The sequence below is a fragment of the Fructobacillus papyriferae genome (genome assembly GCF_018437225.1).
Classification (GTDB): Bacteria; Bacillota; Bacilli; order Lactobacillales; family Lactobacillaceae; genus Fructobacillus; species Fructobacillus papyriferae.
Window position 1 is genome coordinate 228,333 of the sequence record NZ_JAAMFI010000001.1, and the last position, 56,639, is coordinate 284,971.

General features: G+C 45.1%; 58 protein-coding genes, 1 pseudogene and 3 riboswitches (2 of these 62 cut by a window edge). Of the genes and pseudogenes, 51 read left to right on the forward strand and 8 right to left on the reverse strand.

Annotated elements, in window-relative coordinates; genetic code table 11:
- Nucleotides 1–614, forward strand: the end of a protein-coding gene (aspS, locus tag G6R27_RS01100; RefSeq protein WP_213819246.1) for an aspartate--tRNA ligase. 1,171 nt of this gene lie to the left of the window's left edge; 614 of the gene's 1,785 nt are visible here — the last part of the coding sequence; its start codon lies off the left edge, out of view; it ends in the stop codon at nt 612–614.
- A 263-nt stretch (nt 615–877) separates the two neighbouring features.
- Complete coding sequence (locus tag G6R27_RS01105) at nt 878–1,744, forward strand: YitT family protein (protein WP_213819247.1); 867 nt, start codon at nt 878–880, stop codon at nt 1,742–1,744.
- Between the two features lie 51 nt (nt 1,745–1,795).
- Here G6R27_RS01105 and G6R27_RS01110 read toward each other — a convergent pair whose 3' ends face one another.
- The gene (locus G6R27_RS01110; RefSeq protein WP_213819248.1) at nt 1,796–2,224 is read right to left on the reverse strand and encodes a GNAT family N-acetyltransferase; all 429 of its coding nucleotides are present in this window, start codon (nt 2,222–2,224) and stop codon (nt 1,796–1,798) included.
- A gap of 96 nt (nt 2,225–2,320) precedes the next feature.
- Between G6R27_RS01110 and G6R27_RS01115 the strand changes: the two genes are divergently transcribed.
- The 19 genes from G6R27_RS01115 to G6R27_RS01205 all read left to right on the forward strand — a co-directional run bounded on the left by G6R27_RS01115 (nt 2,321) and on the right by G6R27_RS01205 (nt 17,495).
- Nucleotides 2,321–2,968, forward strand: coding sequence for a DUF6198 family protein (locus G6R27_RS01115; protein ID WP_213819249.1), 648 nt, complete (start codon nt 2,321–2,323; stop codon nt 2,966–2,968).
- A 123-nt stretch (nt 2,969–3,091) separates the two neighbouring features.
- Nucleotides 3,092–4,321, forward strand: coding sequence for an MFS transporter (locus G6R27_RS01120; RefSeq protein ID WP_213819250.1), 1,230 nt, complete (start codon nt 3,092–3,094; stop codon nt 4,319–4,321).
- A 15-nt stretch (nt 4,322–4,336) separates the two neighbouring features.
- Nucleotides 4,337–4,684, forward strand: a complete 348-nt coding sequence (locus tag G6R27_RS01125) for an MmcQ/YjbR family DNA-binding protein (protein ID WP_213819251.1) — start codon at nt 4,337–4,339, stop codon at nt 4,682–4,684.
- Between the two features lie 97 nt (nt 4,685–4,781).
- Nucleotides 4,782–4,970: a 30S ribosomal protein S21 gene (rpsU, locus tag G6R27_RS01130; protein ID WP_010690912.1), complete on the forward strand. Its 189-nt coding sequence runs from the start codon at nt 4,782–4,784 to the stop codon at nt 4,968–4,970.
- Between the two features lie 94 nt (nt 4,971–5,064).
- The gene (locus tag G6R27_RS01135) at nt 5,065–5,511 is read left to right on the forward strand and encodes a GatB/YqeY domain-containing protein (protein WP_213819252.1); all 447 of its coding nucleotides are present in this window, start codon (nt 5,065–5,067) and stop codon (nt 5,509–5,511) included.
- Nucleotides 5,512–5,590: 79 nt separating this feature from the next.
- Nucleotides 5,591–6,478 (forward strand): CvfB family protein, encoded by an 888-nt coding sequence (locus tag G6R27_RS01140; protein ID WP_213819253.1) that lies wholly within the window; start codon nt 5,591–5,593, stop codon nt 6,476–6,478.
- Nucleotides 6,478–7,365 carry a site-specific tyrosine recombinase XerD gene (xerD, locus tag G6R27_RS01145; protein WP_213819254.1) on the forward strand — a complete coding sequence of 296 codons (888 nt, stop codon included), beginning with the start codon at nt 6,478–6,480 and terminating at the stop codon, nt 7,363–7,365. The genes G6R27_RS01140 and xerD overlap by 1 nt, the downstream gene beginning before the upstream one ends.
- Nucleotides 7,366–7,373: 8 nt before the next feature.
- On the forward strand, nt 7,374–7,730 hold the full coding sequence (locus G6R27_RS01150) for a riboflavin biosynthesis protein RibT (RefSeq protein ID WP_213819255.1): 357 nt from the start codon (nt 7,374–7,376) through the stop codon (nt 7,728–7,730).
- Nucleotides 7,705–8,496: a segregation and condensation protein A gene (locus G6R27_RS01155; protein ID WP_230791119.1), complete on the forward strand. Its 792-nt coding sequence runs from the start codon at nt 7,705–7,707 to the stop codon at nt 8,494–8,496. Before G6R27_RS01150 ends, G6R27_RS01155 begins: the two co-directional genes overlap by 26 nt.
- Complete coding sequence (gene scpB / locus G6R27_RS01160; protein ID WP_213819256.1) at nt 8,474–9,163, forward strand: SMC-Scp complex subunit ScpB; 690 nt, start codon at nt 8,474–8,476, stop codon at nt 9,161–9,163. The genes G6R27_RS01155 and scpB overlap by 23 nt, the downstream gene beginning before the upstream one ends.
- A gap of 10 nt (nt 9,164–9,173) precedes the next feature.
- Nucleotides 9,174–9,926, forward strand: a complete 753-nt coding sequence (locus G6R27_RS01165; protein WP_213819257.1) for a pseudouridine synthase — start codon at nt 9,174–9,176, stop codon at nt 9,924–9,926.
- Nucleotides 9,927–10,060: 134 nt separating this feature from the next.
- A riboswitch (FMN riboswitch) is annotated at nt 10,061–10,197 on the forward strand.
- An 81-nt stretch (nt 10,198–10,278) separates the two neighbouring features.
- Nucleotides 10,279–10,866, forward strand: a complete 588-nt coding sequence (locus tag G6R27_RS01170) for an ECF transporter S component (RefSeq protein WP_213819258.1) — start codon at nt 10,279–10,281, stop codon at nt 10,864–10,866.
- A gap of 70 nt (nt 10,867–10,936) precedes the next feature.
- Nucleotides 10,937–11,434 (forward strand): hypothetical protein, encoded by a 498-nt coding sequence (locus tag G6R27_RS01175; RefSeq protein WP_213819259.1) that lies wholly within the window; start codon nt 10,937–10,939, stop codon nt 11,432–11,434.
- 22 nt (nt 11,435–11,456) lie between these two features.
- Complete coding sequence (cmk, locus tag G6R27_RS01180) at nt 11,457–12,137, forward strand: (d)CMP kinase (protein WP_213819260.1); 681 nt, start codon at nt 11,457–11,459, stop codon at nt 12,135–12,137.
- 202 nt (nt 12,138–12,339) lie between these two features.
- Nucleotides 12,340–13,530: a 30S ribosomal protein S1 gene (gene rpsA / locus G6R27_RS01185; RefSeq protein WP_213819261.1), complete on the forward strand. Its 1,191-nt coding sequence runs from the start codon at nt 12,340–12,342 to the stop codon at nt 13,528–13,530.
- A gap of 58 nt (nt 13,531–13,588) precedes the next feature.
- Nucleotides 13,589–14,899: a ribosome biogenesis GTPase Der gene (gene der / locus G6R27_RS01190; protein WP_213819262.1), complete on the forward strand. Its 1,311-nt coding sequence runs from the start codon at nt 13,589–13,591 to the stop codon at nt 14,897–14,899.
- 181 nt (nt 14,900–15,080) lie between these two features.
- The gene (locus G6R27_RS01195) at nt 15,081–15,356 is read left to right on the forward strand and encodes an HU family DNA-binding protein (protein WP_010690891.1); all 276 of its coding nucleotides are present in this window, start codon (nt 15,081–15,083) and stop codon (nt 15,354–15,356) included.
- A gap of 141 nt (nt 15,357–15,497) precedes the next feature.
- Nucleotides 15,498–16,838, forward strand: coding sequence for an FAD-dependent oxidoreductase (locus G6R27_RS01200; RefSeq protein ID WP_213819263.1), 1,341 nt, complete (start codon nt 15,498–15,500; stop codon nt 16,836–16,838).
- A 135-nt stretch (nt 16,839–16,973) separates the two neighbouring features.
- Complete coding sequence (locus tag G6R27_RS01205; protein ID WP_213819264.1) at nt 16,974–17,495, forward strand: HdeD family acid-resistance protein; 522 nt, start codon at nt 16,974–16,976, stop codon at nt 17,493–17,495.
- Nucleotides 17,496–17,550: 55 nt separating this feature from the next.
- Here G6R27_RS01205 and G6R27_RS01210 read toward each other — a convergent pair whose 3' ends face one another.
- Nucleotides 17,551–18,429 (reverse strand): LysR family transcriptional regulator, encoded by an 879-nt coding sequence (locus G6R27_RS01210; RefSeq protein WP_213819265.1) that lies wholly within the window; start codon nt 18,427–18,429, stop codon nt 17,551–17,553.
- A 105-nt stretch (nt 18,430–18,534) separates the two neighbouring features.
- Between G6R27_RS01210 and G6R27_RS01215 the strand changes: the two genes are divergently transcribed.
- The 5 genes from G6R27_RS01215 to G6R27_RS01235 all read left to right on the forward strand — a co-directional run bounded on the left by G6R27_RS01215 (nt 18,535) and on the right by G6R27_RS01235 (nt 24,490).
- A complete protein-coding gene (locus G6R27_RS01215) occupies nt 18,535–19,875 on the forward strand; it encodes an amino acid permease (RefSeq protein WP_213819266.1) in 1,341 nt (446 codons plus the stop codon).
- A gap of 105 nt (nt 19,876–19,980) precedes the next feature.
- Nucleotides 19,981–20,754, forward strand: coding sequence for a pyrroline-5-carboxylate reductase family protein (locus G6R27_RS01220; RefSeq protein ID WP_213819267.1), 774 nt, complete (start codon nt 19,981–19,983; stop codon nt 20,752–20,754).
- Between the two features lie 215 nt (nt 20,755–20,969).
- The gene (locus tag G6R27_RS01225; protein WP_213819268.1) at nt 20,970–21,302 is read left to right on the forward strand and encodes a PH domain-containing protein; all 333 of its coding nucleotides are present in this window, start codon (nt 20,970–20,972) and stop codon (nt 21,300–21,302) included.
- Nucleotides 21,292–22,830 (forward strand): PH domain-containing protein, encoded by a 1,539-nt coding sequence (locus G6R27_RS01230; RefSeq protein WP_213819269.1) that lies wholly within the window; start codon nt 21,292–21,294, stop codon nt 22,828–22,830. The genes G6R27_RS01225 and G6R27_RS01230 overlap by 11 nt, the downstream gene beginning before the upstream one ends.
- Before the next feature lie 328 nt (nt 22,831–23,158).
- Entirely contained in the window at nt 23,159–24,490 is a 1,332-nt protein-coding gene (locus G6R27_RS01235; RefSeq protein ID WP_213819270.1) for an MFS transporter, read from the forward strand.
- 75 nt (nt 24,491–24,565) lie between these two features.
- On the opposite strand, the gene G6R27_RS01240 is transcribed toward G6R27_RS01235, so the two are convergent.
- Nucleotides 24,566–25,003 carry a MarR family winged helix-turn-helix transcriptional regulator gene (locus tag G6R27_RS01240; protein WP_213819271.1) on the reverse strand — a complete coding sequence of 146 codons (438 nt, stop codon included), beginning with the start codon at nt 25,001–25,003 and terminating at the stop codon, nt 24,566–24,568.
- 186 nt (nt 25,004–25,189) lie between these two features.
- Nucleotides 25,190–25,278: riboswitch (TPP riboswitch) on the forward strand.
- Nucleotides 25,279–25,371: 93 nt separating this feature from the next.
- Here G6R27_RS01240 and G6R27_RS01245 point away from each other — a divergent pair.
- The 7 genes from G6R27_RS01245 to G6R27_RS01275 all read left to right on the forward strand — a co-directional run bounded on the left by G6R27_RS01245 (nt 25,372) and on the right by G6R27_RS01275 (nt 31,466).
- Complete coding sequence (locus G6R27_RS01245; RefSeq protein ID WP_213819272.1) at nt 25,372–25,938, forward strand: ECF transporter S component; 567 nt, start codon at nt 25,372–25,374, stop codon at nt 25,936–25,938.
- A 9-nt stretch (nt 25,939–25,947) separates the two neighbouring features.
- Nucleotides 25,948–27,342: an ABC transporter ATP-binding protein gene (locus G6R27_RS01250; RefSeq protein ID WP_213819273.1), complete on the forward strand. Its 1,395-nt coding sequence runs from the start codon at nt 25,948–25,950 to the stop codon at nt 27,340–27,342.
- Nucleotides 27,339–28,007, forward strand: coding sequence for an energy-coupling factor transporter transmembrane component T family protein (locus tag G6R27_RS01255; RefSeq protein ID WP_213819274.1), 669 nt, complete (start codon nt 27,339–27,341; stop codon nt 28,005–28,007). The genes G6R27_RS01250 and G6R27_RS01255 overlap by 4 nt, the downstream gene beginning before the upstream one ends.
- Nucleotides 28,008–28,093: 86 nt before the next feature.
- On the forward strand, nt 28,094–28,741 hold the full coding sequence (locus G6R27_RS01260; RefSeq protein WP_213819275.1) for a TenA family protein: 648 nt from the start codon (nt 28,094–28,096) through the stop codon (nt 28,739–28,741).
- Nucleotides 28,738–30,201, forward strand: a complete 1,464-nt coding sequence (gene thiD, locus G6R27_RS06400; RefSeq protein ID WP_213819276.1) for a bifunctional hydroxymethylpyrimidine kinase/phosphomethylpyrimidine kinase — start codon at nt 28,738–28,740, stop codon at nt 30,199–30,201. Before G6R27_RS01260 ends, thiD begins: the two co-directional genes overlap by 4 nt.
- 3 nt (nt 30,202–30,204) lie before the next feature.
- Complete coding sequence (thiM, locus tag G6R27_RS01270) at nt 30,205–30,996, forward strand: hydroxyethylthiazole kinase (protein WP_213819277.1); 792 nt, start codon at nt 30,205–30,207, stop codon at nt 30,994–30,996.
- A 77-nt stretch (nt 30,997–31,073) separates the two neighbouring features.
- On the forward strand, nt 31,074–31,466 hold the full coding sequence (locus tag G6R27_RS01275) for a tautomerase family protein (protein WP_213819278.1): 393 nt from the start codon (nt 31,074–31,076) through the stop codon (nt 31,464–31,466).
- A 160-nt stretch (nt 31,467–31,626) separates the two neighbouring features.
- On the opposite strand, the gene G6R27_RS01280 is transcribed toward G6R27_RS01275, so the two are convergent.
- Both G6R27_RS01280 and G6R27_RS01285 read right to left on the reverse strand, forming a co-directional pair.
- Nucleotides 31,627–33,312 carry a glycoside hydrolase family 13 protein gene (locus tag G6R27_RS01280; protein WP_213819279.1) on the reverse strand — a complete coding sequence of 562 codons (1,686 nt, stop codon included), beginning with the start codon at nt 33,310–33,312 and terminating at the stop codon, nt 31,627–31,629.
- Between the two features lie 94 nt (nt 33,313–33,406).
- Complete coding sequence (locus G6R27_RS01285) at nt 33,407–34,777, reverse strand: MFS transporter (protein ID WP_213819280.1); 1,371 nt, start codon at nt 34,775–34,777, stop codon at nt 33,407–33,409.
- 254 nt (nt 34,778–35,031) lie between these two features.
- On the opposite strand from G6R27_RS01285, the gene G6R27_RS01290 reads away from it, so the two are divergent.
- From G6R27_RS01290 to budA, 10 genes are all read left to right on the forward strand, one after another.
- On the forward strand, nt 35,032–35,889 hold the full coding sequence (locus tag G6R27_RS01290) for an alpha/beta hydrolase (RefSeq protein ID WP_213819281.1): 858 nt from the start codon (nt 35,032–35,034) through the stop codon (nt 35,887–35,889).
- A 295-nt stretch (nt 35,890–36,184) separates the two neighbouring features.
- A riboswitch (TPP riboswitch) is annotated at nt 36,185–36,283 on the forward strand.
- Between the two features lie 80 nt (nt 36,284–36,363).
- Entirely contained in the window at nt 36,364–36,936 is a 573-nt protein-coding gene (thiT, locus tag G6R27_RS01295) for an energy-coupled thiamine transporter ThiT (protein WP_213819282.1), read from the forward strand.
- 247 nt (nt 36,937–37,183) lie between these two features.
- Nucleotides 37,184–38,515, forward strand: coding sequence for a branched-chain amino acid transport system II carrier protein (gene brnQ, locus G6R27_RS01300; protein ID WP_213819283.1), 1,332 nt, complete (start codon nt 37,184–37,186; stop codon nt 38,513–38,515).
- A gap of 257 nt (nt 38,516–38,772) precedes the next feature.
- A complete protein-coding gene (gene brnQ / locus G6R27_RS01305) occupies nt 38,773–40,122 on the forward strand; it encodes a branched-chain amino acid transport system II carrier protein (protein ID WP_213819284.1) in 1,350 nt (449 codons plus the stop codon).
- A gap of 145 nt (nt 40,123–40,267) precedes the next feature.
- Entirely contained in the window at nt 40,268–41,113 is an 846-nt protein-coding gene (locus G6R27_RS01310; protein WP_213819285.1) for a DUF1129 domain-containing protein, read from the forward strand.
- A gap of 154 nt (nt 41,114–41,267) precedes the next feature.
- Entirely contained in the window at nt 41,268–43,379 is a 2,112-nt protein-coding gene (locus G6R27_RS01315) for an MMPL family transporter (RefSeq protein WP_213819286.1), read from the forward strand.
- Between the two features lie 61 nt (nt 43,380–43,440).
- Entirely contained in the window at nt 43,441–44,619 is a 1,179-nt protein-coding gene (locus G6R27_RS01320; RefSeq protein ID WP_213819287.1) for a sensor histidine kinase, read from the forward strand.
- Nucleotides 44,620–45,258 (forward strand): response regulator, encoded by a 639-nt coding sequence (locus G6R27_RS01325; RefSeq protein WP_213819288.1) that lies wholly within the window; start codon nt 44,620–44,622, stop codon nt 45,256–45,258. It begins immediately after the preceding gene.
- A 246-nt stretch (nt 45,259–45,504) separates the two neighbouring features.
- Entirely contained in the window at nt 45,505–46,536 is a 1,032-nt protein-coding gene (locus tag G6R27_RS01330) for a zinc-binding dehydrogenase (RefSeq protein WP_213819289.1), read from the forward strand.
- Between the two features lie 345 nt (nt 46,537–46,881).
- Nucleotides 46,882–47,589, forward strand: a complete 708-nt coding sequence (budA, locus tag G6R27_RS01335) for an acetolactate decarboxylase (RefSeq protein ID WP_213819290.1) — start codon at nt 46,882–46,884, stop codon at nt 47,587–47,589.
- A 26-nt stretch (nt 47,590–47,615) separates the two neighbouring features.
- Here budA and G6R27_RS01340 read toward each other — a convergent pair whose 3' ends face one another.
- Complete coding sequence (locus G6R27_RS01340; protein WP_420798186.1) at nt 47,616–48,176, reverse strand: GNAT family N-acetyltransferase; 561 nt, start codon at nt 48,174–48,176, stop codon at nt 47,616–47,618.
- A gap of 211 nt (nt 48,177–48,387) precedes the next feature.
- Nucleotides 48,388–49,668: an adenylosuccinate synthase gene (locus G6R27_RS01345; RefSeq protein WP_213819292.1), complete on the reverse strand. Its 1,281-nt coding sequence runs from the start codon at nt 49,666–49,668 to the stop codon at nt 48,388–48,390.
- Nucleotides 49,669–49,872: 204 nt separating this feature from the next.
- Here G6R27_RS01345 and purB point away from each other — a divergent pair, with 204 nt between their 5' ends.
- The 3 genes and pseudogenes from purB to G6R27_RS01360 all read left to right on the forward strand — a co-directional run bounded on the left by purB (nt 49,873) and on the right by G6R27_RS01360 (nt 52,559).
- Nucleotides 49,873–51,168, forward strand: a complete 1,296-nt coding sequence (gene purB / locus G6R27_RS01350; protein WP_213819293.1) for an adenylosuccinate lyase — start codon at nt 49,873–49,875, stop codon at nt 51,166–51,168.
- Between the two features lie 38 nt (nt 51,169–51,206).
- Nucleotides 51,207–51,791, forward strand: a pseudogene (locus G6R27_RS01355) (branched-chain amino acid transport system II carrier protein); the annotation flags it as partial.
- Nucleotides 51,792–51,908: 117 nt separating this feature from the next.
- Entirely contained in the window at nt 51,909–52,559 is a 651-nt protein-coding gene (locus G6R27_RS01360) for an NAD(P)H-binding protein (protein WP_213819294.1), read from the forward strand.
- A gap of 20 nt (nt 52,560–52,579) precedes the next feature.
- Here the strand turns inward: G6R27_RS01360 and G6R27_RS01365 are convergent, their stop codons facing one another.
- Nucleotides 52,580–53,020 (reverse strand): MerR family transcriptional regulator, encoded by a 441-nt coding sequence (locus G6R27_RS01365; RefSeq protein WP_213819295.1) that lies wholly within the window; start codon nt 53,018–53,020, stop codon nt 52,580–52,582.
- Nucleotides 53,021–53,096: 76 nt separating this feature from the next.
- Here G6R27_RS01365 and G6R27_RS01370 point away from each other — a divergent pair, with 76 nt between their 5' ends.
- The 5 genes from G6R27_RS01370 to G6R27_RS01390 form a co-directional block, all read left to right on the forward strand.
- Entirely contained in the window at nt 53,097–53,414 is a 318-nt protein-coding gene (locus G6R27_RS01370) for a carboxymuconolactone decarboxylase family protein (RefSeq protein ID WP_213819296.1), read from the forward strand.
- A 2-nt stretch (nt 53,415–53,416) separates the two neighbouring features.
- Complete coding sequence (locus G6R27_RS01375) at nt 53,417–53,821, forward strand: cupin domain-containing protein (RefSeq protein ID WP_213819297.1); 405 nt, start codon at nt 53,417–53,419, stop codon at nt 53,819–53,821.
- Between the two features lie 11 nt (nt 53,822–53,832).
- Nucleotides 53,833–54,684 carry an aldo/keto reductase gene (locus G6R27_RS01380; protein WP_213819298.1) on the forward strand — a complete coding sequence of 284 codons (852 nt, stop codon included), beginning with the start codon at nt 53,833–53,835 and terminating at the stop codon, nt 54,682–54,684.
- Nucleotides 54,685–54,750: 66 nt separating this feature from the next.
- On the forward strand, nt 54,751–55,782 hold the full coding sequence (locus tag G6R27_RS01385; protein ID WP_213819299.1) for a zinc-dependent alcohol dehydrogenase family protein: 1,032 nt from the start codon (nt 54,751–54,753) through the stop codon (nt 55,780–55,782).
- A gap of 50 nt (nt 55,783–55,832) precedes the next feature.
- Nucleotides 55,833–56,639, forward strand: partial view of an alpha/beta hydrolase gene (locus tag G6R27_RS01390; protein WP_230791121.1) — the 5' portion only. The gene runs 30 nt beyond the window's last position; only the first 807 of its 837 coding nucleotides appear in the window; the start codon lies at nt 55,833–55,835; the stop codon falls past the right edge of the window.

Below are 56,639 nucleotides of genomic sequence, written 5' to 3' on the forward strand. Positions count from 1 at the left end.
TCTTGCTCTTCGGAGCTGGTCGTCAAGACATCGTGGCTGCTTCACTTGATGCTTTGCGTCGTTTGACGGCCAAGGAAATGAACTTGATTGACCAAACAACGCCATGGCGTTTTGCCTGGATCGTTGACTGGCCACTGTTCGAATATTCAGAAGACTTCGATCGCTGGATCGCTGCTCACCACCCATTCACGATGCCAAACGAAGAAGATTTGCACTACTTGGATGAAGGCGAAGACCCACACAAGGCCCATGCTCAATCTTACGACTTGGTCTTGAACGGTTACGAATTGGGGTCTGGTTCCATTCGTATTCACCGGATGGACATCCAAGAAAAGATGCTGCGTGCGTTGGACTTTACGCACGAGCAAGCAGAAGAGGCCTTTGGTTTCTTGCTTGAAGCAATGGAATACGGCTTCCCACCAATGGGTGGCATCGCTCTTGGATTGGATCGTCTGGCCATGCTTTTGGCGGGACAAGACAACATTCGAGAGGTGATTGCCTTCCCTAAGAACTCAAAGGCAACGGAACCAATGACGGAAGCACCAACGCCCGTTGATGCAAAGCAATTGGCGGAATTAGGGTTAGAGGCTGATGAGTCAGAATCAAAAGAATAAGTTAACTTATTAAAAAAGATAAGACGCGCTTGATGATGGTCGCCAGGACCTTCGGAGCGCGTTTTTTTATCGTCAACTCCATGACAATTGAAACAATTTAACGTCATTTTGCGATTTTGTGCCCACTTTTTTTCCAATCTTGTTAAAATATAAGGGTAGTTCATGGACTTGCCATGAACCAGCTAAGGACCAGGCTGACATTTGGTCAAAATGTGCTAGGGACAAAAGGCCACACGTGGCCCAAGTTAACTTAGCAAGAGATCATGATTGCTCGAATCGGAAAAAAATTAGATCACTATTATTATCATCAATTCGTTGGTGCTGCTTTTTACGGTGTTGTCTTAGGCATTGCCATGAACTATTTTTGGCAACCAGGGCACATTTATTCGTCAGGGTTTAATGGGCTCGCCCAGCTGATTGACACGCTAACGGGTGGGCGCTTTCCAGTTGCCTGGGGAATTGCTTGTGCTAACTTGCCTTTGCTTTTACTGGCCTGGCTAACCTTGTCCAAGCGGTTTGCGATCTTTACCGCGATGGCTGTCGTTCTTTCAGCGATTTTCGTGCCGCTTTTTGCCACAAAGACTGTTCTGACCTCTGATCCGCTGATGTGTGCCATCTTTGGCGGTGGCCTGAACGGAATGGCTGTCGGAACGGCTCTGCGCTGTGGTCTTGGAACGGGTGGCTTAGACATTATCGGTATGATTTTAAAGCAACACTTCCGTACCAAAGTCGGCTCAGTCAATTTAGCGTTTAATGCGTTGATCATGATTGGCGCTGGGCTGACTTATGGCTGGCAATATGCCTTGTACTCAATTATTGGTGTTGTTGTGTCGGCTCATTTTATCGACGTTTTTTATACGCACCAGCAACAGATTCAAGAAATGATCGTGACGAACAAACCCGAGATGATGTGTGAACACATTCAGCAAAAAATGCGCCGTGGGGTAACCATTATTGATTCAGCCCATGGGGGTTATACCGGTAAAGACAAATCCGTTTTGTTGACGGTGGTCACGCAACACGAATTAGGTGACTTGCGTGAAGCGATTAAGGAAGTGGACCCACAAGCCTTTTATTCTGAGTCCAAAGTTGAACATACCGGTGGTCGTTTCTTTGAGCCGGAACCATAGGCCACAATATAAAAAAGCTCTCGTACGAAATGGCACGAGAGCTTTTCTCTTTTATTGTTTAATCATCTTTTGGTGGACAATTCCTTCTAAGATGAAGGGTTGGCCAACCGTTTGAAAGCCAAATTTCTGATAAAGACTGACCACTTGGTGCTGGGCTTCAATTTCGATTGGCAGGTTCGGCCAGGATTCTTCGCAAAAGGTTAGAATTTGTTGCATTAATTGACGGCCATAACCCTGTCCACGGACGGCAGATGACGAGGCGACCCGACCAAAGTGAACCTGATGGTTATCCTGAAAGATGCGCGCATAGGCTAGACATTGATCGTTTTCAAGGTAGCCAAGATGGTAGGCGACTTTGTCCGTTTCATCTAAGTCTTTGTATTGAATGCCTTGCTCGACGACAAAGGTATCGATACGCAGTTTTTCCATGGAGTAGAATTCTTCAGCTGTTAGTTGGTTGAGTTTTTTGCAGATCCACATGGTGAGCGAAACCTTTCCATTTGTGAGATAAAGTGAAACGTGCTGTATGATTTTTCAAATATACTAGTCATGATACAGGAAAGAAGGAAGCATTTCATGAAAAATACCATTCGCGTCCGCATCTTCTTTTTCTTATTCGGCCTTATTTTGGTCGCCTTTGGTAACGCGCTAACCATTGTGTCTGGTGCGGGAAATGGCTTGTGGACCGCGGCTGCTTTAGGGCTTGCGCAACTGTTTGGGCAGCCATTTGCACTGCTTTGGTTTTGGCTTGGCCTTTTAGTCATCTTGGTGAACGCTTTGTTGTCTCGGTCGCTTTCTTGGGTCAACTTAGTGGGTGAATTTTCTTTTGTGCTTTTTTTTAGTCAGTTGATTCATCTTTTTGTGACCGTATTAAAACAGGAATGGCCGATCGAATCGGTCCTCTCTTATGCCTTTCGGGTGATGTTTGTTATTTTTGGCATTGTCCTTGTGTGCTTAGGGACCTCCTTTTATCAACGGGCCAATTTGTGGATGTATCCAACTGATTCTTTAACGGATATACTCGCGTTTAAGTTCTTTTCTGGCAACCCCTTTAAAGGCCAACTGCTTGCCTTCGTGCCGGCAGTTTTGTTGATTGTTTTGACTTATTTAAAAACAGGCGATTGGGTGGGAATCCAATTGGGAACCTTGTTGGCGCTTTTTTTCAATGGTCCGCTGATCGCTTTTTTTCATCGACACGCCTGTCCGTCATTAAAACACAATTAAGGCCAAGCGCAATGTGCGGTTGGTTTTTTATTGGCATTGTGACAAGCTTGTCATGAAAGATTTACCATTTGTAATAAAGAGCGGTACAATAAAGATGTAGACACAGTTGAAAGGAGTGCCACAATGTCAAAAGATCGACAACAGTGGGACCCGAAGACGTCTTCACACCGTTTTTGGATTCTAGCCGTTTCCTTAATTATTACTTCTGGAACCGCGATATCGCCAGCTTTACCAGCGATGCAGCGCGCTTTCTCGAATTACCCAAGCACCTTAGTGAACATGGTCGCTACGATTCAACAGATTCCGGCTTTCATTATTCTGCTTTTTTCAAGCCAACTGGCTGCCAAATTCGGTATTAAAAAAGTGGTCGGCATCGGCATGCTCTTAATGGGCTTGGCTGGTATTGCGCCCGTGATTCTCTCTAACCTCTGGTTAGTGCTTTTCGCCCGAATCATTTTCGGTATCGGAATTGGAATGACGAATTCATTGGCCATTACGCTGATTAATCTCTATTATGAAGGTGACGACCAAGCGCAAATGCTCGGGGAACGTTCCGCCTTTGAGCCAATCGGTATCTGTATCATCAACCTGATGGCTGGTGTACTCTTAAACATTTCCTGGCAGTTCTCATTTTTGGCCTATGCCTTTATTTTGGTTGTCTTGGCCGGCTTTTGGAAAGTCGTTCCGGAATATCATCTTTCAAAAAAGGCCAAGAAGGAAAATACGGAAAAGCCAAAGTTGTCATGGCCGATCGTATGGTCCGCTATCTTTTGTGGCACGTTGACCATTGGCATGGCGATTGTCAATGTGTTGACGCCGTCGGTTGTTGTCCAAAACCACATGGGGGACGGCACTACGGCAGCTTTTATCATTACAGCCTATACCTTAGCCTCAATGGCGATGGGGTTCCTTTTTGGATCGGCCTTTAAAGCCTTTCGTCGGTATGTTTTGTTAGCTGGTTTAGCCTGCATGGTGGTCGGTACGTTGATGATGAATTTTGCATCAAATATCTGGTCGTTGACGCTAGCTGTTGCCATTATCGGCTTTTCTTATCCACTGGCTGGTACTTACGTCTTTAATACCATTGATAACCGTATTCCAAAGTCAGCGGATGGTTTGGCTAATTCGATTTTGTTGATCGGCTGTAACGTGGGAACGGCCTTTGCACCGGCAGTTGTCTCGTTTCTTGGTATTTTCTCACCATTTAAGGGAACGAATCCAGGTATTGGCATGTATGGTCTGTTGGTTCTGGTCATGGCCGTTGTTATCTTGCTGGCCATGATTCGGCCAAAAGGACACCATGAAAAGAAGGGGCACAGCCATCACCAGGGATTAAGACACCAGACTGCCTGATTGGATGGTCTTTTCATGCAATGGACTCGAAATGAACTGATCGACTTTACTTTGAAACAGTGCCAGGGTTATTTGGACCATCCATTTAATGGTGAGCACTCGCCAGAGAAAATGATTTGGTCGGTAATTAAGCAACAGTCGAATCAAAAGATGATCGCCATGATTTTTGAAAAGGCTGGTCATCTGCTGATTGATCTGAAACTTGAGCCAGAACACGGACAAGAAATGCGTGATCTTGATGGTGTATATCCGGGTTACCACATGAATAAGAAACACTGGAACACCGTGGATGTGAACCGAACTGAGGTTAGCCAGACTGAATTGGCAAACATGATTCAAGAAAGCGCAAAATTAACGGAGTAGATGGCTTGACTTTGCGTCATGGTATTGAGATAATATTTAAGTTCAAGTGCATGTCGTTTATGACGAAATAAAATGCCGGAAAGGAGGGGAATCGCACATGGCAAAGGTTATTGTTCGTAAGAATGAATCTTTGGATGATGCATTGCGCCGTTTCAAGCGTGGTGTTTCTAAAGACGGTACTCTCCAGGAATACCGGAAGCGCGAATTCTACGTGAAGCCTTCAGTTGAACGTAAGTTGAAGTCTGAAGCTGCACGTAAGCGCAACAAGAAGAAGAACAAGCGTTAATTCGTTTTTCAAAACGCCAACATTGTTGGCGTTTTTTTTGTGCCCTCGTGGTAAACTATACTTATATGAATTCTTTCTAAAAGGAGTGGGGCTAATGAGCTTACTAGAACAAGTACAAGAGGACATGAAAACGGCGATGAAGGCCAAGGACAAGATGACATTGGGCGTTGTTCGTCAGATTAAGTCTGCTGTAATGAATGAGCAGATCAATGTCGGTCATGATCTGACTGAAGAAGAGGAGTTGTCTGTCTTGTCACGTGAAGTCAAGCAACGTAAAGAATCGATTGCTGAATTCAAGGATGGCGGCCGTGATGATTTGGCAGCTGATACGCAAGCCGAATTAGACGTCTTAGCAAAGTACTTGCCTGCGCAACTCTCAGAAGAAGAGATTAAGCAAGTGGTTGCTGATGCTATCGAAAAGACGAATGCAACGTCACCAAAGGATATGGGTAAGGTCATGGGCATTGTATCGGCAAAAACGAAGGGCCGTGCCGACGGTAAGGTTGTCGCTGACACAGTGAAGAAGGCGTTAGCCAACTAAAAAGCACGATACGAAGTCAGACGAGAAGGTGGGGCAACCCACTTTTTTGACTTATTTAAAAGGAAGTTTGGAGATCAACATGGAAGAACGATTGGGTCAGATTATTAAGGCCAAGGTAACCGACGAAAACGAGGCGTATTTCTACGCACAGGTCGATGGCGGCCACACCTATGAGATTGATAAGGATGAGTTGGAAAAGCCTTTGAAGCTCGGTGGCTTTGTGACGGGCTTTGCCTACCAAAACGAAGACCACCGCTTGCAAATTACAAAGGCCATTCCAGACATTCAAAAGGATCAGTATGCATGGGGAAAGGTGGTTCAAGGTCGTTCGGACTTGGGGGTCTTTGTCGACATCGGTTTGGCCAACAAAGATTTGGTGGTGTCATTAGACGACCTGCCAACCATCCACGAACTCTGGCCAAAGAAGGGGGATCGACTGCTTCTGGCCATTAAAGAAGACAACAAGGGGCGCCTCTGGGGGCAACTTGCGCAACAAGACATCGTAAAAGCGGTAGCTCGTCAGGCGCGACTTGGGGCCGGCATCAAAAAGGGTGACAAAATTAAGGCGACGGTTTACCGGAACAAATTGGTCGGGACTTTGGTCTTGACCGATAACTACTGTCTTGGCTTTATTCATCCATCGCAACGTGAGGTCGAACCTCGTTTAGGTGAAGTGGTTGAAGCCCGCGTGCTTGGTGTCAATGGGCACGGGGTGGTCAACTTGTCTTTGAAGCCTTTGGCCTACCAGGTAATGGACGAAGACGCCAAGTTCTTGTTGCTCCAGTTGAAACGAAAGAACGAACACTTCCTGCCATTTAACGATAAGTCGGATCCAGATGCCATTAAGCGGCAATTTGGCTTCTCCAAATCGCAATTCAAACGGGCCCTTGGTCGTTTATACAAGGAACGCTTGATCGAACAGGTGGATGATGGCATCCGCTTAACGGATAAGGGATTGGCTGATTAATGTTACTTTCGGAAATGGCCGATTATTTGCGGGTGATTCAAGTTGAACGCGGGTTGTCGCAAAACACGGTCAAAGCTTATCAACAGGATTTGACGGCCTTTTCTCTTTTTTTAAAAGAAGAAAAAAAGGGCTTGTCGCAAGTCGATCATTTGCTTGTGCTAACCTTTTTGAATCAACTTCGGGCAAAGGGACGGGCGAATAGCTCGATTGCTCGGATGGTGACCACGCTTCGGAAGTGTTTTGCCTACTTGAAAAAAGAAGGTGTGGTCGCCCACGATCCCATGCAGACGATTAAACCGCCAAAGAAAGCGGCGCATTTGCCCGCGGTGTTAACTGTTGCAGAAGTTGACCGCCTTTTGGAAGTGCCTGATTGGTCCAAACCGCTCGGCTTGCGTAATAAGGCCTTACTTGAGTTGATGTATGCGACTGGATTGCGGGTTTCTGAATTAGTTAACTTGACCTTGGATGACTTGCATCTGGACTTGGCCCTGCTCCAAACGATCGGAAAGGGCGATAAGGAACGGATTATTCCGGTTGGTGAAGTGGCCATTGACTGGTTAAAAACGTATTTACGGGACAGTCGGCCAAAATTGCTAAAAAAACAAAAATCCGATGTTCTTTTCTTAAATGATCATGGTCGCCCGATTAGTCGTCAGGGGATCTGGCTTCTAATCAAGCAGCTGGTTAAAGAAGCAGACATCAAAAAAGACGTGTCGCCACACACGTTGCGCCATTCCTTTGCCACGCATATTTTAGAAAATGGTGCGGACCTGCGAATTGTTCAGGAGCTGCTGGGCCATTCCGATATTTCAACGACACAGATTTATACCCATATTTCAAAGGGGCGGTTAACTCAGGTTTATGATGAGTTCCATCCCCGCGCATAGGAGGTCATATGTTAATTCAACCAAGAACAGACGATCAAAAGACCATTATGGGCCTTTTTTCTTTGGTTCCTGACCTTCGTGACGTTAATCATTTAAACGAAGTGATGGCAACCTATGAACAAGAAGGTTATGAGCTCTTTTTCTTCCAAGACGAGCCACACGATCCGATTACGGGTCTTTTAGGCTATGAGTTTTACAAGGAAAAGGTGATTTTGGTACGGCGGGTCATTGTCACGCCTGGATCACCAAAGAAAGCCACCCAATCCCAGATGCTAACGGACTTGCAAGAACAATACCCAGAGAAGACCTTGATGGGGACCTTTGAGACGCAAACGGCTATTGATAAGTGGAGAAAGCACTATTAATAAAGCGGATTTAACAATTAAGATCACGGATTTTGAGGGGCCTTTGGACTTGCTCTTGCACTTGATCAAAAAACACGAGATGGACATTTTGGCTTTGCCAATTGCCCAGGTGACCGAGCAGTATCTGTCCTTCATCAAAGATCAGCAAGCCATGCAATTGGACGTGGCGGCTGAGTATTTGGTCATGGCGGCCAAACTAATTCGATTGAAGTCAAACGATTTGTTGCCACAACCAGAAGTCGAAGAAGAGTTAGCCGATGAAGAGGGCGTGGATCCAAAGCAGGAGTTGATTAATCGGCTGCTCGTTTATCAGCGCTTCCAGCAGGCAACCGAATTTTTTGATGCTAGGCAGACGGTGGGGATGCAATCCTTTGGCCGTCCGGCCTTGTTCGATGAAACCCCTGAAGAAGACCGACGGTTGACTTTAGCGCCTGGGCTATCTTTGGTTGACTTGCAGCTGGCCTTTGATAACGTGGTCGCTCGACAAAAGGATTTGGTGCCAAGAACGCGACAGGTTCACTCGGAAACTTTTACGATCGGGGATGGCATTAAAACCATTGAAATAAAGTTAAAAGCCTTGCCTGCTAAAGCATCGTTGACCTTCACGGAACTCTTTGATGGTCTTTACGATGTCGATCGAATGGTGATGACATTTTTGGGCTTGCTCGAAATGTCAAAGGAAAAGAAATTGACCATTTGGCAGGCGAATTTAGAAGATGAAATTTTAATTAAAGCGGTGGAACATGAACGCGATTTCGCAAATTGAAGCTTTGCTCTTTGTAGCGGGGGAAGATGGCCTTTCGGCCGCCGAATTAGCTAAATTAACGGATTACGAAAAAGGAGCTATTCCGGCTCTTGTTGATGAACTTTGGCAGAAGCTAAATGACGATACGGGACCACTGACGATCCGATCATCAGATGGACGTTATGTGTTGGTCACCAAGCCTTCTTTTGGCCAGCTCGTTTCCTCTTATTTCGACTTGCCAATTAACACGAAGCTGACGCAGCCCCAGTTGGAAACGTTGGTGATTGTGGCTTATCAGCAACCCATTACCCGTGTCGAGATTGACCAAATCCGTGGGGTTCGTTCTGCTGGTACCTTGCAGAAGTTGCAGTTACATCAGTTAATCGAAGGAGTAGGACGAAAAGAAGAGGTCGGTCGACCGATTTTGTATGGGACTACTTCGGATTTCTTAGACTACTTTGGTTTGGGTTCCTTAGATGATTTGCCAAAATTGCCAGATATTAATGACGTGATTTTGTCCGATGAACAACAAGACGAAGTAGCGCTTTTTGATGAAATTAATGCGGAAGGGGATGTGTCTAAAGCAGACCATAACGACACTTTTGAACCAGACGTTAGGGAAAGCGAACGCACGAATCCTGTAGCCAAAAATAACGCGGATGAAACGGCAAAAGATGCCGAAAAATAAAGGAGCGACCATGTCAGTAGACAAGGAAGAGCGCTTGCAGAAAGTGATCGCCCAAGCGGGGATTGCTTCTCGGCGGGCAGCTGAAAAATTAATAACAGAGGGACGTGTGTCGGTTAATGGCCAACAGACGTCAAAACTTGGTACGAAGGTGACCAGCGCCGATGAGGTCAAAGTTGATGGCGTGCCGCTGGATGGTTCTGAGAAAAAAGTCTATTACCTGCTAAATAAACCACGCGCCGTTGTCACGACAGCTTCTGATAACAAGGGCCGGCAAACCGTCGTTGATTTGTTGGCGGATGTTGATGCTCGAGTGTATCCAATCGGTCGTTTGGATTACGACACCACCGGCGCCTTGATCATGACAAATGATGGGGATTTGGCGAACCAATTGATGCACCCGAAAGGGCGAGTTGATAAAGTGTATACTGCAAAAGTCAAAGGGATTGCTAAGCTTGAAGATTTAGCGCCTTTGAAGGGTGGTATCATGTTGAACGGAAAAAAGACGGCTCCTGCTCGTGTAGCCATTGAAAGAGTGGATCAAGATCGAAAAGTTTCGTTTATCACCTTGACCATTCATGAAGGGCGCAATCACCAAGTAAAAGACATGCTCCAAAAGGTCGGTTATCCGGTTGAGAAGCTCCGCCGTGACCGTTATGCGTTTTTGGATTTGCTTGGGTTGCAAGCCGGTGATTATCGTGATTTGACGCACGATGAAGTCAAGCGTTTGAAGAAAGGTGACTACCGTTACATGCGCCGTAAATAAGTTTTATTATTTAAGAATAATGAACGCGAATATGGCATTAGTTGCTCAGCACCCGTTCGTGGTGCTTTTTTATTAGCTGCGCAATTGCCTTTTTTTATAGATATGCTAAACTTAATTATGTTCAATAAATTGAACAAAAACTTCGGGGTCGGGTGTAAGTCCCAACCGGCGGTGATGCAGCATGAAAGTTGACAAGCCCGTGACCTGCTTTAGCAGTTGATTTGGTGAGATTCCAGAGCCGACCGTATAGTCGGGTATGAAGAAGTTTAAAGACAGTCTTTTTTGGCTGGCCTTTATTTTGCCCCGCGTGAGATTAAGGCCATTTTTTTATGGTCAAAAAAGGAGAAGAAACATGACAAATCACGCGACAAAACGAATCACGGGTCTGGCTGTTCTAACCGCCATTTCCTTTGCTTTGACGATCTTTCCAAAGATCGCCATCCTGCCTTCGGCAAGCTTTTTGAAAATCGACTTTTCAATTGTGCCGGCTTTTCTGGCATTATCCTGGTATGGCCTTGGCTCAGCCGGCTTAGTTTTTCTTTTGCGGACGGTTCTCAAGCTGATGCTTTTAAATGAAGGGGTCAATACCTATATTGGCATGCCAATGAACTTAATTGTTGGCTTTGGCTATCTTTTAGCCGTTGCAATTTTGGCTGATTTGCTAAAGACAAGGGTCTCAAACAAGACGCTTTGCAGGGTGCTTTCTTTTAGCGTAGCCACTGTCTTCATGGGCGCTTTAGGCGTTGTGACGAACGTCGTTTGGGGAATTCCGCTTTACTCAGCACTTTCACACTTTGATATTGCCAAATTGATCGGAACAAACGTTTACTTGTGGGGGATGGTATTGCCGTTTAACTTGCTCCAAGGTGCTCTTTGGTCCGTGATGAATACGTTGGTTGAGCATGCTTTAACACCTTTTAAGAAAAGGTTTAGTGCTTAAGAAAAGGTTATCAAACACCGTCGTCATTTCGTGTTAGACTAAAAATACGAAGAAATTGGAGGGAAAACCAATGAATAACGAAGGTGCGGTTCTTTCACGTAAGAACCGGTTTGATAAAAAACAGTCAAATAAAAAGCAGGGTGGTGAGAAGAACTACGGTGGCTTGCTGATCTTCTTGGTCTTCTTGTCCATGTTCTTGTTGGCCTCAGCACCAGTTTATGGCATGATGAAAAATCAGCCAAAGTTGACCAAGACAACAACGTCTTCTTCGAAGTCAACGCATAAGCAAAGTCAACAAGGAACAAGTCAAAAAGCTGCTATGTCAGATGACGATGCAGACAGCGCCCAATCATCAAGTGACGCAAGCTCTTCTTCAGCCGTTGCATCACAAAATCAAGATGCTGCGCAAGCAGAAGACGAAAGTACCGCCGTCTTAGCTGCTGGCCAGACTTTGTACAACTTTGCCATTACGCACAATACATCGCCAGCTAATATTGTGAACTTGAACCCTGGTTTGACCGTTCAAAATTATTCACAATATGCCGGTCAATCATTGAAGATTAAGTAACCGAAAGTAGTAGTAATTTACCATGACAAAACCCGCCTTTTTTCAAGTTGCGATTGACGGACCAGCTTCTGCTGGAAAGTCCACGATTGCCAAAATTCTCGCTAGCCAACTTCACTTTGTTTATGTGGACACGGGGGCGATGTATCGGGCAGTGACCGTTGCAGCCAAGAAGGCGGGTCTTTCTTATGAAGATGAGGCTGGCATCACAGCACTTTTACCCGATTTGACGATTGAATTCAAACCAGGAAACCCCGTCCAGCAAGTCTTTTTGAATGGCGAAGAGGTGACCGAAGCAATCCGTTCGACTGAAGTCACCAACAACGTTTCCTTGGTTTCTTCCTATCAGGCAGTTCGAACAGCCATGACCGACAAACAACGGGCCATGACGGAAGAAAATCCGGTTATCATGGACGGCCGTGACATCGGAACAACCGTTTTGCCAAACGCCCAAGTCAAGATTTTCCTGATCGCCTCGGTCGACGAACGAGCCGAGCGTCGCTTTAAGGAAAATAAAGAAAAGGGCATGCAGGTTGATCTCGAGACCTTGAAGAAAGAAATCAAGGCCCGCGATTACAAGGATTCGCACCGCGCCATTTCACCATTGACTAAGGCAACAGACGCGATCGAGGTTGATACAACGGGCATCGGAATTGAGGATGTTGTCGCTAAAATTAAAGCCATCATCGAAGAGCACCAAAGCTAATGGGGCTCTTTTTATTTACAGTTGAAAAGTAAGGCCAAGACCTGCTAAAATAAATTCAATAAGTGTGTGAATCGTCTTTTTAAAAAATAAGTGCAAAGGCGGCAAGTTCTGTTTTGACTTTTTTCTAAATAATACTAGGAAAAAAGGAGCAGCTCTGATAAAATACTCTTATAAGTGTAAATGTAGGAGGACGTTTGACGTCATGAATGATACTAACAGCGAATTACTAGCAGCTCTGGAAAGTGCTGATCAAATTAAGGTAGGCGATGTCGTAACTGGTGAAGTTTTGGCCATCGACAACGATAACCAAGCCGTTATCGGTTTGCATACCGGTGAAGAAGGAGTTGTGCCAGCGCGTGAGTATTCAGACGATCGTAGCGTCAACTTGGCCGACGACTTGAAGGTCGGAGACTCAATCGAAACGGTTGTTGTTTCGAACGTAACGTCTGACAAGGAAGGGGTTGCCTACCTCTTGTCAAAGAAGCGTTTGGAAGCACGTAAGGCATGGGAAAAGCTCTCATTTGCCGAAGGTGATGTTGTCGACGCCACAGTATTGAACGCCGTCCGCGGTGGTTTGATTGTTGACGTTGCGGGCATCCGCGGATTTGTTCCTGCCTCAATGGTTGCAGAACGCTTCGTATCTGACTTGAACCAATTTAAGGGACAAGACATCAAGGCTGAAGTGATCGAAATCGATCCAGCCAAGGCTCGTTTGATTTTGTCACGTAAGGCTGTTGCCGCACAAGAACGTGCTGAAAAGTTGCAAGAAGCCTTCTCACGTCTTACGGTTGGCGAAGTGGTCGAAGGAACAGTTGCTCGTTTGACTGACTTCGGTGCATTCGTTGACTTGGGCGGCGTTGATGGTTTGGTTCACGTTTCTGAAATCTCACACGACCGTGTGAAGAACCCAGCCGACGTATTGTCAAAGGGTGAAAAGGTTAACGTTAAGATCTTGGCCTTGGACACTGAACGTGGCCGCATCTCATTGTCAATCAAGGCAACGCAACCAGGACCATGGGACGAAGTTGCTGAAAAGGCACCTGCTGGTACTGTTCTTGAAGGAACGGTTAAGCGTGTCAAGGACTTCGGTGCATTCGTTGAAATCTTCCCTGGTATCGAAGGGTTGGTTCACGTTTCACAGATCTCACACAAGCGTGTTGAAAACCCAGCTGACGTTTTGAAGTCAGGTGACAAGGTGAAGGTACAAGTCTTGGACGTTAAGCCACAAGAAGAACGTATCTCATTGTCAATGAAGGCTTTGGAAGAAAAGCCTGCTAACAAGCGTGAAGATCACGAAGATTCACACGGTGCTTCACGTGCCGACGTTGCAGCTTACCAACAAGACGATGAAGGTGCCGCTACTTTGGGCGACATCTTTGGCGACAAGTTGTAAGATGACATAAAAAGGCTGGCTTGCCAGTCTTTTTTTATTGAAAAGAAAGGAGCAGATTATGGCAGCACCAGTTGTAGCTGTTGTCGGCCGACCAAATGTCGGTAAGTCAACGCTCTTTAATCGAATTGTTGGGGAACGAATGGCCATTGTCGAAGACATGCCAGGAGTGACCCGTGACCGTCTGTACGCTCGTGCTGAGTGGTTGAACTTTGACTTCCGTGTCATTGACACGGGTGGTTTGGAAATGGGAAATGCACCCTTTTTGACCGAAATCCGCGGACAAGTTGAAGTGGCCATTGATGAAGCGGACGTGATCGTCATGGTTGTTTCCGGACGAGAAGGCTTAACGGCCGATGATCAAGCCGTCGCTAACTTGCTTTACGGAACGGACAAGCCCGTTGTTTTGGCCGTTAATAAGGTGGATAATCCGGAGATGCGGGCTGATATCTATGACTTTTACTCTCTTGGCTTAGGCGATCCTTACCCTGTTTCTGGTTCTCACGGGATCGGGTTAGGGGACGTCTTGGACCAAGTGGTCAAGCACTTCCCAGACGAAGCTGCTGTGCAAGATGACGAAGCGGTGCGCTTCTCCATCATCGGCCGTCCAAACGTTGGAAAGTCATCGATCGTAAACGCCATTTTGGGCGAAGATCGAATGATTGTCTCAAACGTCGAAGGAACGACTCGTGACGCCATTGACACGCGTTTTATGACGCCAGAAGGGGACGAGTTCGTCATGGTCGATACGGCCGGAATTCGTAAGCGTGGAAAGGTCTACGAGAATACGGAAAAGTATTCCGTGATGCGCGCCATGAAGGCCATTGACGACTCTGAAGTCGTTTTGATGGTCCTGGATGCTGAGACGGGAATTCGTGACCAAGATACGCACGTAGCAGGCTATGCACACGATGCCGGGAAGGCCTTGGTCATCGTTGTGAACAAGTGGGATGCGATTGAAAAAGATACGCACACGATGCAAGACTTTGAAAATGTCATTCGGGAACGTTTTAAATTCTTGGATTACGCGCCAATTGTCTTTGTCTCGGCTAAGACCAAGCAGCGTTTAGACCGCTTGCCAGACCTGATTTTGTCGGTTAATGAAAATCACCAAAAACGGGTGTCATCTTCCATGTTAAACGATGTTTTGATGGATGCTTTGGCCACCAATCCAGCGCCGTCGGATAATGGCCGTCGCTTGCGTGTTTATTATGCAACCCAAGTGGCGGTGGCACCGCCGACAATCGTTGTCTTTGTCAATGATGTCGAGTTGATGCACTTTTCATATCAGCGTTTCTTAGAGAACCAAATTCGGTCTGCTTTTGACTTCTCAGGAACGCCAATAAAGCTGATTATTCGGCAACGAAAGTGATTTTATCGGTCAATTTTGTGAAAAATACATTTCAAGTATTAAATTCATTGTTTTTCCTACACATTTTAATTTAGTTGTGCTAAGCTTGTCATATGGAAGTTGCTACGGTAGCGTTCCCAGCCTGTTGACGGTTGTCACATCAGCAGGTATTCTAAATTAATTTTTTGCAAGGAGATTAGGAATGGCAAACAAGCAAGAATTGATCGATTCAGTCGCAATGAAGACTGGTTTAACTAAGAAGGATGCTGATAAGGCTGTTGCAGCCGTATTGTCATCAATTGAAGACGCTTTGAAGAAGGGCGAAAAGGTTCAATTGATCGGCTTTGGTAACTTCGAAGTACGTGAACGTGCTGCCCGCAAGGGACGTAACCCACAAACGAAGGAAGAAATCCAAATTCCTGCATCAAAGGTTCCTGCATTCAAGCCTGGTAAGGCCTTGAAGGAAGCAGTCAAGTAAAACCTTCTAGAAGACACCCATTGGGTGTCTTTTTTTTGTACCAGTCGATCTTTGTGAATGCTCGTGAATTTGTTGACAAACTATGTCATGATTGTATAATTGACTTAACAAATGTAACCAAAAAGCCCAAAGGAGTTATTCATGAAAGTAGCAGTTATTGGTGCAACCCACGCTGGTGTCTTCTCAGCTAAGCAGATCAAGGCTGAACACCCGGATGCAGTCATCGATGTATTCGAAAAGAACGATACGGTTTCCTTCCTCTCTTGTGGAATTGCGCTTTGGATTGGAGACCACGTGTCTTCTCCTAGCAAGATGTTTTATGAATCACCTGAATCCATGGCTAAGCAGGGCATTGCCATGCACATGGGGACGGAAGTAACCGAAGCTGATTTGGAAAAAAAGCACTTGGTCTACAAGGACTTGGCTTCGGGCATGGAAACGGCTGCTGATTACGACAAGATCGTGATCACGACTGGATCAAAGGCCATCAAGCCTAACTTGCCAGGAATCCATTCCGACCGTGTCTTTGACTCGAAGAATTGGCAAAACGCCAATGACTTGAAGAAGGTGACGCCAGAGATTAAGTCAGCCATCGTGATTGGTGCCGGTTATATTGGTGCTGAATTGGCGGAACAATTGTCCGTTAACGATAAGCAGGTAACGCTAATTGATGGGCTGGACCGTGTTTTGGCCAAAAATACGTCAGAAGAGTTCTCATCGGTCTTCCAAGCAGAATACGAAAAGCATGGCGTACAGCTAGCTTTGGGTCAAATGGTTCAGTCTTTTGAAGAAACAAACGATGGCATTAAGGTAAAAACCGATAAGGGCGAATACGAAGCCGACATCGCGATTTTGGGGATTGGTTTCTTGCCTAATACTGGACTCTTCAAGGGTCAGGTCGACATGTTGCCAAATGGTGCTATCGAAACGAACCAATACATGGAGACATCAGTGTCTGGAGTCTTTGCGGCTGGTGATTCTGCGACGGTCTTTTATAACCCGACACAAAAGTATGACTACATTCCATTGGCCACTAATGCGGTTCGTCAAGGGGTTTTGGTTGGTAAGAACATTGCACACCCCACTGTGGCTTATCAAGGTACGCAGGCAACCTCTGCCGTTGAACTGTACGATTTGGCTTACGCCGCTACTGGTTTGACTGCTGAAAGCGCGGCGATGAAGGACGTGGACGCAGAATCCGTGACGATTGAAGAAGATTATCGGCCAGACTTTATGTTGAGTACAACACCGGTGAAGGCTTCCTTAACATGGGAAAAGAAGACGCGCCGGATCGTTGGCGGGGCCTTTATGTCCAAGCACGACATTTCACAGGCTGCTAATGTGGTGTCCTTGGCTATCGAGAATAAAATGACAATTGATCAATTGGCGATGACGGACTTTTTCTTCCAGCCCAATTTTGGTCAACCTATTAACTATGTGTCATCTGTCGCAATGGCAGCAGCTGCTAAGGCGTCAAAGTAAAAAAAGCCGGACGGATTGTCCGGTTTTTTTGTTTGATTTAACAAAGGCTTTCATGAGGACTACAATAGACATGACAAAGAGGGCTGGAAGCGTTTGGACCGCTTCAGACCCTTTGAAAGATTAAGGAGAAAATTCATGCAACAATATCGAAACGAACGGAATTGGTGGACGATTGCCGCGGGTGCTTTGTTCATCATCATTGCCTTCATTATGATTAGCCAACCCTTGGCTAGTCTGCTTTCATTAACTTTTTTGTTCGGAATACTGGCCGTTGTACATGCTGTGATATTGGCTTACGAGGCATTGACCGATCGTCGACAATTAGCAGGTAATTCTGGCTGGTTAATGGCCACCTTTATTTTAGACATTGTCATTGCTTTCATCTTTTTGTTCCATTGGGGCGTTGGAATCTCGACTATCGGGGTTTTCTTTGCCATTTGGTTTATTTGGGATGCGATTTTTGAAATCTACATGGCTCGTTCAGTTCGCGATCTTTCTAGAACACGTGCTTTCTGGACGACGGTTCTTGGTGGCCTCTCCTTGTTTTTTGGCTTTATCTTATTATTCTCGCCAATGTTGGCTGCAGTAGCCATGGTGATGCTGGTCGCCTTTTATTTGTTGGCGTTTGGGATGTTGCTGTTGTTCCGCGCATGGTAAGTCGAAGAAGATCATATAGTAAAAAAAGACTGAAGCAAAACGCTTCGGTCTTTTTTTATTGCATTAATTCAGTGATTGTGGTCAAAATTTCCTCTTTCATCGCTTGAACTAAAGGATCGGTTGATGAAGAGGGATTCGTTAACAAACCGAGGTGACGAAAATAGTGCTTCTCGAATGGAAATGCGCGCACTTCGCCAGATAATCGTGTTAGCGCCAAATCAGGTAAGATTCCCCAACCGAGTCCGGCTTCGACCATTGCCAGAATGGACTGGTCATCAATCGAGTAATTGATGGCTTGTGGCTTGACATCTAATTCGTCTAGGGTTGCTTTCGTATCAGAATCATAGTCGGCTCGCTGCAAAATAAAGTGTTGGTTCGTTAAGTCGGCCTGGGCAATTGAGTGGCCGTTTTTTGGTACAAAGTCGCGCTGGGTGAGGCATTTGATTTCATCATCAATCAAAAAAGTTGATTCGACCCGGTTGCTAGCCGGATAAGCGGAAAAGCCGAGGTCAAGGCGACCTAAAGCGACACCTTGTTCGATTTCTTTAAAAGAACCCTGAAAAACGGTAATATTGACCTCTGGGTATCTTTTTTTGAAGTGGCGGATGATACTTGGCAGCCAAGCGATACAAACAGAGGAAATGGCCCCAATTCGAACCGTGCCACCAGCTAAGCCAGCCAACTTTGCAGCACGGGAGTGGATTTGCCGATCTTCGTTTAAGAGCCGTTCGACGATTGGCAGGAGTTCGTTGCCGCCTTGAGATAAGACCATTTCAGAACGGTTTCTGATCAAAAGCGGGAAGCCGAGCTCGTTTTCCATATTGGCTATCGCGTGAGAAACGGCCGAAGGGGTGATATTCAACGCCAGTGCTGTTTTTTTGAATGAGCCTGTTTCGGCGACGGAGGCAAAAATTTGGTAGGTAAAGATTTTCATGTTTTCCTCGTTGAAAAAAATTCACCTTAAATTGAAAAGGTTTAGTTTTACTTATTTACAAAGTCAGTATAAACTACAAGAGAGGAAATGCAAAGGAGTATTTGTATGTCAAACGAACAACAGGGTTTTGCACGGACGCTGTCCCATCGACACGTGGCGATGATTGCCCTTGGAGGAACGATTGGAACCGGCCTGTTTTTGGGAGCTGGTTCGTCGATTGAAAAGGCTGGACCGGCTATTTTGCTGGTTTACATCATTACTGGGCTATTCGTCTTTGCGATGATGCGTGCCTTAGGTGAATTATTGATTTCCGATGATTCAAAGCCAGTCTTTATTGACTTTATGACTCAGTATTTGGGTAAAAAAGCTGGTTTTGTGCTCGGCTGGACTTACTGGATTGGTTGGATCGTCATCGCGATGACCGAACTGACAGCCATCGGAACCTACATGCATTATTGGTTCCCATCCATGCCGACTTGGCCATGGGAACTAGCCTTCTTGGTTGTCTTGTACTTGGTCAACGTAATTGCAGTCAAGGCATTCGGGGAAGCCGAATTTTGGTTTTCAATGATCAAAATTATTGCGATCATCGCCATGATTGCCACCGGGTTGATTTTGGCTTTTGGACAAGTGAAGACCGAAATGGGGAAGACAGAATTCGCCACGCTCTGGTCACACGGTTTAATTGCTAATCACGGAAAGACGCTATTGGCAGCTTTTCAAATGGCCTTCTTCTCTTTCTTAGGTGTCGAATTCGTTGGCGTGACGGCAGCTGAAACAAAGGATCCCTTGCAGACAATTCCAAAGGCGGTGAACTCGATTGTGATCCGTATTTTGATTTTCTACATTGGAGCGCTTTCGGCCATCATGATTATCCAGCCATGGACCAATTACCAAGCAGGCGAATCCCCATTCGTTCAGGTCTTTTCTGGCATTGGGATTCAGTCGGCAGCCGCGTTGATTAATTTTGTGGTTCTGACTGCAGCGGCTTCTGCCATCAATTCAGCCTTTTTTACAACCGGTCGCATGCTCTTCTCCTTAGCCGGTCCAAAGTCGCGCTTTGGGCGCTTGGATAAGAACCAAATCCCACGCAGCGCCATTAATTTGTCGACTTTCATCGTTGGGTTGTCCGTTGTCGTCAATTATTTCTTCCCAACGGATGCCTTTCATTTGATTTCGTCAACAGCCTCGGCTGCGTTTCTAATTATTTACATGGCTTTGATGGTCACGCACGTCATCTTCAAGAAGCAACAAAAAGAGGGGACACTCGAACGAGTGGCTGGTTTTAAGTTGCCATTTGCGCCGTTTTCAAATTATCTGACCATTGCCTTTTTGGCTTTGATTTTCATTTTGATGTTGTTTTCTCAAGCAACAATGTTTACGACCATTTTGGCTGTGATCTGGCTAGCAATTATGACCAGCTTGGCCTTTATCAAAAAAATATAGAACAAAGGGTCGCTGACAAAAAGGTCAGCGGCCTTTTGTTCTGGTTTAATAAGGGGCAGCAGCTCTTTTATGCTAAAATATGGTGAGAAAAGATTGGGAGGCATCATGATGAAAGTGGGAATTGTTGGACTAGGACACATGGGGACTGCGATGGCAGAAGGTTTTATTAAGCAAAGTCAACGCTCAGATTTGTCCCTTGTGGCTCGTACCTCGAATGCTAAAAAAGCGATTGACTTAGGCTTGACCGCCTATTCAACGGATCAAGCCTTTCTGTCAGCTGATCTTGATGTGTTGATATTAGCAGTTCCGGCCAATGTCACCGTATCAGTTTTGAAAGGATTAGTTGTTGCTGGTCTATCGACGAAGACCTTGATATTGTCAGCTGCAGCGGCGGTTTCAAGTGACGAATTAGCTGCGGTCGCACCAACCAACGCGATTTTTCCTTTCATCCCGAATATTCCAGTCTCCGTTAATGCAGGAACCATTTCATTGGCGTTGACAGCGCATTCGACTGATGAGCAGAAGGCCGAGGTGCAAAAGCTTTTGGAAAGCTTAGGCGACGTCTTAGTGGTTAAAGAAGCGCAACTCAGTATTGCGGGTGTTGTTGGTGGATGTTCACCGGCCTTTGTCGATGTCTTAATGGATGCAATGGAAGATGCGGCCGTAGCTAAGGGAATGGATCGGGAGAAGGCCAAAGCGATTGTCGCTTCTTCTGTACGTGGAACTGCTCTCTTAGCGCAAAGTTCCGACTTATCCTTTGCCGATCTAAAAGGGCAAATCACGTCGCCAGGAGGTACAACGATTCAAGGCGTCTTGGCTTTAGATAAAAATGGCTTCCGTCACGCGGTGCACGAAGCGATTCAGGCTGCGAATCGCTAAAAATAGTAAGTGTACTTATTGTTTTTGGTCGAATTTTTTAGAGAATTCGACTTTTTATGTCACGACTAGGGGAGAAAATGCAAGTATTACCTAAACAAATAAAAATCGTTTGGTACCTTATGGAATTGATTTTTGCGGCTGTGATTGTAGCCGTTTTGGCAGGCCTGAAATGGGTGTACCCCATGTTTTTTTCTTGGCCCTTACCGGAATTTTTCATGACTATCTTGACGGGGCTGGGATTCGTTTTGATTTTAGTTGGTTTTTTCTTGGTCCACTATCGTTATGCGGTCTACCGTTACCGGGTAAACGACCGTAGCGTTGAAATCCAAAAAGGATTTTTCTTTCGTCAATTGACGGCCATTCCGATTGATCGTATTCAAAACGTCGATTTGGATCAAGGGCCATTGTTGATCTTTTGTCATTTGCAAAAAGTTGTCTTGGTGACTGGCGGTTCCCATCATGAGATCGAAGCCTTGACGGTTGAAGATGCCAAGGCCTTCAAAGATCAGGTGATGTTGCTGGCCAAGGAGGCGCGCCATGAAAGCTAAACACTTTCACATTTTAGCTTTCTTCGAGCAATTGATGTTAGATGGTAAGGCAATTGTTTTCGCCTTGATTGGCCTTTTGGCTTTTTTTCATCTGGCCTGGTGGCAATGGGGCCTCTCAGTTATTCTCTGGTTGGCATTTGAAATTGCTGATTTTGCCAAACAAAAATATTGGCTGACAGAACATGAGTTGGTGTTGACTTCTGGTATTATCCATAAACATTGGCGGCACTTACCTTACCAAAAGATTCAAAATATTCACCGCTCGCAATGGTTTTTTTTGAAACCCTTTCGACTCGAGAAAATTGCGGTGGATTCCGCTGGCCATGGCGGGGAGCGGGCCAATCAAATCAAATTGCCGGTTATTCCTAGCTGGCTGACTTGGGTGCTTGAAAAAAAGCACCAGCAACCTAAATGGCCACTCGACCAGCTTTTAGAGGTTGTGGAAAAGGCACAACGTGAAAAGCGCTATGATTATGATCAAGTCATGAAAGAGTTGGCTCACACAACGCTTGTTTTCTCCGATTATGAACCGGCCCAACCGGACGAAAAGGACGGTGTTGATTCTTACCAATCTTCTGTGTCTTCCCTCTTTTTGTACGCTGTTACGGCGCCGGAAATCCTCCTGCAATTCGCTGTGGCTTTTGGCTTTCTCTTCCGAGTGGACCATCATGGTGAACTTTTTTCAAAGATTTTTTCTGAGATGACTGCTTTTGGTTTGCTCATCGCAATTGGAATTGTGGCCGCCTTTCTTGTTGTTCTCTTTATTTTTAACATTATCAAAACGATCCTTCTTTATTATGGGTTTACACTAAAAAACGAGGGCCGTTATCTACAGATTCACCGTGGTTTCTTCGAGACCCGATCCCTGTCTTTGGCCAAAAGCCGCATTCAAAGTCTGCAGATTGAGCAAAACCTGTGGCGTCGCTTTTTGAAAATGGCGACGGTTCGGTTGCGCATTATCACGGACAAAAATGGCGATGATGAGGTCGCAAAACGCTTACCGACGCTTTTGCCACTTATCAAAGAAAAGCGTGTGGCGAAGACTGTGAACAGCTTTTTGCCTGATTTACTACCAAAAGAACGGGTGGTGATCCGTTCTAAGGGCTACTACCAATCCTTGATTATGGCTCGCAACGCAAGTTGTCTTTTACTTATTCCGCTTGCTGTGCTGCTTTATTTCGTTGACAATCCATTCTCGTTTCTATTCGTTCTTTTGGTCCTTTTAGTTGCCTTTGCAGCAGGTTTTTACAAGGGGCGTGTGACTGGTGTCACCCAAGTCTTGGATGGGCAGGTGTTGGTTTTACAAACTGCTCGTTTTTTCACTAAGAAGACAAATTACATCCCGATAAAGGCGATTCAATCGCTCAGTTTGAGGCAATCTTTGTGGTTGTCCATCCGAAACAAACGAGCGCACGTAACCGTTCTTGTTCGTTCCGATAATGGTATCTCGGCCATAGAGACCCGTTACTTGCCACTTCATGAAGCGCATATGATCTATCAGTCCTATCAGGATGGTTATCGAAAATAATTTTAAAAAAAGTCCTTTCGAAATTTTTCGAAGGGTCTTTTTTAATAAACAGAAAAAAGGGGTGGTGAAGGAGCGGAAAATAATAAATATTTTTAAAAAATCTCTTCTTCGTTTATTGACATATATTAAATGTTATCCCTTACATTTATACGATTAAACTAAAATAATTATATTTTTGTTTGACAATTTAAAATAATACGGATAATATTAAAATATAGTCAAATGGTGAAAGGCCAAATGATAACGCTCTGGGGCTATAAGCCGGTCAGCACAACTAATCGACCAGCCCACAGCCTCTTTCTATTTTTTTCGAAACGAGGAAACGATTATGTTTACAAAAAACAGCCAAACACGCACAGGGGCAGGGCAGGCCCACATGTACAAGCGCCGACAGGCTGGCGTGTTACTCGCCACGTCTTTTTCCTACATCGGCTATTACATCATCCGCTTAGTTTTCACGACTGAGCAGGTTCATATCATGAAGGCGTATGGATTTGATCTGGGCCAGATTGGCTTGATCTTGTCGACTTTTGGGGTTGGCTACGGTATTGCCAAAATCTTTATGGGTGCTTTAGTTGATCGAATGAACGCTCGTCTTTTTTTGGCCGCCGGTCTGTACTTATCAGCATTCTTTAACTTGCTCATTGGCTTTACCCAGAATTTTTACGTTATTTTGGCGTTAATGCTTTTGATAGCGGTGACACAATCAATGGGGGCACCGGCTTGTCAGCGGCAAATCTCTCTTTGGTTCTCGAAGAAACACCGGGGATCGATCTTTTCGATCTGGGCATCGGCGCACAATGCAGGGGCCTTTCTTTGTGTAATGTCGATCCAACTGGCCACCTTCCTCTTTGCTGGCTCCTTGACAGCAGTCTTTGTGGTGGCATCGCTGATTTCTGCTATGATTGCTACCGTCATGTTGTTGATTAATACGGATACGCCAGAAAGCGTTGGTTTACCAGACATTGCGACTTTTTCTGGATATGTCGAAGTTGACGGGAAGGGCCGAAAGCGAACAAACGAAAAGGCTGACCTGTCCTTTGGTCAAATCTTTTGGCACAGTATCTTGTTAAATCGAGTTGTTTGGTTGGTGACGCTGACGTCGATGTCGATTTATATTGTTCGCTACGGCATTTTGTCATGGATTCCTTCTTATTTACCAACGAAGGGCTTTTCGGTCACTTGGGCCAAGTGGTTTGTTGGCATCTTTGAGCTTTCGGCCGTTCCAGGCGTGATTGCACTAGGGGCCTTATCGGACTATTTGGATGGTCGCCGCGCGTTGATTTGCTTGATTGCTGCATTGGGTATGTTGGGCTGCCTTGGCGTGTATTTCACGTCCGATAATCATCTCCTGTTGGTTGTCGTGCTTTTCTTAATGGGAACGCTCATCTACACGCCCTTATCCCTTGTCGGGTTAATGGTTAACGAAGCGGTACCTACTAACGCACTTGGTTTATCAACTGGCTTCATGGGCTTCTTTCAGTACATTTTTGGCGAAACGATTGCCACGGCTTTGATTGGCATGCTCGTTCAGGCATACGGCTGGCAAATGGGCGCAAATGTCATTTACTTCGCTTCGCTTGTGGCGATCACATTCTTAATTATTTTGGTTTTCCAAGAACGAAAGATTCGGGCTGTCGAAGCGGCAATGAATCGATAAGTCCTGACCAATAAAAAAGCCTATTGAGCAATGGCTCAGTAGGCTTTTTTGGTGTTCACTTTTGTTTCTATGATTTTAAAGGCGGTCTTTGACAGCTTGGAAGAGTGCTTGACGATTCGGATTTTGGTCTTTCCAGTATTCCTTTTCAAAGTCTTGGAGCAGGGTCAGCGCATTTTCTAGTTGTTTTTGACCATTTTCGTTAATGCGAAGCGCCTTTGTTCGTTGCTTTTTTTTACCTGGGAAGCGATCCAGGTAGTCTGCACGAGCCAGCTTTGTAATAATGGCGGAGGCCGTCATTGGATCAATATTTGCTTTTTTGGCCACCATAACCTGTGTCACTTCGTCTTCTTCTAAATTTAAGGTCTGCAGGGCAGCGAGGATTTGCACTTGGGGGTGTGTCAAATGGATACGGCGTAATTGACTTTTCAATTGCCGATACCAGTCAGTGTAAAGGGCGAAAAAGGCTTGAGAAGTAGCATTTTGGAAAGCGTGAAGTTGATTGGGAGAGGGCATAGTAGTAATCCTTTTAATGTGTAAGTATACTTATAAATATAGCGGTTGAAGTCCTTTTTTTCAAGTTTTTTTTGACAGTTTTTTCGTCGCTGATTTTTTCGACTTTTTAAGCCAAATGTGACTAAACAAAAAATACGGCTTGCTTTTTTTTAAGGCGCTTGCTACATTAAGACTGTATTTAATTGCATACAAGAACTGGGGTACCTTTTTGGTTGAGATAAGACCCATTGAACCTGTTGGTTAACACCAGCGTAGGGAGTTCGCACAAGCTTTTTTTGAGATCACTCGTGCTGGATTCCGTCCAGACGAGTGATTTTTTTATTGGCCCGTGTGTTATCAATGGCCCCCTGATAAAAAAGGAGGAAAGCATGAAAAATACACAGTGGAAACTACGGGATGCCATTTTACTGGCCCTGATTGGGACCGTCTTTTCGGTCATTTACTTTTTGATGGATCCAATCTATCAAATGATCTCCGGCGCTTTAACTACCGTTGGGTTACAGGCTTTTGCTGGGGAGTTAACCATCGGGGTTTGGATGATGGCTGGTCCTTTAGCCGCTTATGTGTTGAAGCGGCCCGGAACGGCTTTGTTGGCCGAAATGATCGGGGCGGCTGGCGAAATGTTTTTTGGCGGTTACTGGGGTGCGGCAACGTTGTTATCCGGTTTCATTCAGGGAGCGGGTTCTGAACTTGGGTTCACTTTAACGGCCTATACGAATTGGAAGATCGGTCTCTGGTTGTCGACCTTGACTGGAACGGTCGTAACCTTTGGTTGGCAGTTTATCCATTCCGGCTACGGTCACTATCATTTTTCGATGCTGCTTTTGCTTTTTGTTGTGCGTTACCTGTCCATCTTTTTCTTTGCTGGTGTCTTGGTGAACTGGATTGAAAGGTTGTTGGATCGCTCAAAGTTTTTACGTACAGATAACGATTAGGGGGCTGTGATGACCCTAAGAGTGGAGAATGTTCATTTCACGTATCGTAAAAAAACGCTTTTTTCAGATGTTTCAATGGACATAACGACTGGGGATTTTATCTTGTTGATGGGGCCTTCTGGTTCTGGTAAGTCCACATTGTTAAAAACAATAGCTGGGCTTTATCCGCAATATGGGGGTAAAGTGACTGGTCGAGTGACCATCAATGGACAGGCCTTGTCCGATATTCCGGCCAATCAACGAACTAAAGTGGTCGGCCTACTATTTCAAAATCCACATGAGCAATTTGCGATGAAAACGGTTGAAGAAGAGCTGCTTTTTACTATGGAAAACTTGCAGTTGGCTCCCGAAACGATGTCTGAAAAAATCGATCAGAACCTTGCTAAAGTTGGGCTGACTGGCTTTCGGAAACGAGTGTTAAGCGAATTATCAGGGGGTGAGCTTCAGAAAGTCGCCTTAGCAGAAGTCTTAGTAACCGGCGCCAAATACCTCTTGTTAGACGAGCCTTTTGCTGCCATTGACCCAGGGGCTAGAAAGGATCTTCAACAGCTGCTGAAGTCTTTGGCCAACGACGGTTATGCCATCCTTATTTCTGACCACGATGATCAAGGGTATGTCGATAAGATGACGGCTTTTTACCAAATTCAAAAACAGCAATTGGTCAAAGTGGCCCAAGAAGATTGGCCAAAGCCAGTCGACCGTCAGGTTATTACTGTTCGAAAAGAAACAGTTGGTCAGCCAATTTTTCAGGTCAAACAAATGGTAGTAGAAAACGATCAGCGCTTGCTGATTAGACAAGCGCAGCTAAAAATTAAGGCCGGCGAATGCACGTTAATTACTGGCCCCAATGGCTCTGGAAAGTCTTCTTTTTTGAGAACCTTAGCCCGATTACAAGAGGCAGAAGGACAATTCGTCTACCTTGATCAAGATTTTCACCGGTGGAAGAAAAAGGACTATTATCGGCAAGTGACCCTAGCTTTTCAAAATGCGCTTGACCAGTTTTTAAACATTACGGTGGAAGAAGAGCTGCTGCAGGTGCAAAAAAATACTTATCAAAAAAACTACTGGTCGGCAAAAAGAATCGAAAGGGCCCTTCAAGCACTCGGGTTAGAAGGGCTCGGGAATCGATCAGTTTACACGCTTTCCGGTGGGCAACAAAAGAAACTTCAATTGCTTTTACTGCTCGTGATGGCTAGTCCCGTTTTGCTGTTGGACGAACCCTTTGCTGGCTTAGACGAACAATCAGTTCAAGCTGTTTTGGCTTTGTTTGAGGAAGTTAGGCGAAAACTGAACGTGACGTTGCTCATTGTATCCCACCAAGTTGGTGCGTTAGCTCCTCTTGTGAACCGGCATTTAGCGCTTGAAAATGCACAATTCGTGGACAAAGAGAAGGTGGCCATATGATGAATGCCAGTCAACGTTTGTTCTTAACCTTACTGCTATCGTTTGAAATTGTGCTGACCCAGTCGCTTTCTTTTAATGCCTTACTTTTGTTGTTTTTTAACGGCTTGGTCTTATCCCAAGGCCTGCCAATGAAGCGCTACTTGTATTGTTGGGCGGTTGGCTTGATTCCGGCCATTGGTTCGTTTTGGTCTTTTTATCTCTATGCACAGGGTGATTTAAGTCATCGTTTGCACGTCGGCTTGGTCATGGGATCTCGCGTCTTCTTGCTCATTTTTGTAGGAGCCTGGCTGGCGAATAAAACAAAAGAAGCCGTTTTATTGCAATCACTCCAACAAAATCTACACTTATCGAACACCTTTATCTATGGGCTGCTTTCGGCTTTGAATGTTATGCCACGATTTAAACAGGCGTTCAAAAAGATTCAAGCAGCCAGCCAAATGCGTGGCGTCAGCCTACATTGGTATCAGCCGACCTTGTATTTCAAGGCGCTTATTCAAGCGATCCAGTGGTCTGAATCCTTAGCAATGGCCATGACGGCACATGGTTTTCAAGAAGGAGCGGTGCGCTCGGTTTACCAGACTTATCCTTACAAAAAAGTTGGCTTTGCCTGGTTAGCCTTGGTGTTTATTTTGACCATCGGCTTACTTTGGCTACTGCCGTATTAGCCTGAGAATTTGTAGGATTATCAGTGAAATTACAGTAAGTAGACTTATCAAATCAGAACCAATTAAGGAAGACACAGGTGAATAAGATGACGTTTATTGAACAGTTTAAAAAGATGATGCATGAGGCCATGCCCGCCTTCTTGGCCAATCCCTTCATTCAGAATTGTGAAGCCGGACGTGTGGATGCCCGGGCACTCTATACCTATATCGAACAAGACAATGTGTACCTGGCTGTTTATCTGCCTCTCTTTTCGAAGGGGTTGGATAATTTTGGTATTGATTCAAAGGCCTTGCGTCAGTTTGAAGGTGATCAAGAAACGAAACCACATTTAATGTTGCAAAAGTTGGCTGACGAAAAGAATCCGGCCGCTAAGAAAAGCATTACTAAAAAATGGCTTCCGGCAACGAGCGCTTACCTGAAGCATATTCAGGATAGTCAAAAGGAAAATGACTTTATTTTCTTGTGTTCCTTGGCTGCCTGTCCATATGTGTATGGTTATTTAACAGAAAAAATGATCGCTGATGGACGAATGACGAAAGACAATCCCTTTTACCCTTGGTTTGACTTCTATAAGGGAACAGACGGTCAATTAATTGTTGACTTCATGAAGGTCTTAAAAGAAGAAGCGGATAAGGTGGATGAAGCGATACAATCACGGGGATTAACTGCTTTTTACCAAGCTGTTCAGTTTGAAAACGATTTTTTTGCTCAATCGATGGAGAAGGAAGCATGAGGGGATCAAAACAATATCCAACTGCTTTAACCATTGCTGGATCTGATTCCGGCGGTGGGGCTGGAATGCAGGCCGATATAAAGACGATGCAACACTTTTTTGTTTATTCGACTAATGTTGTGGTTGGTTTGACGGCACAAAACACATTGGGCGTTCAGGGGGTCTATCCGACCGATCCAGTCGCCATTGCGGCTCAGTTTGAATCGGTCATGGCAGATTTTAGGATAAGAGCTGCAAAGACCGGTGCACTATTTGACGCCGTTCGTGTTCTTGAGGTTGCCAGGAACGTGGAACGTTTTCATATGAAGCAATTAGTCGTTGATCCGGTTATGGTGGCCAAGGGTGGCGCTTCCTTATTAGATGATAAAGGCGTGTTAGCAATGAAGAAAGAGCTGCTACCAAAAGCGTTATTGGTAACACCAAACATCCCCGAAGCCGAATTACTGGCCGGCTTTGCGATCCGAACGAAAGCGGACATGGAAAAGGCGGCTCGACAGATTCAAAAACTTGGGGTCCCAAATGTCTTGGTGAAAGGGGGGCATCTCGAAGGCGAGGACTTGCTGAATTACGCTTTATTGGGTGAGGAATCCTTTTTTTTGACGGGGAAAAAGGTCGACACTATAAGAAAGCATGGCACCGGTGACACACTGTCTTCAGCCATCACGGCGATGCTGGCACAGGGAATCAGCCTCAAGCAAGCCATCGTAATTGCAAACGACTACATGAACCGCATCATTGACCGCCCTCTTTTGATTGGTGAGGGACATGGGCCACTTAATCAGGCGCTTTGGCCAAATCCCAATCAGCGTTTGAAACGAAGCGGACAGGATTTTTCCTGTCAACTGATTATCGGTTTAGAAAATGTCGCTTTCGATCGTGCGAAATTCTTTGCTTTGGTTGAAAAAGCCTGTCTGGCGGGTGTTACAGTTGTTCAATACAGAGAAAAGGGGGTTGAAAGGCCGGATTTCTTAGAACAGCTTTCGGTGGCCAAGGCTTTAAAAGAAATTTGTCGCAAAACCAAAACGTTATTTTTCATTGACGATAATGTTGATTTAGCCATTGCATCGGGTGCAGATGGGGTCCACGTCGGACAAGATGACACCAGTGTTCAGTCAATTGTACGAAGGGCTCCCGAACTATTCATCGGGCTCTCTGTTTCAACGATGGAAGAATTCGAAGCGAGTCGAGAAGATATGCCGTATTTGGCCTATATTGGGGTCGGGCCAGTCTTTGACACGACAACTAAAAAGGATGCGAAGCCGGCCATCGGGCTCAATGGGTTAGCAGTCCTTAAAGCGGCAGCAACTGTTCCGGTTATTGCCATTGGAGGTATTAACGAAAAAAACGCTAAGGCCGTTTATCAAGCAGGGGCAGACGGCGTAGCCGCTATCTCCTCCATTACAAAAAGTAAAAACCTAGTAAAAACAATCCAACAACTTAGTCAGTCACAGGAGGAATAAAGGATGTCTTTTATCGAACGGATGCATCGACAAAAAGCCATGGTTATTATGAATGGCAACCATGTCACAGAGCAGTTGGTAGCGGACGTGATCGCGTATTTAGGCGGGTCGCCATTAGTTGCAGAAGATGAACGTGATGACGAAGCACTGGTTTCCTTGGCTTCGGCCATTGTCTTGAACATGGGAACGGTGTCAAAACAAAGCCATCAGCGCTTGATTCACCTTGGCCGAGCTGCCAATTTGAACCAAAAACCGGTTGTCTTTGATCCCGTTGGGGCCGGTGCGTCAACTTTACGAAAAAAACAAGCGGAAGCCATTATGGCCGCGGTGTCTGTCAAAGTTATTCGCGGCAACCTGAGCGAGATTGCTGCCCTTTTATCGGGTGAGTCCTCTCGTTTTGGAATTGACGCTACTAGTCATGCTGATGCTGTTCAAACTGCCTTGGACTATGCCCGTCTAAAAAAGGCATGGGTGGTCATTTCGGGCCCTGTCGATACGGTTAGCGATGGGAAACGCGTGTTTCAAATCAAGAATGGTCATCCATATTTAGAAAAAAATGTTGGAATGGGGGATGCTTTGGATAGCATTTTGGCACTTGGATTAGTGCATACCACACGTTTTGAAGAATTTGTTCAAGTCGTGGCGATGTTACCGGTTGCAGCTGACCTCGTTATCAAGCAGTCAGCTGTTCGAGGACCAGCTTCTTTCAAGATGGCGTTGTTGGATAAACTAAGCCAGCTATCGCAAGCGGAATTGTTTGATGTTGCGCATATCAAAGAAGTTCCTGTGAATTAGTTGTTCATTTTTATGCTTTTCAAGCATTTCTTGTGATAATCTAGAGCTACGAACGAAAAGTAAACGAGGACGCACACATGCCATTAATGAAAATCGATTTAATCAAGAATCAATATCAGCCGGAAGAAATCAAGCAAATCATGCAACTGTCCTTTGACGTTGCCAAAGAAACTTTGTCATTACCGGATCGCGACCGATTCCAAATCGTCACACAACACGAAGATTATGAAATTAACTTTCAAGACGTGGGGTTAGGTTACAAGCGAACGAACAAGGCCTTGTTCTTTACGATTTTGTCAACTCCACGGCCAATGCCTGCTAAGAAAGCCTTCACCAAGAAGTTGGTCGAGAAATTGGCAAAAGAAGCCGATGTTCGTGATGAGGACGTCATCATTTCCTTTGTCACAAACCATGGAGAAGACTGGTCCTTTGGAAAGGGAAAGAATCATTTCTTAAATGGTGAACTGTGAAAAAAGGCAGGAGTAATCCTGTCTTTTTTTAATTTAGGGTGATGCTTTTAAAATCGAATAGCCCGTCATGACGAAATGGGGGAATCGTTTGACGCCAGAATGGTGATGACGACAAAAAAGCCGACAATTCATAGAAGAACTTGTCGACTTTTTGTTTGTTTTATTTTTTAATGCGGTAAACTTTTGATTCGAAAGGACGAAGGGTCTTACCTTCATCATCCTTGTAGTTGGAAATTAATCGTTCGGCATTTTCTGGTACTTGATAATCACGTTCAATGCTTTCTTCAACAAAGGAATTAATGACTAGCAATTCTTCCTTTTCGCCAACTCGTTTGTAAGCGTAAACTTCTTCGTCATCCAAGTCCAACAATTCGTAGCGACCCGTCGTCACGATGTCCAAGTTGTGACGGAAGTTAATCAATTTTTGGTAGTGGTAGAAGACGGAATCTTCATCCGCCAATGCAGCGTCGACATTAATCTCTTCAAAATTATCGTTTAGCTTCAACCAAGGGGTGCCTTCAGTAAAGCCGGCATTCTTTCCGTTTGTCCACTGCATTGGGGTACGGGCGTTATCGCGGCCCTTGTAGTGAACGTAGGATAACATAGTATCAGCATCAACCAAGTGATCGCGGTCAACTAAGTATTTGCGCGCGTTTTTGATTTCGATGTCGTCGAAGTCGTCCCAACCGAAGTTCTTAGCGTTGGTCATTCCGATTTCTTGTCCTTGGTAGATGTAAGGTGTTCCTTGCATAAAGTGCAAAAGAGTGGCTAACATCTTAGCTGACTTGACTCGGAATTCAGGCTTGTCTGAACCAAAACGGGAGACAGAGCGCGGTTGATCGTGGTTTTCCCAGTAAAGGGAGTTCCAGGCGACACCGGCCATGGCGGTTTGCCATTTGGTGAGGTTTTCCTTTAAGCGTGGTAATGGCAAACGTTGATCATACCACTTCGTCAAAGCAGGTTCAGGGTTAGAATCCAATTCGACGTGTTCGAACTGGAAGACCATGTTGACTTCGGAGCCATCCAAATTCGCATACTTTTTAGCGTTTTCAATATCAGTGGCGGAGGCCTCTCCAACCGTAATCATGTCCTTGTTGTTTAGAACCTTTTGTCGCATTTCTTGGATGAATTCATGGATTCGAGGACCATTGGCTACTCGTTCACCTGGATCAGCGTACTGGCTTCCTTCCATTACAGGACCGTCAGGCAATCCTGGACGCTTGGAGTAAAGGGAAATCGTGTCCATTCGGAAACCGTCAATACCACGGTCGACCCATGCGTTCATCATGTCGTAGATCGCTTGACGCAATTTTGGATTTTCCCAGTTCAGGTCAGGTTGGCCATCCGCAAAGAGTTTCAAGTAGTACTGACCGGTTGCTTCATCGAATTTCCAGGCCGGACCGGAGAAGTATGATCCCCAGTTGTTTGGTTCGTGACCATCAACTGGATCGCGCCAGATGTAGAAGTCACGTTTGTAGGCATCTTTGGAAGAACGGGACTCCACGAACCATTGGTGTTGATCGGAAGAGTGGTTCACAACCAAGTCCATGACAACCTTGATACCGCGCGCGTGCGCTTCTTTAAGCAAGGTGTCAAAGTCGTCCATCGTACCAAATTCAGGGTTAATGGCTTCGTAATCTGAAATATCATAACCATTGTCCATGTTTGGTGACTTGTAAATTGGGTTTAGCCAGATGACGTCGGCTCCCAACTTTTTGACATAGTCTAAACGTGAGATAATTCCTTTCAAATCACCAATGCCATCGTTGTTCGAATCTTGGAAGGAACGGGGGTAGATTTGATAAATGACGGCTTTTTGCCACCACTTGATTTGATTTTCTGTCATAAAAAACCTCCACTGTTTTTCACTGTTGACTTTTTTCGATTACGTGAGGCCATTATACCGGACGTCAGGTATTCAGTAAAACACAATTGCATCATCAAGAACGGACGTCTTGATGATGGTCTGGCACAAGCCAAATACTGAAAGCGCCAAGCACAAAGCAGCTCGCACAAATATAAAACATGTTGGCCATTGATCCGCCAACTGCTTTTAGTAAAAGGAAAGAAAGACTTGATGCAACGATTTGCGGTAGGCAGATGAAGCAATTATAAAGTCCCAGTAGGGTGCCGTTATTGTCTCCGGAAAGGGACTGCGTCAGAATGGTAAAGGGGATGGTAATAATGGCAATCCAGGCAACGCCAAAGAGAATGAATGCGATCACTGACGTCAAGCGGCAAGTCCCCAAAGCAATCATCAAAAAGCCAACTGCTCCCAGTAATAGGGAAAGAAAGTAAATGAGACGCCTTTTGCTGGCTTTGATTTTTGCAAAGAAAAGGCCAGTTAAAATTGAGACAACACAGTAGATTCCCTGAACAAAGCCAAACCAATTGCCAGCTTCTTGATACGCGGGAGTGGTTGGATCTGTTGTTTGCCAGATCTTTTCTGCTAAGGCGCCTGTTGAATAAGTCCACATATAAGGAATGGCGATCCAGACGAAGAAAGCGGCTAAGCCAAGTAACCAAAACGTTTTTGGGGCTCTTTTTAAAATTTCGCCCAGACCTTTGTCTTTGTGTGGTTCTTTCAACTTGTTATCCGAAAGGCCGTGATAACGGCGCAACTCTTCTGGAGAATATTCCTTGACGGTTAATACGGTAAAGCCGGTTGCGATAATTAAAATGACAGCCGCAATGTAATAAGAAATTCGAACGGATGGCGGTATTTCACCAATTTTGGCATGGTTGGCAACCCCAAGAGCAGTTAACAAGAAGGGGAAAGCAAAGGCAGTTAAGGCGCCAAGCGATCCCCAGACATTTTGCATGGACCAGAGCGTTTGGGCTTGCTCGTCATTGGCCATATCCGGGATGATCATTTTGAAAGGCTGCTGAATAACGTTACAGGATAAGTCAATAAATAAGACCGTAACGCCCGCAAAAAGCAGCGCCGCCATGGAGCCGTAACCAAAGCCAAAGGAACCAGCGCTTGGCATCAAAAGTAAAACGATGACAGCCACCGTTGTACCACCAATCAGATAGGGCATCCGACGGCCCAAGCGTGGTAACCAAGTCCGATCGGAGAAATAACCGATCAGTGGTTGCATGATTAGCCCAGCCATTGGCGGCAAGATAAAGAAGAAGCCAAGCTGATTGGGATCCGCACCGATTGTTTGGAAGATTCGGCCCATTGTCCCTGTTTGCATGGCAAAGGCGATTTGGGTGCCAAAAAAGCCAAAAGTCATCAGAAAGATTTGCTTTTTAGAGAGGGTGGGCAAGCGATTCGTTGACCGATGTTGCTGGTTTTTGTTTTCCATTTTTTACGACCTCCTTATAAGTAGTCAAAATCAGGAAACATTGGTGAACATTTCTGTTCGCCCTTATAGTAAGCGCTTTCATAAACGGACAACAGTGTTTGCTTGAAAAAATGGTGAATTTTAACTTAATGCGTATTAAAGAAACAAAAACGTGAAATTTGTATAATGACTCGGCAGCCACAGCATCTCCTGTTCGAAAGAAGTTCCTTTTGAAAAGCGGTATACTATTCTTAGATAGAATCTGGAGGGATTTAATGCACAAACACAGTCGAATAAGAAATACAGCCATCATTGCTTTGCTTCTCTTAATTGGCTATGCCGTCTTTCAGACGTTTTCAGCTCGGGAATTAGTTCCAAACCAAAAAAACAAGGCAACCAATCAAACCGCAACGGTCTTCTTTCACGGATATGGGTCTTCTCGAAATGCTGAGAAATCGATGGCCCAGTATTTGATTGACCACAAGTATTCAAATCGCCGCAAGGATGTGACCGTTTTGGAAAATGGGCAGGTCGACATGGGACGTAAAATTACGGCCAGCGATCAGAATCCGTTGGTTCTTGTGCAGTTTGATAACAATAAGAACCAGGATTTTAATCAGACAGCCGAGTGGGTCAAAGCCATCATGACCAATTTGAAAAAAGAAGGGGTCAGCCAGGTGAACTTGGTCGGTCACTCGATGGGGAACATGGCCATCGCTTTTTATTTGATGAAGACAGCAAAGGCGGGGGATGAGTCATTGCCTACCGTTAAGAAGCAAATTGATCTTGCCGGGACTTATAATGGCCTGATGCTAACGGAACCGAATTCCAAGTCGGCGCTAAACGATAATGGCCAACCAAAGGAAGCTATGGACTACTTTAATCGGCTGCTGCCATTGCGGGATTATTACCAGCAACACAGTATCCAGGTACTAAACATCTACGGAAATTCGCAAGGGGCTGGACAAAACGATACAACGGTGTACAACAATTCTTCCAAATCATTGAAGTATTTCGTCCAATCACCATCCACTTATCAAGAAAAGTTGATTACGGGAGCTGATGGTCAACACTCAAAACTTCACGAAAATAAAGAAGTGGATCAGGCAATGTTGGCATTTTTGAAGGAATAATTTTTCTGGAGTTTAATCCTAAACCACATATAATGCTTATCAAAAACGTCCGATTGAGAATTTCGGGCGTTTTTTATTTAATGTTTTCATTAGTAATGGACACTTTAGCTGAAACGAACGGCTTGCAACTGAAAGGCAAACAAGTTGAAAAACGGTTAGTGCAAATGCAAGCAATTATCCTAGCAGGCATTTATAAAAGTGCCTAAGAAGTCGATCCAGCTGGGTCGACTTTTTTTTCTTAACAGCTTGTCAAATTTCTTAATGATTGGGTATAATAGGTGTAACAAATGAATAACGTTTTGTTTAGGGGAGCTCTGGTGAGCTGAGAGTGCGAAAGCCGACCCTTTGAACCTGTTGTGTTAAGACACGCGTAGGGAAAACAGAAAAAATGACAAAACAATGTTTGGTCCGCTTTTTGCTGTTCCGAACGTTGTTTTTTTGTGGTCACGCATGCCAGAAAAAGGAGAAGAAAACATGCAGAACACAAAGTCTAAGAACTTACGCTTCATTACGGAGCTTGCCCTCTTTACCGCCTTGTCTTTGGTCTTGAATTTTTGGTCGATCAGTCTCTGGGGCCAGGGAGGTTCGATTTCCTTTCAAATGGTGCCAACGATGATCATGGCCTTCCGTTATGGCTACAAGGGCGGTTTGACCACTGGTTTTCTTTTTGGGATGGTTCAGCTCTTGCTTGGCGCCTATGTTTTGACACCAGTTCAAGCCTTCTTCGACTATCCGCTAGCCTTCACGGTCGTGGGCTTTACAGCTGTTACCGCTAAAGCAGCCAAGAAAGCCATGGACCGTCAAAAGAAAGGACGCGCCACGATTCTTTTGACACTTGGTATCTTGGTTGGTTCCTTTTTGCGGTTTATCGCACACACGCTTTCAGCCGTGATTTTCTTTGGTCAATATGCGCCAAAAGGGCAGGGCGTTTGGTTATATGCCACGCTATACAACGGCTCATACATGTTGCCATCGTTTATCGCTTCTGCCATTGTGGTCGTCATGATGGCAAGCGTTTATCCCAAGTTGATCCAATCGAACAATTAAGGATGGATTGACAAAGCATTTTCGTCGTGCTTTAATAAAACCATTAAAGAAAAGCGAGTTTACCAATGAAGTTCTTCCTGACCAACAATCAAGCCGTCGTCGTCAGCGTCGTTATCCGCTAGGGTAGGGTGCTGAGTTTTTGGCTTGCCTATCCTTACGATAGGCAGCTGTCAGGTAGAAAGCCAGCTGCAGTCATGCAGTTGGCTTTTTCTTTTGGAAAAACGCGTCTCACAAAAGGAGTGAACTTATGAAGGAACAAAAAGCGAGTAAACGGCAATTATTGTTAATTGCTTCTCTTATTTTCGGCCTCTTCTTTGGGGCCGGGAACCTCATTTTTCCAGTGCAGTTAGGCCAAATGGCTGGTCATCATTGGCTACCAGCTGTGATTGGCTTTCTCTTGACGGGTGCGGTCTTACCATTTTTGGCTATGCTGGCTATGGCGCTAACGAAATCGAAGTCCGTTTTTGATATTGCGGCACCTGTTGGGGCTTGGTTCGGGACAGCGATGCTTGTTGCAATCCACTTTTCCTTGGGTCCTTTGTTTGCGACGCCTCGAACTGCAGCCACGGCTTTTTCTATGGGGATTGCGCCGCTGATTCCTTCAGCATACCAGCAGCTAGCGATGCTCATTTTTTCAGGACTTTTTTTTCTTTTGGTTTACAAGATGACCCTTAAGGAATCAAACTTGATGGATTGGGTAGGCAAATACCTCAACCCACTTTTCTTGTTGCTCTTGGCTTTGATCCTAGTATTGGCCCTTGTCTTGCCAATGGGTGACTTGCAACAACACGTATCTGGGGCCTACCAAACGCAAGCGGCTTTCCAAGGGATCTTAGAGGGGTACAACACGATGGATTGCCTCGCGTTACTGGCCTTAGCTGTTTCCGTGGTTTATGCGGTTCGCAACATGGGCTTTTCTGAAAAAGCAGTACCCAAGCTCTTGGCCAAGTCTGGTTTGTTAGCCATTGCCTTGGAATCCTTCATTTATATCGCCACTGCCTTGCTTGGTGTCTCTTCTCTTGGCATTATGGGCGTGTCACCAAATGGTGGGGCGGCCTTTTCCAACATCGTCACACACTATTTGGGGAACGCCGGCATTATCGCAACAGGAATCATTGTGACTCTGGCGGTAATCACTACGGCCATGGGCCTTTCGGCTTCTTTCGCACAAGATCTACATAAGGTCTTTCCGACGATCACGTATAAGAACTGGTTGCGTTTGACGGCGGTGGGCTCCTTTTTGACGGCTAACGCTGGGTTGACGAAGATCATTGCTTTTTCAACCCCTGTCTTGCTCTTCTTGTACCCATTCACCTTGGCTTTAACGATTTTGGCTGTCTTGCATCGTTGGACGAAACAAGAGCCAATCATCTATCGGCTGGTGATGGCTTTTATTGCCATTCCGGCCTTGTTGGACGGTTTGTTGGCGTCTCCTTTAGCGTCAGAAAACTGGGTGAAGGGCATCGCAACAGCTTATCATCACTATTTGCCATTGGCGGCTGAAGGTTTCGGCTGGGTCCTACCTGCAGTGATTGGTGGCTTGATTGGCTTTGCCTTGAGTAAAAAAAAATTAGCATGAGTATTTGACAAGATTCTCTAATCATGTTTTAATAAATTTATCAAATTAAGTGAGTAGATAAATGACACATTCATTCCAAGAAAACCAAGCCATTATTATCAGCATTATTATTCCATAGGGATAGGTGCTGATATTTTGAGCTGCCTATCCCCGAAAAGGATAGGCGGCTGAGTGAATGCGTTTTGACCAGCTGCGATTGTCGTAGCTGGTCTTTTTATTTGCCATTAAAATCTTGATCATTAAAAGGAGTCTTCATTATGGAAGCAAAAAAATTATCACTGAAGCAATTATTCTTGATCGCTTCACTCATCTTCGGGATGTTCTTCGGGGCAGGGAATTTAATCTTTCCAGTCCAGTTGGGACAAGCAGCCGGAAGCCACTGGTTCTGGGCGGTATCCGGATTCTTGCTGACCGGAACGGTGCTGCCATTCTTGGCGATGCTGGCGGTTTCACTGACAAATTCTAAATCTGTTTATGACATTGCTAGGCCGGTTGCACCGTGGTTCGGAACGGTTTTTCTGGTCGCCATCCACATGACGATCGGCCCACTTTTTGGAACGCCACGTACGGCCGCCACGGCCTTTGACATGGGGATCGCGCCCTTATTGCCACAGGGCATGCAGCAGGGAGCGATGCTTGCCTTTACCGCACTATTCTTTGGCTTGGCTTACTTCTTGACGGTCAAGCAGTCCAACTTGATGAAATGGGTCGGAAAATATCTAAACCCGCTATTCTTGGGCCTGCTAGCTTTGATCTTGCTTTTCGCCTTGCTATTGCCAATGGGTGACTTGCAGCAGCACGTGAGTTCCGCTTATCAGCAACATGCCGCTTTCCAAGGGGTATTAGACGGGTACAACACCATGGACGGGATCGCCTTGCTGGCTTTAGCTGTTTCTGTTGTCTACGCCGTCAAAGGTTTGGGTTTTGAGGGAAAAAGCGTCTCCACCGTTTTGGCTAAATCCGGCCTTGTCGCCATTGTCATGGAATCCATGATCTACTTGGCAACGGTTCTCTTGGGGGTCTCCTCACTTGGAACCATGAAAGAAGCAGCGAATGGCGGAACGGCCTTTTCTGACATCGTGACGCACTATACGGGTAATGTCGGTGTTCTAGCAACTGGGGTTATTGTGACTTTGGCGGTCTTTACAACGGCGATGGGGCTTTTCGTATCCTTTGCCCAGGATTTGCACCGTGTCTTTCCGAAGGTTTCCTATCTTTGGTGGTTGCGTGTGATTGCCATCGGCTCTTTTGTGACAGCCAACGCCGGGTTGACGAACATTATCGCTTGGTCAGCACCAGTCTTGATGCTTTTGTACCCATTTGCTTTGGCTTTGACCGTTCTTGGCGTGACGAACAAATGGGTCAAGCAAGATCACAGCATCTACGCTTGGGTCACAGCAGCCGTTGCTTTACCAGCCTTTTTGGATGCTTTGGCCGCTTCGCCTTTGGCGGATTTGACAGCGGTAAAAGGACTCGTTTCGAGCTATCACCAGCTGCTACCACTGGCGAGCGAAGGTTTTGGCTGGGTACTTCCGGCCGTTTTCGGCTTTGCCTTGGCTCTTTTATGGAAGTTCGCTCATAAAAAAAGCTTGCTAAAGAATGTTTAGCAATCCTTTAGTTGAAAAAAGTCGCTTAAAAGGCGGCTTTTTCTCGTTGATTTGCTTTACAGAAGGGGGATACCTCGGATAAACTGAATAGAAGAAACAAAAAATCAAGATACCAACCGAACTTTGCAGCATCATAGGAAGAGAAATGACGATTAAGGAACTAATTGAACGGAATAACGAGTTGCGCCCTGGCCTGAATGATGAGAATCGCAAATTTTATGATGATTTTTTGGTTTATTCGCGGACAATTTCTTGGTTAAAAGATGAACAGGCAGTTGAGGAACTCTTGCTTCGTACCTTACAAGAGCTACTAGAAGCGCAGAAGAGGGGGCAGACTGCCCGTCACTATTTTGCTAATGATCCGAAAGGACTTGCCGATTCGCTATTGAAGAAATTACCGACGCGCTGGAATTCCTTTGCTAAATTTCTTTTCTATACGTTTTTTGGCTACCTGGCCATCGCCTTCATTCCAGCGATCTCCGTTCCTGGAAAAGTCGTCGATCTTGGTGCCTACATGTTGGCTGGACTCTATTTAACGGCTGCTGGCTGCTTTGTTATTTGGTGGTTGGGGACGGCCGTCTATCGGTTCCAACAATCAACTTTTCCTAAATGGTTGAAAATGATTTTGGCATTCCTTACTGGAATCGTCCTTATTTTCCCTGCCTTTGCCATTTCTTTGTGGATGAAAACGGTGTTGCGTCTTTCCTTTGATGGTTGGGTTGGGATTGCAGCCATTGTGGTGATGTTGATGATTCTTTTGGTTTATCAAAAAATCTCAACTCCTAATCAAATCATCGACCGGCCCATTTACTATTACATTCTTTTTCAAGCTCTAGTTGGTATCTTGTCTCGTTTGCCATTTGTGGAAGGCATAATGGCAACAAAAAGTGGTAAGTTTGTACTAGCAGGTCTGCTCGTCTTTGGCCTCATCATCTTTTGGATTGTTTCTTGGCGGATGCTTCGACAATTAAAAAAAGAGGACGAATCGTAATCAAAATAAAAACTAGCACATTCAAGTGCTAGTTTTTTCTTTTTGATTATTTTTTTGCCCTTTTGGGCAAAAAGAACTCGCCCAAAAGCCTGACTGAGGTTGTCTTAAAGTCGGTATAGTAAAGGCTGTGATTAAATAAAAAGGAGTCAGACTAATGGGAAAAGCATTGGGTCGACTAGGTGGTTTTGTCTATAACCACGCCAAGTCGACAATCACAGTCGTCATTGCCATCATCGTCGTCGTTATGGGATTGGCCATTCATCAAGGAGCTAATTTTGCGGGTTCTTCCTTGAATTTACCAAATTCGCAGTCGCAAAAGGCTTTGTCTTTGATGAACAAGGAATTTTCGCAAACAAGTTCTTCAAAGGGGACGATCAAAGTTGTCTTTCATAGCCAAAACGGCCAAGACTTGACCTCTTCTGATAATCAAGAAAAAATTCAAGAATTGTTGAATCAGCTGCAAGGTCAAAAGCATGTCGCTTCTGTTCAGGCACCAGCTGTGTTACGAAATTACAGTTCGGATAAGAAGACGGCCTATGCCAACGTCAACTATGATCAGAAAAAAGAGGATGTCTCAGCTACTGAGATTAACCGTGTGAAAAAACAGCTATCGATCACAAGAAAGGCTAAGATTCAAACGGAGCTCTCCGGTAACGTCACTTTTTCAACTGTTCAACAGAGTGAGACAACGGAAGGGGTCGGTATTATTGTGGCCTACGTGGTCTTAGCCATTACCTTTGCTTCCTTACTCGTTGCTGGGTTACCCATTCTGTCAGCGATTTTGAGCTTGGCGTTGTCCATGCTGCTCATCATGTTGCTGACAAACGTGATGGACATTCCGTCTACTTCATCGGCTCTTGTTGGTATGATGGGGCTAGCCGTTGGAATTGACTACGCACTTTTCATCATCTCACGTTACCGTCAAGAGATCGCTTCTGGAAAAGAACGAAAACAAGCGATAGAAGCCGCTTTGTCGACCGCCGGCGTTTCGGTGGTCTTTGCCGGTGCGACGGTTATGGTGGCGATGGCTGCCATGGTTACCTTAGGGATTGATTTCTTAGCAACGATGGGAATTGCCGCTGCAATCGGCGTTTTCTTTGCAGTTTTGATGTCATTGACTTTTGTTCCGGCTGTTTTGTCTTTGTTAGGGCAAAAGGTAACGGGTCAAAAGAAAAATCGGATCTTACAAGTCTTTTCAAGAGTGCGAGTAAAAGGGGGCTTTGGTCGTCTTATTGTTCGGCATCGTGTCAAAACGCTACTGCTCGCCATTGTTGCATTAATTCTGATTGCCCTGCCAGTTGCTCACATGAACCTCGGTTTGCCAAATGACGGAGAAAGTTCACCTAAGCAAACCGAGCGACGAGCCTATGATATGCAAAAAGAGGGTTACGGGGACGGTGTTAACGCAACCTTGGTCGTCTTAGCCAAAACCGATGACATGGCCAAGGCCAACCATGCTGGTTCGGAAATCAAGCAACTAAAGAATGTGGCCAACGTGACGCGGGCCATGCCGGGTCGATCTGGTCAGTATTACATGCTTGCCGTAACGCCAAAGACGGATTCAAATGATCCGAAGACGAAAAAGCTGGTCACGGATATTCGTCATTTGACGGTCAAAAAAACACAAGCAGAATTGTTGGTGACGGGTGCAACGGCCATTAATGTCGACGTAACCGATGCAATCGCATCGGCTATTCCAAAGTTTGCTATTTTGATTATTGCCTTTGCGTTCGTTTTGTTAATGATGGCTTTTCGTTCAATTTTGATTCCACTGGTCGCGGTTGCTGGATTTGGTTTGTCACTTTGTGCTACTCTGGGAGCCGTGGTCTGGATTGTGCAAGATGGCCATCTCTTGGACCTTTTCCAAATTCCTTCAAAGGCTTCTCTTCTAGCCTTTATGCCGGTATTGGTCATCGGCATCATGTTTGGACTAGCCATGGATTATGAAATCTTCTTAGTGAGTCGAATTCGTGAGGAGTATAATCGAAGCAAAGATACGACACAGGCAGTTATTGTTGGTTTGCAAGAAAACGGAACGGTTGTCTTTGCAGCGATTGTCATTATGGCCTCGGTCTTTGCCGGCTTTATCTTCTCACCAGAAGGAATTATCAAGTCGATCGGCTTATCCTTTACTTTTGGTGTTATTTTCGACGCTTTGATTGTTCGGATGATTATTGTTCCAGCAGCCATTGCGCTCTTCGGAAAAGCCAACTGGTATTTACCAAAATGGTTGGATAAAATTTTGCCACAGTTGCATGTCGAATAAAAATCAAGAAGGCTAGCCTTGAATTAGGCTAGTTTTTCGTACATAAAAAGGACAACAGAAAATGATTGACGAACAGACAACTACGCTACAACAACAAACCCTGCGTGGTCTTCGCTGGCCCTTTGTTTGGTGGGTGATTCTTGGCACGGCCATGGCGCTTTATGAAGGCTTGCATTCACTAGCCATTCTGGATATTGTTTTGGTATCGCTCATTGCACTGGGACAGGTTATTTTGATTGCCATCACGTTTAAAAAAATCATGATTCGACAGTGGTCGCTGACGATACAAATCGTGATGTTATTAGCCATGATGTTTATCATTCATGGGCTCGGATCTGGCATTATTTTGCTTGCGATTTCGCCCATTTTGATTATCCAGGCCATTATTTTTGAACATTTACGCTGGGCCAATATTTCAGCCATTATTCTTTTTGCCCTTTTCTTCTTGTCCTTCGTGGTCCAAAAAAATAACCTAGGCTACGTGCTTTTCTACATCGAAGTGGCTGGATTGATGTTGCTGATTATTTTCTTATTTGCTAAAAACTATCAGAGTAGCTTGCAGCGCCAAGTCGATTTAAAACACGCCAATGCGGAACTAGCAATGGCTTATAATCAAGTCGATCAGTTATCGACCGCAAAAGAACGCGAACGCATTGCACGTGAATTACATGACACGCTGTTACAGGACATGACGGGGCTTGCGATGCAGTTAGATGTATTAACGACACAATTGAATCGTGGAAATATTGACAAAGCAAAACGGATCAGTGAACAAGCCAGCCGCTTGTCAAAAGAGACACTAGTGACCTCAAGGCGAGTTGTCAGTGAAGTTCGAGAAGGCGATTCAGTGGAGGCCTCTTTAATCAATCGACTGAAAGTCTTGACTAAGACTTTTTATAAAAACTATGGATTAAGTGTTCAGTTACAGCTTTCTTGTGATGCTTATCGAACAGGAAAGGAAGTAGCGGTTCTTTTAAAAATCATTTCTGAAGCGATGATGAACGTGGTGAAGCATAGTCAGTCAGACTTTGCCTTGATTAGCATTCATGAAGAAGGACCTGACTTATTCATCCAAATTATTGACTACGGGGCAGGTTTTGACTTTCGACAAGGATTGCAACGGAAAAATCATTTTGGCCTGGCGGGCATGCAGGAACGTGTCAGTGAACTTGGTGGTAAAGTGACAGTTGATAGTGAGATTGGGGAAGGAACAACCGTTACCATTCGGTTGCCAAAATAAATGAAAGTATTAATTGTTGATGATCATATGATCGTGCGTGAAGGTCTGAAACTGATTCTTGAAAATGACGAATCAGACTTTCAAGTAATGGAAGCCGCGGATGGGAAAGAAGCAATCGGCGTACTTGATAAGCATTCCGAGATCGGATTGTTGCTTCTTGATATTAAGATGACGCCAGTCGACGGCATTGAGGTCATGCGTTTTATATCAGAAAAATATCCTAACCTACCTGTGATTGTACTGACGACTTTTGATTCAGATGACGTGGTCAAAGAAATGCTTCGACTCGGTGCGAAGTCCTTCTTACTAAAAGATGCCGATAGTCAGAAGATCCTTTCGACCATTCATCAGGTGCTTGCTGGAAATACCGTTTTATCGACCGAAATGGCTCAAAAGGCTTTTCGAACAAGACCAGTTCAGCCACAACCCGGTCAGCAATTAACAAAACGAGAAAAAGAGATTCTCACGCTTCTTGTCGCCGGCTATCGAAATAAAGCAATTGCAGAACAAATTTATGTTTCGGAACGAACAGTAAAAAATGAGTTAACACAAATCTATAACCAGTTCGGGGTTTCTTCCCGATCAGAAGCCGTGGCTTATGCCTTTAAATACCATCTAGTCAACGAAGGAGAAGATTAATCTCCTTTTTTTCTTGACCTAAAGTCAACTTCAGGGTTTAGGCTAAACCCATCATCAATTAGTTGAATGGAGGAGAATATGACAAATAAAGTAACGGCAGGTCGTGATCAGTTGGGCCAGGTAGCCCCTGATTTTGCGCGCTATAATGATGACGAATATGAACAGTTGGCTGCGCGAGCTGATTAGTATTTTACAAAGATACCGAATTGACTCATAATAGAACAAAAGAAGAAAAGGGGTTCATTTATGAAAGCAGCTGTATTTGTAAAACCTGGTTTGGTTGAGATGCAAGAAGTCGATAAGCCAACCATCAAGGGACCAAAGGACGCCGTCATTAAAACGGTGCGGGCCTCGGTTTGCGGGTCTGATCTCTGGTTTTACCGCGGGATTTCAAAGCGCGAGTCCGGCAGTCAAGTTGGTCATGAAGCCATCGGGATTGTCGAAGAGGTTGGCAGCGAAGTCACCAATGTCAAGCCAGGAGACTTTGTGATTGCTCCCTTTACACACGGCTGTGGCCACTGTCAGGCCTGCTTAGCTGGTTTTGATGGTGACTGCCTTGATCCAAACAAGGGTGGTTCAACTGGCTATCAAGCTGAATACATTGGATTCAAGAACGCTGACTGGGCCTTGGTTAAGATTCCAGGAAAGCCAGCAGATTATACCGATGATCAGTTAAAGTCTTTTATGACGCTTTCTGACATCATGGCGACTGGTTATCACGCCGCTGCGACCGCTGAAGTTAAGGAAGGGGACACCGCCGTTGTCATGGGCGATGGTGCTGTTGGCCTGGCCGGTGTGATTTCAGCCAAGTTGCGTGGCGCTAAGCGGATCATCTTGATGTCCCGTCATGAAGATCGGCAGGCATTAGGAAAAGAATTTGGTGCGACCGACATTGTGGAAGAACGTGACCAGGCCGCCATTGACCAGGTCATGGAATTGACAGGTGCTGGTGCCGACGCCGTCTTAGAATGTGTTGGTTCCGAGCAAGCGGTGGATACGGCCGTTAAGTTGGGTCGACCAGGTGCCATTGTTGGTCGTGTCGGGATTCCACAGGACCCCATGATGAATACCAACAATTTGTTCTTTAAGAACATTGGTCTCCGTGGTGGTATCGCTGCCGTGACGACTTATGATCGGGAATTACTCTTGCAAGCTGTCTTGAACGGTAAAATCAACCCTGGCCGGGTCTTTACTAAGCAGTTTGAATTAAAAGCTATTCAAAAGGCCTACGAAGCAATGGACAAGCGGGAAGCGATTAAGTCGCTCTTGGTCTTTTAAAACAAAAAAGCGCATAAAGCGCTTTTTTTACTGTTCAAATTGATTACGTTATCAACCTTGTCGGACGACTTGAAAACACGGCGGAAAAGGATCAAAGAACAAACCGGCTGCCAGCTCAGAAAGCGATAGGTTGAGCAGAAAGTATCAGGTAAAGGGGCTTGGCTTTATTCAGGGAAAGCTGGGACCCAAGCGTTTCATTCAAACGAAGGCTATGATCGCCTTCCACTTTTATTTTGGCAGAGCTTTTCTAGTTTGACTCTTCATTCAAAAAGGCCTAGAATCTCATTTTGAGTAGTCATTTCGTAATGACTAAAGTTGTCACATGGTTGGTTGAAGGAGAAAAAAGTGGTAAAAGTTCATCAATTTGGCACGATGCAAATGCTTGTGGAAAGCCTCTTGGACGGCTTTGTAACGGCAAAGGACATGCTCGCGGCGGGCAACACTGGAATTGGCACTGGAGCGGGCGTGGATGGTGAGTTGATCTTACTGGATGGCAAAGCCTATCAAGTCAACGTTGATGGTAAAGTACAAGAGGTGCCCGCTGACTTCCCCGTGGTCTTTGGCGATGTCCATGAAGCTGACTATCAAGTGGTCGACCAGTATGGGAAGCGTGATTTAAAGACGCTTTTGAAGAATCTTTTGGCCAAAGTCGGAACCAAAAATCTCTTCTTTTCCGTCAAACTATCCGGAAACTTTCAGTACGTTCAAACTCGCTCGGCCAAGAAGTCCGAAAAACCCTATCCTGGTTTAGGCGAAATTGCCAAGAATCAGGTTGTCTTTGATCAAAAGGATGTGAAGGGAACGATGGTCGGCTATTACACGCCAAGTCTTTATGAAGGGGTTGGCGTGCCAGGCTTCCATCTGCACTTCTTGTCTGATGAAAAAGACTTCGGTGGGCATGTTTTGGAAGGGAAAATCGAATCGGTTGCGGCCTCTGTCCAAATTCTGGATGGTCTGAGCGTGCAATTACCCGTGGCCAATACGGATTACCAAAAGGCCAACCTGAATGACTTAAGTCATTTAAGCAAGGTCATTCACGCGGCAGAGTCATAAAGTCGACACTAAAAAAGCGTTACTGTTTAAATGGTGCAGTAGCGCTTTTTTTTAGGGCTCAGTTTGGAAAAGGGAATGAAGGGCAGCGGCTTTTCTGGTCGGTTCAGTTCTTTTTGTAGCCAAAAGGTATCCAACCATTGGCCGTTCTTAAAGCCGATTTTCTTAAATTGGGCGACTTTTTCATAGCCGAGCTTTTGGTGAAAGGCCAGACTCGCTTCATTCTCCCCCGTGATACATGCTGTGATATTCACAATGTTTTGCTTAGCGAGAATTTGCTCAATTTCTGCGTATAGCGAGCGTCCAATGCCTTTGCCATGGGCTTTTTCAGCAATGTACACGCTAATTTCAGCTGACCACTGATAAGCCGAACGCTCCCCATAAGCATGTGCATAGGCGTAACCAAGGATTTGATTATCTTCTAAAACAACCAAATAGGGAAAATCCGTTAACGTCTGTTTTATCCGACTCGAAAATTCGGCAAGTGTTGGCGTCTGGTATTCGAAACTAACGGTCGTTTGTTCGACGTATGGTTGATAGATGGCTAACAATTGCTTTCCATCGCTTGGTTGTGCCGTTCGAATTTGCATCATAACCCCCAGTGTATGGACGACATAAAGGAATCCTAAATTGCTCTTATTGTACAAGAAAGAAGAAGAGATGCAAAGCGTTACAGAAAGTAACCTTTCGAAGATCGAAAGCGGCCTTTTCCAGATGACTATTACAATGTCCACCAAGTGCTGGGAGCGCTGAATCCTGTTCATAAAATAAAAAGAGCCCGAAAATTAGGGCTCTCTTTTATTACCAAATTTCAGTCAAAACATGCGTCGCTTCCCGTTCTGGACCAACGGCAAAGGTGTGGAGTGGAAGCCCAACGAGTTTTGAAACTCGGTTTAAGTAATGTTTGGCGTTGGCTGGCAATTCATCAAATGTTGTCACGGCACTGATGTCCTCTGACCAACCGGGCAGCTCTTCATAAATTGGTTCACAACGGTCGAGTTGTTGATTGCTGGCTGGGTAATGATCAATAATCTGTCCATCTAAGCGGTAGGCTTTCGCGATCTTAACCGTACCAAGTCCGGTCAAGACATCAAGACAGTTAAGGGAAAGTTGGGTCATCCCAGAAATTCGACTGGCATGACGTAAGACGACGGTGTCTAGCCAGCCAATCCGACGGGGACGTTTGGTAACAACACCATATTCATGCGCCACTTCACGGATTGTTTGCGCCTTTTCATCAAACAGTTCCGTTGGGAAGGGGCCTTCGCCAACGCGGGATGTATACACCTTTGCAACACCAACGACGTCATCGATTCGTTTTGGCCCGATCCCCGCTCCGACAGTGGCTCCTCCCGAAATTGGGTTTGACGAGGTCACAAAGGGGTAGGTGCCTTGGTCGATGTCAAGCATGGATCCCTGAGCACCTTCAAAAAGGACTTTTTTATTTTCATCCAACGCTTGATTGATGAGGTAGGAGGTATCTGCTACCATCGGCTTCATGCGCTGCCCAAAAGCTTTGTAAGTTTCATAGATGTGATCAAAGTTCAGTTCTTTTTGGTCGTAAAGCTTTGTCAGAATTTCATTTTTTGCTGCTAAAGTTGTTTTGAGCCGTTGCTTTAAGGCTTCTGGATCAATTAGGTCACAGACACGGATGCCGATTCGTTCTACTTTATCCATGTAAGCGGGCCCGATGCCTTTTTGAGTGGTCCCAAGCTTGTGGCTTTTTTTCTCTTCTTGCAAACGATCAAGTAGGCGATGGTAAGGCATAATGACCTGCGCGCGATCAGAAATCACAAGATTTTTGGCGGACACACCATATTGTTTCAAATAATCAATTTCGTTAAACAGGGTCAAGGGATTCAAAACGACACCATTGCCAATGACGTTTTGTACGTTTTCCAAGAGGATTCCAGATGGAATCAACTGCAAATGTAGCTTCTCGCCATTGAGCACGAGCGTGTGCCCGGCATTATCGCCTCCTGAATAGCGAACGACATAGTCTGCTTTTTGGCTGAGAAAATCCGTGATTTTTCCCTTTCCTTCATCGCCCCATTGACTCCCGACAATAACAGTTGCTGGCATTTTTAACTCCTGTGTGCATCTATTTCAATTAAATCAACAAACCCATCATACCGAACGTCAGATTAAAAAACAACATAAATATTCGTATAACATTCGTGTTATTCGAATTTAAAACGTGTAAAAAGCAATCTTGTGGATACAAAAACGAACGATAAGATCGTTTTTGTGATAAACTTTAGTTATTCGATAAAACGGAGGACTCTGATGTTAGAACGTTATGCACGTCCGGCTATGGCCGATATATGGTCGCTGGAAAACCAATACAACACATGGTTAGAAGTTGAAATTGCCATTGACCAAGCGTGGGCCGAGCAGGGACTTATCCCGGCTGACGACCTAAAGGCCATTCAAAAAAACGCCGGCTTCGACCTTAAACGGATTGACGAAATTGAAAGCCAAACGCAACATGATGTGGTTGCCTTTACGCGGGCCGTTTCTGAAACGCTGGGCGACGAAAAAAAGTGGATTCATTACGGCGTCACGAGCACAGACGTCGTTGACACAGCAAATGGCGTTCGCCTGAAACAGGCAAACAAATTAATAAGCAGCGATCTTAAAGAGCTTCAGAAGCTGTTAAAATCACAAGCGATCCAGTATAAAGATACGGTCATGATTGGTCGCACCCATGGCGTGCATGCTGAGCCGACCTCTTGGGGTTTCAAATTAGCGCGCTGGTATGATGAAATCAGACGGCATATTGAACGCTTCGAGCGTGTCGCTGCAGCAGTAGAAGTTGGGCAAGTTTCCGGTGCGGTTGGCACTTTTGCTAACATCTCACCAGAGGTTGAAGAATCCGTTTGCGCCTCTTTAGGATTAAATAATCAACCGATTACAAGTCAGGTTCTACCACGTGATTTATATGCGGACTACCTGTCAATCATCGCGCTCATTGGCTCTTCACTAGAAAGTTTCGCCACTGAAATTCGTTCGCTTCAGAGAACCGAAATTCGTGAAGTACAAGAATTTTTCGATAAGAAGCAAAAGGGGTCATCAGCGATGCCTCATAAACGGAATCCAATTGGTTGCGAAAATATCTCTGGTCTAGCTCGCGTTCTGCGTGGCTACCTTGTACCAGCCTATGAAGACATCACGCTTTGGCACGAAAGAGACATCTCGCATTCATCAGTGGAACGCATTGTTCTGCCGGATGCCACGACCTTATTAGACTATCTATTAACCCGCTTCACTAAAATTCTTCAGACCCTGGAAGTTTATCCAGATCGAATGGCAGAAAACGTAAACAAGACTGGTGGGTTAATCTACAGCCAACGAGTTTTGTTAATGTTGATTGATGCCGGATTGTCACGTGAGAAAGCCTATGATTTGGTTCAGCCATTGACCAAAAAAGCCTGGGACGAAGGTCTTAGCTTTGAACAGTTAGTCAAAGAATCACCAAAAATAAAGGAACTACTTAGCCCTGATCATTTGGCCGATGCGTTTGATTATCACTATCACCTCAGACGAATCAACGAGGTGTTTACTCGTCTTGGTATTCACTAAAACAAACAAAAAAGCACCCGCTTTTAAAAAAATTATTTCTACTGGCTTCCTTATTTTTCAGACTTTTCTTTGGGGCCGGTAATTTAATTGTCCCAATCCAATTGGGACAATCATCCGCCTACAATTGGCTGCCTGCAGTGATTGGTTTCTTTAATATGGGTGCTTTGCTGCCTTTCTTAACCATGTTGGCTGTCTCGATTACCAAATCTGAGTCGATCTACGATATTGCTAAGCCAGTTGCTCCCTGGTTCGGAACGGCCTTCCTAGTTGCTGTACAGTTTACCATCGGGCCACTCTTTGCTTCACCACGAACGCCGCAACAGCCTTTGACATGGGAATCGAACCATTGGTTCCAGCTGGCTATCACTCGCTTTCTATGCTTATTTTTACCGGCCTATTCTTTGCCTAGCTACTTGCTCACGGTTAAGGATTCCAACTTGATGAAGTGGGTGAGGCAGTATTTGAACCCCATTTCTTTGGGACTTCTGGCGTTGATTTTGGTTTTGGCCCAGGTTTTGCCAATGGGCAACCTCCAGCAACAGGCTGCGGATGTCTATGCCAATATAGTAGTCTATACAATCGTTGCCTCATGGCGTATTTATAAGGGCGCGAAAGAAGATTAATAAGAAAAGGGACAGCTATGAGGGCGGCTGTCTTTTTTTAATTTTCTTCCTTGACTTAGAGTCGACTCGAAGAAGTACAGTAGAATTATCAAAGCACACATTGATGAGGAGAATAGAATGAAAAACATCGCTATTATCGGGGCGAACGGTCAAATCGCTCGTTTAGTTGAATCCCACTATATCAATCACGAAGAGATACAGCTTCGTTTGTTAGCCCGAAAGATCACGCGCTTGCCTGAGACAATCAAAAACGCAGAAAATGTTGATCTAATTGACGGGGACGCTAATTCATACGAAGACGTTAAGAAGACAATTCAGGAGACTGATATCGTCTACTTGAACTTGGGCGGTGTCTTCACGCCAATGGTTCGAAACATCCTGCAGGTCATGGACGACTTGAACGTTTCGCGTTTGATTCATGTCACCGGATTAGGGCTTTACCATGAGGTGCCGGAACCGTTTGAAAGCTGGTTGGAAGAAAGCGTTGGCCACTCCGTCATGGAGGACACCCGCGTGGCTGCTGATTTGATTGAGCAGAACCAAACGATTAACGCGACGATTATTCGAGCCGCATACATGAGTAATGCGGACAAGGTTTCTTATGAACTAACAACTCGTCACGAGCCATACAAAGGCACGACCATCTCGCGCGCAAGTATTGCGGATTTGATTGAACAAATCATCGACGATCCAACTCGCTATCAGCACGAAAGCTTAGGAATTGCTGAGCCGGGAACGGATGGGCCATACCCAATTTATAAAGACTAAATAAAAAAGAAGTGAATCAATCACTTCTTTTTTTCTTCTGTTAAATGATGCTTTTCAAGGAAATATTCGTACAGAGTCTGATCTCGGTCCTTTAACTGGCCGGTGTACATGTCGATTTTATAGTTTAACAGCCGTAGGTTCTCCTCGAACTGCTTTAGCTTCTTTTCAACCGATTGGCGATGACGGAGGAGAATGTCCAAAATCTCTTCCTCGTATTCGGTCCCGTAACGGCGTAATTTGACGAAATGCTTGAGATCCTCGATTGACATATCCGTCGAGCGCATATGCTCAATAAAGAGTAGCCAATTAACATCGTCTTCACTGTACTGGCGGATGTTTGATGCCGTTCGTTCTGGAACGACGAGACCTTCTTTTTCATAATAGCGAAGGGTGTGTTCGCTCAAACCAGTCTTTTCTGCGACTGCTTTAATCTTATATTTGATTGTTTTTTCTTTTTCCATAAAAAAATTATAGCACGGGTATTGACTTAGAGTTAACTCTAGGGAATATGATAGAAACAATCAATAGGAGGAAGACATGACAAAGAAAGTTACCGCAGGCAGAGATAATTTGGGCAATCTTGCGCCCGACTTTGCTGGCTATAATGATGATATTTTGTTTGGTGAAGTCTGGGCAGATGAGACGCTTCCGCAAAAAACGCGAAGCATCGCGACTGTCTCGGCCATCATGGCAATGGGAGCCTTTGAACAGCTGCCAGCACACATGAAAAAAGCAAAAGAGAATGGTGTTAGTCAGAAAGAAATGGTGGCGCTCTTAACGCAGCTCGCTTTCTATACAGGATGGCCAAAGGGATGGTCAGCCTTTAATATTTTGAAACAAGTATATGGAGAATAATCATGACAAAATTTGATGAACTAGTAAACGGTGGTATTTTTGGTAAAGGAATCGAAAACCCTTATGGTAAGTATTTTATCGGCGATACCTTTTTAAACGCTTTGACGTCCAGCCCGGACGATCAAATCGGTATTGGAACGGTGACCTTTAAGCCCGGTTCTCGCAACAACTGGCATATTCATCATGATGGCTACCAAATTCTTTTGGTAACGGATGGAGAAGGTTGGTACCAAGAAGAAGGAAAGCCAGCACAGTCCTTGAAACAGGGTGACGTGATTGTGACCAAAGACGGTGTGAAGCACTGGCATGGTGCCAAGGCCGATTCTTGGTTCGAACACATCGCCATTACCGCAGGTACACCAGAATGGCTGGAACCAGTCGACGACGAAACGTATAACAATTTATAGGAGAAATTCAATTGCTTAAAGAAACTTACACATTATCGAATGGGGTAGAAATCCCTAAAATCGCATTTGGTACATGGTTGTTGGACAACCAGTCAGTTATTGGTGCAGTAAAAAACGCCATCAACATTGGCTACCGACACATTGATACTGCGGCGGCCTATGAAAACGAAGAAGGCGTTGGTCAAGCTATCCGTGAGTCCAACGTGGCACGTTCTGACTTATTCGTGACGACTAAAATAGTTGCAGAAGCGAAGGACTATGAGTCCGCAAAAGCAGCGATCGAATTGTCATTGAATAAATTAGATATCGACTATATTGATTTATTGTTGATTCATTCCCCACGTCCATGGGCCGATTACAAAAGTGAACATCGTTATGCTGAAGGTAATCTTCAAGCATGGCGTGCCATGGAAGAAGCCTATGAGGCTGGCAAAATTAAGTCGATTGGCGTTGCTAACTTTGAAAGAGACGACCTTGAAAATTTGATTGTTAACGCTAATATTTCGCCCATGGTCGACCAGGTTTTGTCACATATCGGACATACGCCAATGGCGCTCATTGAATATGCTAAGAAACAAAACATTCTCATTGAAGCTCACTCGCCCTTTGGCCATGGAGACTTGATGAGAAACAACGAAATCAAACGGATGGCTTCTGAACTGAACGTGAGCGTTCCACAGTTGGCGGTTAACTACCTTTTGCAGCTCGGCTTAGTACCATTGCCAAAGGCGTCATCCATTGAGCACATGCGTAATAACGCTTCTGTTGATTTTACGATTCCAGCAGAAATGATGAAACAATTAGAAAACTTTTCCGAAATTCAGTATTCAGAAGCGACTTCTGTATTCCCGGTCTATCAATAATTCGTTTTTTTCAATTGGATGAGGATAGCGCCACAATAGAAGTAGCAAAACAAAGGAGATTTAGTCATGAAAGCAGCTGTATTTGTAAAACCCGGTCTCGTGGAGATGCAGGAGGTCGAAAAGCCAACGATTCAAGGCCCAAAGGACGCGATTATCAAAACGGTACGCGCCTCTGTCTGTGGTTCGGATCTTTGGTTTTACCGAGGTATTTCAGAACGTGAATCTGGCAGCCAAGTCGGTCACGAAGCGATTGGAATTGTTGAAGAAATCGGTTCGGCTGTGACCAATGTGAAGCCTGGTGACTTTGTCATTGCGCCCTTTACGCACGGTTGTGGAAAGTGCAAAGCCTGTTTAGCTGGCTTTGATGGCGATTGCTTGGATCCAGACAAATCTGGTTCGACAGGTTATCAAGCCGAATATATTGGTTACAAGAATGCAGATTGGTCGCTCGTGAAGATTCCGGGCCAGCCCGAGGACTATAGTGATGAGCAATTAATGTCCTTGATGACTTTGTCTGACGTTATGGCAACTGGTTATCACGCTGCCGCGACAGCCGAGGTCAAGCCTGGCGACACAGTAGTTGTCATGGGCGACGGCGCCGTTGGCTTGTCTGGCGTTATTGCAGCCAAATTACGTGGTGCCAAGCGAATTATTTTAATGTCACGGCACGCGGATCGCCAAGCACTTGGAAAAGAATTTGGCGCAACGGATATCGTCGAAGAGCGTGATCAAGCTGGTATCGATCACGTGATGAAGCTGACTGGAGCCGGTGCTGATGCGGTTTTGGAATGTGTCGGATCAGAACAAGCGGTTAATACAGCCGTTAAGCTTGGGCGTCCTGGTGCCGTTGTTGGTCGTGTTGGGATTCCACAAGATCCAATGATGAATACCAACAATCTTTTCTGGAAGAACATTGGGCTGCGCGGTGGAATCGCTGCTGTAACGACTTACGACCGTAAATTGCTCTTGCAGGCTGTGTTGGATGGCAAGATCAATCCTGGCAAGGTCTTTACCAAGCAATTCGAACTGAAAGACATTCAGAAAGCCTATGAAGCGATGGATAAACGTGAGGCGATTAAGTCGCTGTTGGTCTTTTAATGCAAACAAGCTGAGTAATTGTTACTCAGCTTTTTATTAAGGAAAAAATGATGAAAAAAAGTAAAGTTTTGTTAAGTCTCCTCATGCTAGGAGCAGTTCTTTTTATCGGTGGATTGGCATTGTGGCCTAGAAGCGGACAAGGGGAGGGGACTAAGCCAACAAATGCGACGGTCTTCTTCCACGGTTACGGATCGTCACGAAACGCGGAAAAAACCATGAGCCAGTACCTTGTTAAAAAGAAGTATTCGAGTCAAATCATTAACGTGACGGTTTCTAAAAACGGCGAGGTCCACTTTAGTGATCAGGCCCAACGAGGGAAGAAAAATCCGCTTTATTTAGTTCAGTTTAACGACAATCGAAACGTTAACTATGCTAAAACCAATCAATGGGTCACGAGCATTATGCGTCAAATCCATCAGCAAGGGATCCATTCTGTTAATTTGATTGGTCATTCGATGGGTAACATGGCGATTGTTTATTATTTGAAAAATCATGTGCAGCCAAGTGACCAGTTACCGTCGGTGAAGAAGGAAATCGATATCGCCGGGCATTTCAATAGTCTGGGCGCTGATCCGGCAGCCCAATCAGAAGTTGACGAGGCCGGCAAGCCAAGCATCCAGTCATCAAGTTATCAAGCGTTAAGTGGCTTGAGTGCCTACTATCAACATAATCAGACAAAGGTTTTGAATATTTTTGGAAACAGCACTGGCGCTTCCCATTCCGATGGAACAGTACCGAACAACTCATCAAAAACACTTCGTTCATTTGTTACTGCACCCAGTCAGTACGAAGAAAAACTGTTGACTGGAAAAGATGCCCAGCATTCAAGACTGCATGAGAACCAACAGGTCAACCAA

Excerpts from the sequence above, each read along its gene's own strand:
- G6R27_RS01105 (WP_213819247.1), top strand. The coding sequence starts at position 878 with ATGATTGCTCGAATCGGAAAAAAATTAGATCACTATTATTATCATCAA.
- G6R27_RS01110 (WP_213819248.1), bottom strand. The coding sequence starts at position 2,224 with ATGTGGATCTGCAAAAAACTCAACCAACTAACAGCTGAAGAATTCTAC.
- G6R27_RS01115 (WP_213819249.1), top strand. The coding sequence starts at position 2,321 with ATGAAAAATACCATTCGCGTCCGCATCTTCTTTTTCTTATTCGGCCTT.
- G6R27_RS01120 (WP_213819250.1), top strand. The coding sequence starts at position 3,092 with ATGTCAAAAGATCGACAACAGTGGGACCCGAAGACGTCTTCACACCGT.
- G6R27_RS01125 (WP_213819251.1), top strand. The coding sequence starts at position 4,337 with ATGCAATGGACTCGAAATGAACTGATCGACTTTACTTTGAAACAGTGC.
- rpsU (WP_010690912.1), top strand. The coding sequence starts at position 4,782 with ATGGCAAAGGTTATTGTTCGTAAGAATGAATCTTTGGATGATGCATTG.
- G6R27_RS01135 (WP_213819252.1), top strand. The coding sequence starts at position 5,065 with ATGAGCTTACTAGAACAAGTACAAGAGGACATGAAAACGGCGATGAAG.
- G6R27_RS01140 (WP_213819253.1), top strand. The coding sequence starts at position 5,591 with ATGGAAGAACGATTGGGTCAGATTATTAAGGCCAAGGTAACCGACGAA.
- xerD (WP_213819254.1), top strand. The coding sequence starts at position 6,478 with ATGTTACTTTCGGAAATGGCCGATTATTTGCGGGTGATTCAAGTTGAA.
- G6R27_RS01150 (WP_213819255.1), top strand. The coding sequence starts at position 7,374 with ATGTTAATTCAACCAAGAACAGACGATCAAAAGACCATTATGGGCCTT.
- scpB (WP_213819256.1), top strand. The coding sequence starts at position 8,474 with ATGAACGCGATTTCGCAAATTGAAGCTTTGCTCTTTGTAGCGGGGGAA.
- G6R27_RS01165 (WP_213819257.1), top strand. The coding sequence starts at position 9,174 with ATGTCAGTAGACAAGGAAGAGCGCTTGCAGAAAGTGATCGCCCAAGCG.
- G6R27_RS01170 (WP_213819258.1), top strand. The coding sequence starts at position 10,279 with ATGACAAATCACGCGACAAAACGAATCACGGGTCTGGCTGTTCTAACC.
- G6R27_RS01175 (WP_213819259.1), top strand. The coding sequence starts at position 10,937 with ATGAATAACGAAGGTGCGGTTCTTTCACGTAAGAACCGGTTTGATAAA.
- cmk (WP_213819260.1), top strand. The coding sequence starts at position 11,457 with ATGACAAAACCCGCCTTTTTTCAAGTTGCGATTGACGGACCAGCTTCT.
- rpsA (WP_213819261.1), top strand. The coding sequence starts at position 12,340 with ATGAATGATACTAACAGCGAATTACTAGCAGCTCTGGAAAGTGCTGAT.
- der (WP_213819262.1), top strand. The coding sequence starts at position 13,589 with ATGGCAGCACCAGTTGTAGCTGTTGTCGGCCGACCAAATGTCGGTAAG.
- G6R27_RS01195 (WP_010690891.1), top strand. The coding sequence starts at position 15,081 with ATGGCAAACAAGCAAGAATTGATCGATTCAGTCGCAATGAAGACTGGT.
- G6R27_RS01200 (WP_213819263.1), top strand. The coding sequence starts at position 15,498 with ATGAAAGTAGCAGTTATTGGTGCAACCCACGCTGGTGTCTTCTCAGCT.
- G6R27_RS01205 (WP_213819264.1), top strand. The coding sequence starts at position 16,974 with ATGCAACAATATCGAAACGAACGGAATTGGTGGACGATTGCCGCGGGT.
- G6R27_RS01210 (WP_213819265.1), bottom strand. The coding sequence starts at position 18,429 with ATGAAAATCTTTACCTACCAAATTTTTGCCTCCGTCGCCGAAACAGGC.
- G6R27_RS01215 (WP_213819266.1), top strand. The coding sequence starts at position 18,535 with ATGTCAAACGAACAACAGGGTTTTGCACGGACGCTGTCCCATCGACAC.
- G6R27_RS01220 (WP_213819267.1), top strand. The coding sequence starts at position 19,981 with ATGATGAAAGTGGGAATTGTTGGACTAGGACACATGGGGACTGCGATG.
- G6R27_RS01225 (WP_213819268.1), top strand. The coding sequence starts at position 20,970 with ATGACTATCTTGACGGGGCTGGGATTCGTTTTGATTTTAGTTGGTTTT.
- G6R27_RS01230 (WP_213819269.1), top strand. The coding sequence starts at position 21,292 with ATGAAAGCTAAACACTTTCACATTTTAGCTTTCTTCGAGCAATTGATG.
- G6R27_RS01235 (WP_213819270.1), top strand. The coding sequence starts at position 23,159 with ATGTTTACAAAAAACAGCCAAACACGCACAGGGGCAGGGCAGGCCCAC.
- G6R27_RS01240 (WP_213819271.1), bottom strand. The coding sequence starts at position 25,003 with ATGCCCTCTCCCAATCAACTTCACGCTTTCCAAAATGCTACTTCTCAA.
- G6R27_RS01245 (WP_213819272.1), top strand. The coding sequence starts at position 25,372 with ATGAAAAATACACAGTGGAAACTACGGGATGCCATTTTACTGGCCCTG.
- G6R27_RS01250 (WP_213819273.1), top strand. The coding sequence starts at position 25,948 with ATGACCCTAAGAGTGGAGAATGTTCATTTCACGTATCGTAAAAAAACG.
- G6R27_RS01255 (WP_213819274.1), top strand. The coding sequence starts at position 27,339 with ATGATGAATGCCAGTCAACGTTTGTTCTTAACCTTACTGCTATCGTTT.
- G6R27_RS01260 (WP_213819275.1), top strand. The coding sequence starts at position 28,094 with ATGACGTTTATTGAACAGTTTAAAAAGATGATGCATGAGGCCATGCCC.
- thiD (WP_213819276.1), top strand. The coding sequence starts at position 28,738 with ATGAGGGGATCAAAACAATATCCAACTGCTTTAACCATTGCTGGATCT.
- thiM (WP_213819277.1), top strand. The coding sequence starts at position 30,205 with ATGTCTTTTATCGAACGGATGCATCGACAAAAAGCCATGGTTATTATG.
- G6R27_RS01275 (WP_213819278.1), top strand. The coding sequence starts at position 31,074 with ATGCCATTAATGAAAATCGATTTAATCAAGAATCAATATCAGCCGGAA.
- G6R27_RS01280 (WP_213819279.1), bottom strand. The coding sequence starts at position 33,312 with ATGACAGAAAATCAAATCAAGTGGTGGCAAAAAGCCGTCATTTATCAA.
- G6R27_RS01285 (WP_213819280.1), bottom strand. The coding sequence starts at position 34,777 with ATGGAAAACAAAAACCAGCAACATCGGTCAACGAATCGCTTGCCCACC.
- G6R27_RS01290 (WP_213819281.1), top strand. The coding sequence starts at position 35,032 with ATGCACAAACACAGTCGAATAAGAAATACAGCCATCATTGCTTTGCTT.
- thiT (WP_213819282.1), top strand. The coding sequence starts at position 36,364 with ATGCAGAACACAAAGTCTAAGAACTTACGCTTCATTACGGAGCTTGCC.
- brnQ (WP_213819283.1), top strand. The coding sequence starts at position 37,184 with ATGAAGGAACAAAAAGCGAGTAAACGGCAATTATTGTTAATTGCTTCT.
- brnQ (WP_213819284.1), top strand. The coding sequence starts at position 38,773 with ATGGAAGCAAAAAAATTATCACTGAAGCAATTATTCTTGATCGCTTCA.
- G6R27_RS01310 (WP_213819285.1), top strand. The coding sequence starts at position 40,268 with ATGACGATTAAGGAACTAATTGAACGGAATAACGAGTTGCGCCCTGGC.
- G6R27_RS01315 (WP_213819286.1), top strand. The coding sequence starts at position 41,268 with ATGGGAAAAGCATTGGGTCGACTAGGTGGTTTTGTCTATAACCACGCC.
- G6R27_RS01320 (WP_213819287.1), top strand. The coding sequence starts at position 43,441 with ATGATTGACGAACAGACAACTACGCTACAACAACAAACCCTGCGTGGT.
- G6R27_RS01325 (WP_213819288.1), top strand. The coding sequence starts at position 44,620 with ATGAAAGTATTAATTGTTGATGATCATATGATCGTGCGTGAAGGTCTG.
- G6R27_RS01330 (WP_213819289.1), top strand. The coding sequence starts at position 45,505 with ATGAAAGCAGCTGTATTTGTAAAACCTGGTTTGGTTGAGATGCAAGAA.
- G6R27_RS01340 (WP_420798186.1), bottom strand. The coding sequence starts at position 48,176 with ATGCAAATTCGAACGGCACAACCAAGCGATGGAAAGCAATTGTTAGCC.
- G6R27_RS01345 (WP_213819292.1), bottom strand. The coding sequence starts at position 49,668 with ATGCCAGCAACTGTTATTGTCGGGAGTCAATGGGGCGATGAAGGAAAG.
- purB (WP_213819293.1), top strand. The coding sequence starts at position 49,873 with ATGTTAGAACGTTATGCACGTCCGGCTATGGCCGATATATGGTCGCTG.
- G6R27_RS01360 (WP_213819294.1), top strand. The coding sequence starts at position 51,909 with ATGAAAAACATCGCTATTATCGGGGCGAACGGTCAAATCGCTCGTTTA.
- G6R27_RS01365 (WP_213819295.1), bottom strand. The coding sequence starts at position 53,020 with ATGGAAAAAGAAAAAACAATCAAATATAAGATTAAAGCAGTCGCAGAA.
- G6R27_RS01370 (WP_213819296.1), top strand. The coding sequence starts at position 53,097 with ATGACAAAGAAAGTTACCGCAGGCAGAGATAATTTGGGCAATCTTGCG.
- G6R27_RS01375 (WP_213819297.1), top strand. The coding sequence starts at position 53,417 with ATGACAAAATTTGATGAACTAGTAAACGGTGGTATTTTTGGTAAAGGA.
- G6R27_RS01385 (WP_213819299.1), top strand. The coding sequence starts at position 54,751 with ATGAAAGCAGCTGTATTTGTAAAACCCGGTCTCGTGGAGATGCAGGAG.